The sequence below is a fragment of the Pseudoclavibacter sp. RFBA6 genome (assembly GCF_002931575.1).
Taxonomy (GTDB): domain Bacteria; phylum Actinomycetota; class Actinomycetes; order Actinomycetales; family Microbacteriaceae; genus Pseudoclavibacter; species Pseudoclavibacter terrae.
Genome location: NZ_PSUA01000010.1, coordinates 1 through 55,964 on the forward strand (window position 1 = coordinate 1; position 55,964 = coordinate 55,964).

General features: G+C 69.4%; 58 protein-coding genes (1 of these 58 running past the window's edge). 45 read left to right on the forward strand and 13 right to left on the reverse strand.

Annotated elements, in window-relative coordinates; genetic code table 11:
* Positions 1-287: 287 nt before the first annotated feature.
* From C5C17_RS18560 to C5C17_RS06345, 17 genes are all read left to right on the forward strand, one after another.
* The gene (locus tag C5C17_RS18560) at positions 288-3,152 is read left to right on the forward strand and encodes a hypothetical protein (protein WP_181028509.1); all 2,865 of its coding nucleotides are present in this window, start codon (positions 288-290) and stop codon (positions 3,150-3,152) included.
* Between the two features lie 180 nt (positions 3,153-3,332).
* On the forward strand, positions 3,333-4,370 hold the full coding sequence (locus tag C5C17_RS06270) for an HAD-IIA family hydrolase (protein ID WP_104252537.1): 1,038 nt from the start codon (positions 3,333-3,335) through the stop codon (positions 4,368-4,370).
* A complete protein-coding gene (locus tag C5C17_RS18345; protein WP_146079096.1) occupies positions 4,367-4,594 on the forward strand; it encodes a hypothetical protein in 228 nt (75 codons plus the stop codon). Before C5C17_RS06270 ends, C5C17_RS18345 begins: the two co-directional genes overlap by 4 nt.
* Complete coding sequence (locus C5C17_RS06280) at positions 4,591-5,472, forward strand: TlyA family RNA methyltransferase (protein WP_104252539.1); 882 nt, start codon at positions 4,591-4,593, stop codon at positions 5,470-5,472. Before C5C17_RS18345 ends, C5C17_RS06280 begins: the two co-directional genes overlap by 4 nt.
* Positions 5,469-6,392 carry an NAD kinase gene (locus tag C5C17_RS06285; RefSeq protein WP_104252540.1) on the forward strand — a complete coding sequence of 308 codons (924 nt, stop codon included), beginning with the start codon at positions 5,469-5,471 and terminating at the stop codon, positions 6,390-6,392. The genes C5C17_RS06280 and C5C17_RS06285 overlap by 4 nt, the downstream gene beginning before the upstream one ends.
* Entirely contained in the window at positions 6,389-8,158 is a 1,770-nt protein-coding gene (recN, locus tag C5C17_RS06290) for a DNA repair protein RecN (RefSeq protein ID WP_104252930.1), read from the forward strand. Before C5C17_RS06285 ends, recN begins: the two co-directional genes overlap by 4 nt.
* 11 nt (positions 8,159-8,169) lie before the next feature.
* Complete coding sequence (locus C5C17_RS06295; RefSeq protein WP_244295986.1) at positions 8,170-9,891, forward strand: CTP synthase; 1,722 nt, start codon at positions 8,170-8,172, stop codon at positions 9,889-9,891.
* Positions 9,888-10,532 (forward strand): NUDIX hydrolase, encoded by a 645-nt coding sequence (locus C5C17_RS06300; RefSeq protein WP_104252541.1) that lies wholly within the window; start codon positions 9,888-9,890, stop codon positions 10,530-10,532. Before C5C17_RS06295 ends, C5C17_RS06300 begins: the two co-directional genes overlap by 4 nt.
* Before the next feature lie 10 nt (positions 10,533-10,542).
* Entirely contained in the window at positions 10,543-11,478 is a 936-nt protein-coding gene (gene xerD, locus C5C17_RS06305) for a site-specific tyrosine recombinase XerD (RefSeq protein ID WP_104252542.1), read from the forward strand.
* Between the two features lie 23 nt (positions 11,479-11,501).
* Positions 11,502-12,374: a ParA family protein gene (locus tag C5C17_RS06310; RefSeq protein ID WP_104252543.1), complete on the forward strand. Its 873-nt coding sequence runs from the start codon at positions 11,502-11,504 to the stop codon at positions 12,372-12,374.
* Positions 12,358-13,227 carry a segregation and condensation protein A gene (locus C5C17_RS06315; protein ID WP_374953900.1) on the forward strand — a complete coding sequence of 290 codons (870 nt, stop codon included), beginning with the start codon at positions 12,358-12,360 and terminating at the stop codon, positions 13,225-13,227. The genes C5C17_RS06310 and C5C17_RS06315 overlap by 17 nt, the downstream gene beginning before the upstream one ends.
* Positions 13,220-13,816, forward strand: coding sequence for an SMC-Scp complex subunit ScpB (gene scpB / locus C5C17_RS06320; protein WP_104252544.1), 597 nt, complete (start codon positions 13,220-13,222; stop codon positions 13,814-13,816). The genes C5C17_RS06315 and scpB overlap by 8 nt, the downstream gene beginning before the upstream one ends.
* Before the next feature lie 103 nt (positions 13,817-13,919).
* Positions 13,920-14,825: a pseudouridine synthase gene (locus C5C17_RS06325; RefSeq protein ID WP_104252933.1), complete on the forward strand. Its 906-nt coding sequence runs from the start codon at positions 13,920-13,922 to the stop codon at positions 14,823-14,825.
* A complete protein-coding gene (locus C5C17_RS06330) occupies positions 14,822-15,916 on the forward strand; it encodes a prephenate dehydrogenase (protein ID WP_104252545.1) in 1,095 nt (364 codons plus the stop codon). The genes C5C17_RS06325 and C5C17_RS06330 overlap by 4 nt, the downstream gene beginning before the upstream one ends.
* Positions 15,913-16,704 (forward strand): d(CMP) kinase, encoded by a 792-nt coding sequence (locus C5C17_RS06335; protein ID WP_104252934.1) that lies wholly within the window; start codon positions 15,913-15,915, stop codon positions 16,702-16,704. Before C5C17_RS06330 ends, C5C17_RS06335 begins: the two co-directional genes overlap by 4 nt.
* Positions 16,701-18,248: a ribosome biogenesis GTPase Der gene (gene der / locus C5C17_RS06340; RefSeq protein ID WP_104252546.1), complete on the forward strand. Its 1,548-nt coding sequence runs from the start codon at positions 16,701-16,703 to the stop codon at positions 18,246-18,248. The genes C5C17_RS06335 and der overlap by 4 nt, the downstream gene beginning before the upstream one ends.
* Before the next feature lie 231 nt (positions 18,249-18,479).
* Positions 18,480-19,931, forward strand: a complete 1,452-nt coding sequence (locus C5C17_RS06345) for a glyceraldehyde-3-phosphate dehydrogenase (protein ID WP_104252547.1) — start codon at positions 18,480-18,482, stop codon at positions 19,929-19,931.
* A 99-nt stretch (positions 19,932-20,030) separates the two neighbouring features.
* On the opposite strand, the gene C5C17_RS06350 is transcribed toward C5C17_RS06345, so the two are convergent.
* Positions 20,031-21,530 (reverse strand): APC family permease, encoded by a 1,500-nt coding sequence (locus C5C17_RS06350; protein ID WP_104252548.1) that lies wholly within the window; start codon positions 21,528-21,530, stop codon positions 20,031-20,033.
* Between the two features lie 229 nt (positions 21,531-21,759).
* Here C5C17_RS06350 and C5C17_RS06355 point away from each other — a divergent pair, with 229 nt between their 5' ends.
* From C5C17_RS06355 to C5C17_RS06380, 6 genes are all read left to right on the forward strand, one after another.
* Positions 21,760-22,308, forward strand: a complete 549-nt coding sequence (locus C5C17_RS06355) for an RNA polymerase sigma factor (protein ID WP_104252549.1) — start codon at positions 21,760-21,762, stop codon at positions 22,306-22,308.
* Complete coding sequence (locus C5C17_RS06360; protein ID WP_146079097.1) at positions 22,305-22,880, forward strand: hypothetical protein; 576 nt, start codon at positions 22,305-22,307, stop codon at positions 22,878-22,880. Before C5C17_RS06355 ends, C5C17_RS06360 begins: the two co-directional genes overlap by 4 nt.
* Positions 22,877-23,173: a hypothetical protein gene (locus tag C5C17_RS06365; protein ID WP_104252551.1), complete on the forward strand. Its 297-nt coding sequence runs from the start codon at positions 22,877-22,879 to the stop codon at positions 23,171-23,173. Before C5C17_RS06360 ends, C5C17_RS06365 begins: the two co-directional genes overlap by 4 nt.
* Positions 23,174-23,242: 69 nt before the next feature.
* Complete coding sequence (locus C5C17_RS06370) at positions 23,243-24,721, forward strand: S1C family serine protease (protein ID WP_104252552.1); 1,479 nt, start codon at positions 23,243-23,245, stop codon at positions 24,719-24,721.
* Between the two features lie 70 nt (positions 24,722-24,791).
* Positions 24,792-25,217 carry an NUDIX domain-containing protein gene (locus C5C17_RS06375; protein ID WP_104252553.1) on the forward strand — a complete coding sequence of 142 codons (426 nt, stop codon included), beginning with the start codon at positions 24,792-24,794 and terminating at the stop codon, positions 25,215-25,217.
* A 118-nt stretch (positions 25,218-25,335) separates the two neighbouring features.
* Complete coding sequence (locus C5C17_RS06380) at positions 25,336-25,998, forward strand: PadR family transcriptional regulator (RefSeq protein WP_104252554.1); 663 nt, start codon at positions 25,336-25,338, stop codon at positions 25,996-25,998.
* 57 nt (positions 25,999-26,055) lie between these two features.
* Here the strand turns inward: C5C17_RS06380 and C5C17_RS06385 are convergent, their stop codons facing one another.
* Complete coding sequence (locus C5C17_RS06385) at positions 26,056-26,727, reverse strand: hypothetical protein (RefSeq protein WP_146079098.1); 672 nt, start codon at positions 26,725-26,727, stop codon at positions 26,056-26,058.
* On the reverse strand, positions 26,724-28,190 hold the full coding sequence (locus C5C17_RS06390; protein WP_104252556.1) for an alanine--tRNA ligase-related protein: 1,467 nt from the start codon (positions 28,188-28,190) through the stop codon (positions 26,724-26,726). The genes C5C17_RS06385 and C5C17_RS06390 overlap by 4 nt, the downstream gene beginning before the upstream one ends.
* Positions 28,191-28,297: 107 nt before the next feature.
* Between C5C17_RS06390 and C5C17_RS06395 the strand changes: the two genes are divergently transcribed.
* Positions 28,298-29,011: an RraA family protein gene (locus C5C17_RS06395; protein WP_258066023.1), complete on the forward strand. Its 714-nt coding sequence runs from the start codon at positions 28,298-28,300 to the stop codon at positions 29,009-29,011.
* 12 nt (positions 29,012-29,023) lie between these two features.
* Here C5C17_RS06395 and C5C17_RS06400 read toward each other — a convergent pair whose 3' ends face one another.
* Positions 29,024-29,950, reverse strand: coding sequence for an SDR family NAD(P)-dependent oxidoreductase (locus C5C17_RS06400; protein WP_104252557.1), 927 nt, complete (start codon positions 29,948-29,950; stop codon positions 29,024-29,026).
* 89 nt (positions 29,951-30,039) lie between these two features.
* Between C5C17_RS06400 and C5C17_RS06405 the strand changes: the two genes are divergently transcribed.
* From C5C17_RS06405 to C5C17_RS06420, 4 genes are all read left to right on the forward strand, one after another.
* The gene (locus C5C17_RS06405; protein WP_104252558.1) at positions 30,040-30,447 is read left to right on the forward strand and encodes a MarR family winged helix-turn-helix transcriptional regulator; all 408 of its coding nucleotides are present in this window, start codon (positions 30,040-30,042) and stop codon (positions 30,445-30,447) included.
* Positions 30,431-31,330, forward strand: a complete 900-nt coding sequence (locus C5C17_RS06410) for an oxygenase MpaB family protein (protein ID WP_219820478.1) — start codon at positions 30,431-30,433, stop codon at positions 31,328-31,330. Before C5C17_RS06405 ends, C5C17_RS06410 begins: the two co-directional genes overlap by 17 nt.
* Positions 31,331-31,443: 113 nt before the next feature.
* Complete coding sequence (locus tag C5C17_RS06415) at positions 31,444-33,717, forward strand: glycoside hydrolase domain-containing protein (protein ID WP_104252559.1); 2,274 nt, start codon at positions 31,444-31,446, stop codon at positions 33,715-33,717.
* A complete protein-coding gene (locus C5C17_RS06420; RefSeq protein ID WP_104252560.1) occupies positions 33,714-35,003 on the forward strand; it encodes a glycosyltransferase in 1,290 nt (429 codons plus the stop codon). Before C5C17_RS06415 ends, C5C17_RS06420 begins: the two co-directional genes overlap by 4 nt.
* Before the next feature lie 214 nt (positions 35,004-35,217).
* Here C5C17_RS06420 and C5C17_RS06425 read toward each other — a convergent pair whose 3' ends face one another.
* The 3 genes from C5C17_RS06425 to C5C17_RS06435 form a co-directional block, all read right to left on the reverse strand.
* Positions 35,218-35,703, reverse strand: coding sequence for an SRPBCC family protein (locus C5C17_RS06425; RefSeq protein WP_104252561.1), 486 nt, complete (start codon positions 35,701-35,703; stop codon positions 35,218-35,220).
* The gene (locus tag C5C17_RS06430; protein ID WP_104252562.1) at positions 35,700-36,068 is read right to left on the reverse strand and encodes a helix-turn-helix transcriptional regulator; all 369 of its coding nucleotides are present in this window, start codon (positions 36,066-36,068) and stop codon (positions 35,700-35,702) included. The genes C5C17_RS06425 and C5C17_RS06430 overlap by 4 nt, the downstream gene beginning before the upstream one ends.
* Positions 36,069-36,174: 106 nt before the next feature.
* On the reverse strand, positions 36,175-36,735 hold the full coding sequence (locus tag C5C17_RS06435; RefSeq protein ID WP_104252563.1) for a TetR/AcrR family transcriptional regulator: 561 nt from the start codon (positions 36,733-36,735) through the stop codon (positions 36,175-36,177).
* A 55-nt stretch (positions 36,736-36,790) separates the two neighbouring features.
* Here C5C17_RS06435 and C5C17_RS06440 point away from each other — a divergent pair, with 55 nt between their 5' ends.
* Genes C5C17_RS06440 through moaA form a run of 4 tightly spaced genes read left to right on the forward strand, consistent with a single transcriptional unit; the run spans position 36,791 to position 39,320 of the window.
* Positions 36,791-37,195 (forward strand): DUF1304 domain-containing protein, encoded by a 405-nt coding sequence (locus C5C17_RS06440; protein ID WP_104252564.1) that lies wholly within the window; start codon positions 36,791-36,793, stop codon positions 37,193-37,195.
* Between the two features lie 39 nt (positions 37,196-37,234).
* Positions 37,235-37,777 carry a molybdenum cofactor biosynthesis protein B gene (locus tag C5C17_RS06445; protein ID WP_104252565.1) on the forward strand — a complete coding sequence of 181 codons (543 nt, stop codon included), beginning with the start codon at positions 37,235-37,237 and terminating at the stop codon, positions 37,775-37,777.
* Positions 37,774-38,196: a molybdenum cofactor biosynthesis protein MoaE gene (locus C5C17_RS06450; protein ID WP_104252566.1), complete on the forward strand. Its 423-nt coding sequence runs from the start codon at positions 37,774-37,776 to the stop codon at positions 38,194-38,196. The genes C5C17_RS06445 and C5C17_RS06450 overlap by 4 nt, the downstream gene beginning before the upstream one ends.
* Positions 38,193-39,320, forward strand: coding sequence for a GTP 3',8-cyclase MoaA (gene moaA, locus C5C17_RS06455; RefSeq protein WP_104252567.1), 1,128 nt, complete (start codon positions 38,193-38,195; stop codon positions 39,318-39,320). Before C5C17_RS06450 ends, moaA begins: the two co-directional genes overlap by 4 nt.
* A 51-nt stretch (positions 39,321-39,371) precedes the next feature.
* Here the strand turns inward: moaA and C5C17_RS06460 are convergent, their stop codons facing one another.
* The 5 genes from C5C17_RS06460 to C5C17_RS06480 are packed head-to-tail and all read right to left on the reverse strand — an operon-like array spanning position 39,372 to position 43,591.
* Positions 39,372-39,620, reverse strand: coding sequence for a MoaD/ThiS family protein (locus tag C5C17_RS06460; protein WP_104252568.1), 249 nt, complete (start codon positions 39,618-39,620; stop codon positions 39,372-39,374).
* Positions 39,617-40,606: an NTP transferase domain-containing protein gene (locus tag C5C17_RS06465; RefSeq protein WP_104252569.1), complete on the reverse strand. Its 990-nt coding sequence runs from the start codon at positions 40,604-40,606 to the stop codon at positions 39,617-39,619. Before C5C17_RS06465 ends, C5C17_RS06460 begins: the two co-directional genes overlap by 4 nt.
* A complete protein-coding gene (moaC, locus tag C5C17_RS06470) occupies positions 40,588-41,061 on the reverse strand; it encodes a cyclic pyranopterin monophosphate synthase MoaC (protein WP_104252570.1) in 474 nt (157 codons plus the stop codon). The genes C5C17_RS06465 and moaC overlap by 19 nt, the downstream gene beginning before the upstream one ends.
* A 2-nt stretch (positions 41,062-41,063) precedes the next feature.
* Positions 41,064-42,323 (reverse strand): gephyrin-like molybdotransferase Glp, encoded by a 1,260-nt coding sequence (glp, locus tag C5C17_RS06475; protein ID WP_104252571.1) that lies wholly within the window; start codon positions 42,321-42,323, stop codon positions 41,064-41,066.
* Positions 42,320-43,591 carry a ThiF family adenylyltransferase gene (locus C5C17_RS06480; RefSeq protein WP_104252572.1) on the reverse strand — a complete coding sequence of 424 codons (1,272 nt, stop codon included), beginning with the start codon at positions 43,589-43,591 and terminating at the stop codon, positions 42,320-42,322. The genes glp and C5C17_RS06480 overlap by 4 nt, the downstream gene beginning before the upstream one ends.
* 142 nt (positions 43,592-43,733) lie before the next feature.
* Between C5C17_RS06480 and fdhD the strand changes: the two genes are divergently transcribed.
* The 8 genes from fdhD (at position 43,734) to C5C17_RS06520 (ending at position 50,417) form a co-directional block, all read left to right on the forward strand.
* Positions 43,734-44,588, forward strand: a complete 855-nt coding sequence (gene fdhD, locus C5C17_RS06485) for a formate dehydrogenase accessory sulfurtransferase FdhD (protein WP_104252573.1) — start codon at positions 43,734-43,736, stop codon at positions 44,586-44,588.
* A gap of 4 nt (positions 44,589-44,592) precedes the next feature.
* Positions 44,593-44,802: a hypothetical protein gene (locus C5C17_RS06490; RefSeq protein ID WP_104252574.1), complete on the forward strand. Its 210-nt coding sequence runs from the start codon at positions 44,593-44,595 to the stop codon at positions 44,800-44,802.
* Positions 44,803-44,867: 65 nt separating this feature from the next.
* Positions 44,868-45,281, forward strand: a complete 414-nt coding sequence (locus C5C17_RS06495; protein ID WP_104252575.1) for a molybdopterin-binding protein — start codon at positions 44,868-44,870, stop codon at positions 45,279-45,281.
* The gene (gene modA / locus C5C17_RS06500) at positions 45,274-46,110 is read left to right on the forward strand and encodes a molybdate ABC transporter substrate-binding protein (protein ID WP_258066025.1); all 837 of its coding nucleotides are present in this window, start codon (positions 45,274-45,276) and stop codon (positions 46,108-46,110) included. Before C5C17_RS06495 ends, modA begins: the two co-directional genes overlap by 8 nt.
* Positions 46,111-46,115: 5 nt before the next feature.
* Positions 46,116-46,976 carry an ABC transporter permease gene (locus C5C17_RS06505; RefSeq protein WP_219820479.1) on the forward strand — a complete coding sequence of 287 codons (861 nt, stop codon included), beginning with the start codon at positions 46,116-46,118 and terminating at the stop codon, positions 46,974-46,976.
* Entirely contained in the window at positions 46,973-48,181 is a 1,209-nt protein-coding gene (locus C5C17_RS06510; protein ID WP_104252578.1) for an ABC transporter ATP-binding protein, read from the forward strand. The genes C5C17_RS06505 and C5C17_RS06510 overlap by 4 nt, the downstream gene beginning before the upstream one ends.
* Positions 48,182-48,276: 95 nt before the next feature.
* A complete protein-coding gene (locus tag C5C17_RS06515; RefSeq protein ID WP_104252579.1) occupies positions 48,277-49,791 on the forward strand; it encodes an MDR family MFS transporter in 1,515 nt (504 codons plus the stop codon).
* Positions 49,792-49,949: 158 nt separating this feature from the next.
* The gene (locus C5C17_RS06520; RefSeq protein ID WP_104252580.1) at positions 49,950-50,417 is read left to right on the forward strand and encodes an SRPBCC domain-containing protein; all 468 of its coding nucleotides are present in this window, start codon (positions 49,950-49,952) and stop codon (positions 50,415-50,417) included.
* Between the two features lie 9 nt (positions 50,418-50,426).
* On the opposite strand, the gene C5C17_RS06525 is transcribed toward C5C17_RS06520, so the two are convergent.
* Positions 50,427-50,882: an SRPBCC family protein gene (locus C5C17_RS06525; RefSeq protein WP_104252581.1), complete on the reverse strand. Its 456-nt coding sequence runs from the start codon at positions 50,880-50,882 to the stop codon at positions 50,427-50,429.
* Between the two features lie 172 nt (positions 50,883-51,054).
* Between C5C17_RS06525 and C5C17_RS06530 the strand changes: the two genes are divergently transcribed.
* The 5 genes from C5C17_RS06530 to C5C17_RS06550 all read left to right on the forward strand — a co-directional run.
* Positions 51,055-52,068 (forward strand): dimethylarginine dimethylaminohydrolase family protein, encoded by a 1,014-nt coding sequence (locus tag C5C17_RS06530; protein ID WP_104252582.1) that lies wholly within the window; start codon positions 51,055-51,057, stop codon positions 52,066-52,068.
* 3 nt (positions 52,069-52,071) lie between these two features.
* Positions 52,072-53,748 (forward strand): thiamine pyrophosphate-binding protein, encoded by a 1,677-nt coding sequence (locus C5C17_RS06535; protein WP_104252583.1) that lies wholly within the window; start codon positions 52,072-52,074, stop codon positions 53,746-53,748.
* Positions 53,745-54,338: a helix-turn-helix transcriptional regulator gene (locus C5C17_RS06540; RefSeq protein WP_104252584.1), complete on the forward strand. Its 594-nt coding sequence runs from the start codon at positions 53,745-53,747 to the stop codon at positions 54,336-54,338. The genes C5C17_RS06535 and C5C17_RS06540 overlap by 4 nt, the downstream gene beginning before the upstream one ends.
* A 171-nt stretch (positions 54,339-54,509) precedes the next feature.
* On the forward strand, positions 54,510-55,400 hold the full coding sequence (locus C5C17_RS06545; protein WP_104252585.1) for an ABC transporter substrate-binding protein: 891 nt from the start codon (positions 54,510-54,512) through the stop codon (positions 55,398-55,400).
* Positions 55,401-55,440: 40 nt separating this feature from the next.
* A protein-coding gene (locus C5C17_RS06550) for an amino acid ABC transporter permease (protein WP_104252586.1) crosses the window boundary here: on the forward strand, positions 55,441-55,964 show its 5' portion. 442 nt of this gene lie beyond the right edge of the window; the window shows 524 of its 966 coding nt (coding positions 1-524); its start codon is at positions 55,441-55,443; its stop codon lies off the right edge, out of view.

Sequence of the window (55,964 nt, forward strand, 5' to 3'; positions counted from 1 at the left end):
ACCCTGTGGGAGAGTAGGTCACCGCCGGACTTCTTCATGAGCCGGGGTTGGTTGGTGAGTGAGCAGAGATGCTCCTCGCCTCCCAACCCCGGCTTTTTTCATTTGCCACCGGCATTCGCGCAGCAGCCGAGAGCGGCTACTCGCGAGGCAGCCCACGTACGACTCAGAGTCCGCCCCGGACCCACGAAGTGCGTTGACGTAGGCTGGGTGGCGACGCAAGCGTCCAAGGTGAGGCGCATCCAAACGAGTACAACAACAATTCGACAGCGCATCCCGAGGAGCTATTCATGGACGCAAACGACAACGAGCGGCGAAGCTCAAACAACGACCGTGGAGCGGGCAACCGCAACGAACGCGGTGGACAGGATGGGCGACGGGATGCCGGCGGACGAGGCGGCGAGCGCAAGTCCTACCCGCCCCGCGATGGCGAGCGCAAGTCGTACCCTCCTCGTGATAGCGAGCGCCGATCCTACAACTCGCGCGATGACCGTGGTGACAACCGCGGTGAGCGCAAGTCGTACCCGCCCCGTGATGGCGAGCGCCGACCCTACAACTCGCGCGATGAACGTGGTGACAACCGCGGTGAGCGCAAGTCCTACCCGCCCCGCGATGGCGAGCGCAAGTCGTATCCGCCTCGTGATGGTGAGCGTCGTTCCTTCGGATCGCGCGACGACCGTGGTGATAACCGCGGTGAGCGCAAGTCGTACCCGCCCCGCGACGGTGAGCGTCGTTCCTTCGGATCCCGCGATGACCGCGGCGACAACCGTGGCGAGCGCAAGTCGTATCCGCCTCGTGATGGTGAGCGTCGTTCCTTCGGATCGCGCGACGACCGTGGTGATAACCGCGGTGAGCGCAAGTCGTACCCGCCCCGCGACGGTGAGCGTCGTTCCTTCGGATCCCGCGATGACCGCGGCGACAACCGTGGCGAGCGCAAGTCGTATCCGCCTCGTGATGGTGAGCGTCGTTCCTTCGGATCGCGCGACGACCGTGGTGATAACCGCGGTGAGCGCAAGTCGTACCCGCCCCGCGACGGTGAGCGTCGTTCCTTCGGATCCCGCGACGACCGCGGCGACAATCGTGGCGAGCGGAAGAGCTACGCGCCTCGTGATGGCGAGCGGAAGTCGTACGCGCCTCGTGATGGCGAGCGGAAGTCGTACGCGCCTCGTGATGGCGAGCGGAAGTCGTACGCGCCTCGTGATGGCGAGCGGAAGTCGTACGCGCCTCGTGATGGCGAGCGGAAGTCGTACGCGCCTCGTGATGGCGAGCGGAAGTCGTACGCGCCTCGTGATGGCGAGCGGAAGTCGTACGCGCCTCGTGACGGTGAGCGGAAGAGCTACCCGCCCCGTGACGGAGAGCGTCGTTCCTTCGGATCCCGCGACGACCGCGGCGACAACCGTGGCGAGCGCAAGTCGTACCCGCCCCGCGACGGTGAGCGTCGTTCCTTCGGATCCCGCGACGACCGCGGCGACAACCGTGGCGAGCGGAAGAGCTACCCTCCTCGTAATGGCGAGCGGAAGTCGTACGCGCCTCGTGATGGCGAGCGGAAGAGCTACCCGCCCCGCGATGGCGAGCGTCGTTCCTTTGGATCGCGCGACGACCGTGGTGACAACCGTGGCGAGCGCAAGAGCTACCCGCCTCGCGACGGGGAACGTCGCACATCCGGCCCCCGCAGCGACAGCCGTGGCGGACGTGACGACCGTGGTCAGGACCGCCGTGGCGGTTTCAGCGGACGCGGTGGGCCTGCGCCGGAACGCCCGGAGCTGACCGAGGAGGAGATGCTTGCACGCGAACTGCGTCCGGTCCGTGCTGAGCACATCGACCCGATCGTGCCCGATGAGGTCAGCGAATCGGACCTGCCGAAGGGCGCTCGCAACGAGCTCAAGACGCTCGAGGCGACGAACCAGGAGTTCGTGGCAAGGCACCTCGTCATGGCGTCCGTGCTCATCGACACCGACCCCGAGCTGGCTCACCAGCACGCCGTCTCCGCAGCCCGTCGCGGTGGTCGAATCGCCATGGTCCGCGAGACGCTCGCGATCACGGCCTACACGATCGGCGACTACGCCCTCGCGCTGCGCGAGCTGCGCACCTACCGACGCATCAGCGGTAAGGAAGACCAGCTGGCGCTCATGATCGACAGCGAGCGCGGACTCGGTCGCCCCGACCGAGCCCTCGAGCTGGGCCGCGCCGCCGACCGCACGGGCCTCGGCCCCGCGGAGCTCGTCCAGGTCGCGATCGCCATGTCGGGCGCACGCCTCGACCAGGGCTCACCCGATCTTGCGCTCGCCGAGCTCGAGATCCCGCAGCTCGACCCCAAGCGCGCGTACTCGTACAGCCCGGCGCTCTTCGGCGCCTACGCGACCGTGCTCGAAGAGCTCGGCCGCGAGTCGGAGGCCGAGCGTTGGACTGCGCTCGCGACCCGCGCCCAGGACGCACTCGACGCCGTCAAGCACGACGAGCACGAGACGATCGAGGTCATCACCGAGGGCGAGTTCCCGCCGCTCGAGGACGACGAGATCGACGGCGAGGATGCCCCCACCGAAGACGCAGAGTCGGACACCGAATCGACCCACGCCGCGGACAGCATCGACGGCGAGGACGCGGCCGAGGCCACCGACGCGCCCTACTCAAGCGACGACGACGATCTCGAAGCTGAAGTCGACGAACTGCTCGCCGCAAGCGGCGAGCTGACCACCGACACCAGGTCGCAGAGCGACGCCGAAACCGTCGACGGAGCCGCCGCGGTGCTCGACGACGCACTGGTCGCCGAGGTCGAGGCGGAGGCCGACGAGATCGTCGCCGAAGCCGAAGCAGGCGACGACGTGGAGGCCGAGGCAGAGGACATCCTGGTCGAGGCGGAAGCCGCCGACGAGGTCGCCGAGGTCGAGGCGGAGGCCGACGAGATCGTCGCCGCCGCTGAGGAGCTCGAAGAACTGGCGGAGGACGAGGGTGACGCACCTGCTGTTCTCGAAGTCGAGCTCGACGTCGTGCCCGCCGCTCCCGAGGAGGAAGCAGGCGTGGAGCCAACGCCGCAGGGGGCCGCGGCCGAGGCTTCCGAGCCTGAGGCGGCTTCCGATGCTGAGGCCGTCGACGAGAACGACGACAACGAAGGAAAGCGCAAGGGCGACGAGCCCGAGCCGCTCTTCGACCTGTGACCGGATGCGGGGCGGCGGATGCACTCCGTCGCCCCGCTCCTGCGTCCCGGCGCGACTGTGTCACGCCGCCCTGCACTTCCGCACTCAGCGATGATCGACGCGCGACGAGCGCAACCATGACGAGGACGAGCGCCGGCCAGGCACCGCACGGCGGCACGCTCAGAGAGACGAGAGATCCCGATGGCATTGTTCAAGAAGAGCACCGGAACCGGACCAGCTCCCCTCGACGGCGTGGACGTTGTGCTGGCAGATCTCGATGGTGTCGTCTACCGTGGCCCGAATCCGGTGCCGCACGCGGTCGAGAGCCTGAACGCGCTCGCGACCGCAGGTATCCGCTCCGGGTACATCACGAACAACGCGTCCCGCACTGACGAGCAGGTTGCTCAGCACCTGCGCGACCTCGGACTGTCGCTCACCGCCGAGGATGTCGTCACGAGCCCGCAGGCTGCGGTCCGACTGCTCTCGACGAAGGTCGCCCCTGGCGCGCTGATCCTCGTGGTGGGCGGCGATGGGCTTGTCGATGAGCTCGCGAAGGGCGGCTTCCGCGTGACGCGGTCCGCCGACGACGAGCCGGACGCCGTGATCCAGGGCTTCGCGCCCCACGTCGGCTGGGAGCACCTCGCAGAGGCCTCGTTTGCGCTCGCACGCGACATCCCGTGGGTCGCGACGAATCAGGACTGGACGATCCCCGTCGCCCGCGGGATCGCGCCTGGGAACGGCACGCTGGTGTCCGCAGTCCACACGGCGGTACAGAAGCTGCCCCTCGTGGCGGGCAAGCCGGAGAAGGCGATCTTCGATGAGGCGGTGCGGCGCTTCGACGCCAAGAGGGCGCTGTTCATCGGCGACCGGCTCGACACCGACATCAAGGGCGCGGATAACGCCGGCATGACGTCGGCATTCGTGCTCACGGGCGTGGACCGCCCGAAGCAGCTCATCGCAGCGCCTCCCGGTCAGCGCCCCGACTTCATCCTGAGCGACCTGCGGGAGCTCTCGCAGCCGTACCCGAAGGTCATCGCCGAGCGTCCACAGGCCGAGCACGCTGTCGCCAGGGTCGGCGACGCGCAGGTCACGGTGCGCGGCATCGACGTCATCGTCGATCGCGCAGGCTCTTCGCCCATCAACCTGCTGCGGGCAGGATGCGCCGCCATCGCAGCCTCGGAGAAGCTGATCTACGCGCTCCGCGTGCCGGAGGTGCTGTACTCGGAGCTCGCCTCGTGAGCTCCGAACACGCGGGCGAAGGCCACGCGAGAGCAGGCGACGCTGGCGGTGCGGCAGTGCCCGACACCAGCGCCGAGCCCGACACTGAACTTGCTCTGGAGCTCGAGCGCATCGGCACCCTGCCAGTTTCGGAACGGGCCGCCGAGTTCTCGCGAGTGCACCAGCAGCTCGGCCAGCTCCTTGAGAGCACCCCGGTCCAACTCTTCGATGGAGACCAGTCATGAACTCGCAATCTCAGAGCGCAGGAGGCGAAGTCCTTCAGCGGCTCGACACAGACCTGACGCGCCGCGGCCTCGCGCGCAGCCGAACGGCGGCGGCCCGGCTCATCGAGTCCGGCCTCGTGTCGGTCAACGGGGTCACGTCGACCAAGACCGGATTGCGAGTCGCGCCGAGCGACGCGCTGGCCGTTGCCGGGGGAGACGACTTCGTCTCCCGCGCCGCGCACAAGCTCGTCGCGGGGCTCGACGCCGTGCCGACTCTCGATCCGGCTGGACGCGCAGCGCTCGACGTGGGTGCCTCGACCGGCGGATTCACGCAGGTGCTGCTCGCGCGCGGTGCCAGGCACGTGGTTGCCCTGGACGTCGGGCACGACCAGCTCGCTCCCGCCCTCCGAGAAGACCCCCGAGTGACGAATCTCGAGGGCGTCAACGCGCGCTTCACCGATGCTGAGCAGCTCGACGAGCTGCTCCAGGCGGCGGACGCCCCGGTGTGTTCTGGCGACCTCGACCTCGTCGTCGGTGACCTCTCGTTCATCTCGCTGACGAAGGTGATCGCCCCCATCCTGGCGATGGCGCCCGGTCTCACGGATGCGGTGCTGCTCATCAAGCCACAGTTCGAGGTCGGCCGAACCGGTGTGAAGGGCGGCATCGTCCACGACCGCAAACTGGTCGCGCCCGCACTTGAGCGGGTGCTTGTCGAAGCGGCGAGCTGCGGGCTCGAGCTCGTCTCGCTGCGCCCGTCGCCGATCGTCGGCACCCACGGCAACGCAGAATTCGTTGCGGTTCTCCGCACGTCGACAGGCTCGAGTCCAGCCGATGCTGACAGACTCGTCACTCTGCGACGAGCCATCGTCGAAGCGGAGGACCTGGAGGGAGATCGATGACGGAGTTCCCGAAGCGGCGCATCCTCGTCGTCAGCCACGTTGCCCGGGAGGACGCCATCGAGGCGGCCATGACCGTGTTGCAGCTGCTCGACGACGCGGGAGTCACGCCCGTGCTGGAGCCAGCGACGTACCGTGAGCTGCTGCGCCTCGATCGCAACCGGGTGCCTCGGACGACGATCTCGCTCGGGGAGGATCTCGCTGCCCACGAGGTGGAGATCGCGATCGTCCTCGGGGGTGACGGCACCATCCTCCGCGCCGCGGAGATCGTGCGCGAGGCGGGAGTGCCGATCCTCGGTGTCAACCTCGGCCACGTCGGGTTCCTCGCGGAGAGCGAACGAGACTTGTTGGCGGATGCTGTGGGCCGCGCACTTGACCGCGACTACCAGGTCGAGGAGCGCATGACCCTGGATGTCCGCGTCACGCTCGGCGGTGAGACCGTCTACGAGACGTGGGCCCTCAACGAGGCCTCGATCGAGAAGGCCAGCAGGGAGCGGATGCTCGAGCTCGTCCTCGAGGTCGACGGGCAGCCGCTGCTGAGCTTCGGCGCCGACGGTGCCATCTTCTCGACGCCGACCGGTTCCACCGCCTACTCCTTCTCGGCTGGCGGGCCGATCGTCTGGCCGACCGTCGAAGCCCTGCTGCTCGTCCCCATCAGCGCGCACGCGCTCTTCGCGAGACCGATCGTGGTGGGCCCCAGCTCCACCCTCGCCGTGGAGATCGTCCCGAGGACCGGCACGCCCGGCGTGCTGTGGTGCGACGGGCGGCGCACGTACGACCTCACGGCGGGATCCCGCGTGACGGCGACGAGGGGCGGCGCCCCGATCCGGCTCGCGCGCCTGCACAGTGCACCGTTCAGCAAGCGACTTGTCGAGAAGTTCCAACTCCCGACCTCAGGATGGCGAGGACCCGCACGCGCATGATTCTTGACATCGACATCTCCGGCCTCGGCGTCATCGAGCGAGCCGAGCTTCCCCTGGGGCCCGGTTTCACCGCGATCACGGGGGAGACCGGCGCGGGCAAGACCATGATCGTGACGGCCCTCGGGCTGCTGCGCGGAGGACGCGCGTCGGCCGACGCCGTCCGCTCCGGAGCCAGCAAGGCCGTCGTCGAGGGGCGCTGGCAGCTGGACTCCGACAGCCCCGCGGCGAGGCTCGCCGCAGACGCGGGCGCCGAGCTCGACGAGAACGATGAGCTCCTCGTGGCCCGCCAGGTGAGCGCTGAAGGCCGGAGCCGGGCCTGGCTCGGCGGGCGCGGTGTCCCCGCGTCGATCCTCGCCGACCTCGGCGAGCGGCTCGTGGTCGTGCACGGGCAGAGCGACCAGTGGCGGCTGCGCAGCGAGGGCGCGCAGCGAGCGGCGCTGGATGCGTTCGGCGGCGCGGAGCTGCGCACCGCTCGTTCCGCGGTTCGCGAGGCGCACATCCGCCGCGGCGAGCTCCGCTCGGAGCTGCAGACGCTGAGCGACGCCGAGGCCGAGCGTGAGCTCGAGGCCGCCCGCCTGCGACGCGCGCTCGCCGACATCGAGCCCGCCGAGCCCCAGCCGGGGGAGGACGTGACGCTGCTGGCGCGCATCGAGCGTCTCTCGAACCTCGAAGCCCTGCGCCGCGACGTCGGCCAGGCACACGAGCTGCTCGCGGGCGACAGCTCCGCAGGATTCGGCGGCGAGGGTGGCGGGAGCTCGACCGAGCTCGTCTCCCAGGTGCGATCCCTGATCGACAGCGCGACGTCGAGCGACCCGGCGCTGGGTGAGCTGGGACAGGCCGCGGCAGACATCTCGTTCGCGATCGACGAGCTGGGGCTTCGCCTCGCGGGCTACCTCGACGGGCTCGAGGCAGAGGGGAGCGGAGAGCTGGCTCAGCTCAACGACCGCCTGACGCTGCTCACGAGCCTGACGCGGACCTACGGGCCGACCCTGGACGACGTCATCGAGCTCGGCTCGCAGGCCGGCATGCAGCTGCTTGACCTCGAGAACGACTCCACGCGCATCCAGGAGCTGGAGACGCAGATCGCCGAGGCCGAAGCGACGCTCGCAGCTGCGGCCTCACGGCTCACCGAGCTCCGCACGGCGACCGCTTCGCTCCTCGAGGAACGGGTCACGACGGAGCTGCACGCGCTCGCGATGCCGGCGGCGCAGCTGACGGTCGAGATCTCTCCGCTCGACGAGATCGCCGCGCACGGTGGTGACCGTGTCGCGTTCATGCTGCGACCTCACCCGGGAACGGAGCCCACGCCGCTCGGCAAGGGGGCGTCCGGCGGGGAGCTCTCCCGCGTCATGCTGGCACTCGAGGTGGTGCTCGCCGATGTGAGCTCGGTGCCGACGCTCGTCTTCGACGAGGTCGACGCCGGCGTCGGAGGCTCTGCCGCCATCGAGATCGGGCGCCGTCTGCAGCGGCTCTCCGCGAACGCGCAGGTCATCGTCGTCACCCACCTGGCGCAGGTCGCGGCGTTCTCGGACAATCACATCAGCATCGAGAAGTCGAGCGACGGGCAGTTCACGACCTCCAGCATCCGCCGGATCAGTGGGGCGGACCGTACGCAGGAGATCGCCAGGCTCCTCTCGGGTCTCTCCGACAGCGAAACTGGAAACGCCCACGCCGAGGAGCTGCTGGAGCTCGCGGCGGCGAATCGCGCAGCGCCAGGTGGTGCCGGACACGACGCAGGCGCAGACGGATCGCGGTCCGTCGTCTAAGATGGAATTCCGTGACTAGCGCAGATATCCCAGTTGCGGGAAACGACCAGGCCGTTGTCAAGCAGATCTATGTGACCGGGGGCGTCGTCTCCTCGCTCGGCAAGGGCTTGACCGCCGCCAGCCTGGGCAATCTGCTCAGGGCCAGAGGCCTGCGAGTCGTCATGCAGAAGCTCGACCCGTACCTGAACGTCGACCCGGGAACGATGAACCCGTTCCAGCACGGTGAAGTGTTTGTCACCAACGACGGCGCTGAGACCGACCTCGACATCGGGCACTACGAGCGCTTTCTCGACGTCGACCTCGCCCAGTCCGCGAACGTCACGACGGGGCAGATCTACTCGAGCGTCATCGCCAAGGAGCGTCGCGGCGAGTACCTCGGCGACACGGTGCAGGTCATCCCGCACATCACCGACGAGATCAAGCGCCGCATGCGCCTGCAGGCCAGCGAGGAGCCTCGCCCCGACGTCATCATCACGGAGGTCGGCGGCACCATCGGCGACATCGAGTCGCAGCCGTTCATCGAGTCGGCGCGCCAGCTGCGCCACGAGCTCGGTCGCGACAACGTCTTCTTCGTCCATGTCTCCCTCGTGCCGTTCATGGGCGCATCCGGGGAGCAGAAGACCAAGCCGACGCAGCACTCGGTCGCAGCGCTCCGCTCGGCAGGCATCCAGCCGGATGCGCTCGTGCTCCGCAGCGACCGCCCGGTGACCGAGAGCAACAAGCGCAAGATCGCGCTCATGTGCGACGTCCCCGAACGCGCCGTCGTCAACACCATCGACCTGCCCTCGATCTACGACATCCCGCGCGTGCTGCGCGAGCAGGGGCTCGACGAGTACATCATCGAGCAGCTCAAGCTCCCGGCCGAGCCCATCGAGTGGAGCGCCTGGGAGCGCCTGCTCGAGGTCGTGCACCAGCCGAAGCACCAGATCACGGTCGGCCTCGTCGGCAAGTACATCGACCTGCCGGACGCCTACCTGTCGGTCACCGAGGCGCTGCGAGCCGGTGGCTTCGCGAACCAGACGCGCGTGAAGCTGCGCTGGATCCCGTCCGACGAGTGCGAGACGCACGATGGCGCCGCTGCCCAGCTGAGCGACGTCGACGCGATCTGCGTGCCAGGCGGCTTCGGTATCCGCGGCATCGAGGGAAAGCTCGGAGCCCTGCGCTTCGCGCGTGACAACGCCATCCCGACCCTCGGGCTCTGCCTCGGCATGCAGTGCATGGTCATCGAGTACGCCCGCAACGTCGTCGGCATCACCGACGCGAGCTCCTCCGAGTTCGACCCGGAGACGCCGAACCCCGTCATCGCGACGATGGCCGAGCAGGTGGACATCATCGAGACCGGCGACATGGGCGGAACCATGCGCCTCGGGTCCTACCCGGCCGCGCTCGACGAGGGGTCCATCATCGCGGAGCTCTACGGTTCCACGCTCGTCGAGGAGCGCCACCGCCACCGCTACGAGGTCAACAACGCGTACCGCGAGCAGATCGCGGATGCGGGGCTCCACTTCTCGGGACTGTCCCCGGATGGCACGCTCGTCGAGTACGTCGAGCTGCCGCGCGAGGTGCACCCGTTCTACGTGGCCACGCAGGCGCATCCCGAGCTGAAGTCGCGTCCGAACAGTGCGCACCCGCTCTTCTCCGGCCTCGTCGCCGCCGGCCTCGAGCGTCAGCGCTCCGGCCGCCTCGTCGATGTCGAGGAGAACGTGCAGGACGTGGACCAGGTTCAGCAGTGACCGACGCCGCCGGATCGGGGCCGTTCGCGGACCAGGTCGCCGAGGACACGGTGCTCGAGTCGAGCGTCGTGTTCCGCGGTGCCGTCTGGGACATCGTGCGTGAGCGGTTCCGCTTCGGCGACGAGGAGCTGACGCGGGAGTTCATGTCCCATACGGGGGCCGTCGCGGTCCTCGTGCTCGACGTCGCAGACCGCATCCTCTTCATCCGCCAGTACCGTCACCCCGTGGGGCGACGCGGCTGGGAGCTGCCTGCCGGCCTCCTCGACGCGCCGGGCGAGGACCCGCTCGATGCGGCGAGGCGCGAGCTGGCCGAAGAGGTCGATCTTGTCGCCGAGCGCTGGGACGTGCTCCTCGACCAGTACACGTCGCCGGGCGGGAGCAGCGAGAACGTGCGCGTGTACCTCGCGCGCGCGGTCTCCTCGACGCCAGAGGCCTTCGCCCGCACAGGCGAGGAGGCGCAGCTGGAGCAGCGCTGGGTCGCGCTGCCGGATGCGCTCGACGCGGTCCTCGAAGGCTCGGTGCAGAACCCGTTCGTCATCTCCGGCGTCATGGCGCTGCACCTCGCGAAGGAACGCGGCTGGACGACGCTGCGCCCAGCCGACGCGGAGTGGCCGACCCGATCGCCGGGCCGCCCGGAGTAGTCGACGCGCCGTGGCTGCACATCCGGGTGAAGCGAAGGCGGACACGGCACTGCTCGACACCTACCTCCGGCACCTGACCATCGAGCGGGGTCTGTCGAGCAACAGCCTCGGCGCCTACCGGCGCGACCTCGGCAAGTACCTCGACTGGCTCGAGCGCACCGACCGGGGGCCGATCGGTGCTGTGGCCCCCGACGACGTGTCGGCGTTCCTCGCCCACCTCCGCGAAGGCGAGGGCCTGGCGGCGTCCTCCGTCTCGAGGGCGCTCTCGTCGGTCCGCGGCTTCCACCGGTTCCTGCTCGACGAGGGGATGCTGGATGCGGACGCGACGACGCGCACGCGCGCCCCGAAGCTCCCGTCACGGCTCCCGAAGGCGCTCACGGTCGCCGAGGTCGAGCGACTGCTGCAGGCGGCCGACGGTGAGACGCTCGAGGCGATGCGCGACACCGCGCTCGTCGAGCTCCTCTACGCGAGCGGCGCCCGCATCTCGGAACTCGTCGACCTGAACGTCGACGATCTGATCGAGCCGGGCATCCTCCGCGTGCGGGGCAAGGGCAACAAGCAGCGCATAGTGCCGGTCGGCAGCTTCGCCCAGCGGGCGCTCGACCGCTACCTCGTTCGGGCGCGACGTGAGCTGTCGACTCGGGGGAGTGCGACGCCCGCGCTGTTCCTCGGCACGCGAGGAGCGCGGCTGTCTCGGCAGAGCGCGTTCAACCTGCTGGACGCCATCGCGACGCGCGCCGATCTCGCCGGCCGAGTCTCCCCGCACACCCTCCGGCACTCGTTCGCGACCCACCTGCTCGAGGGCGGTGCTGACGTCCGAGTCGTCCAGGAGCTGCTCGGCCACGCCTCGGTGTCGACGACGCAGATCTACACGCTCGTGACCGCCGACACCCTGCGCGACGTGTACGCCACGAGCCATCCGCGCGCCACCCTCGGCGGAGGCTGAGGCGGGGATAGGATGCAGAGGTCATGAGCGAAGAGACGATCGAATCCACGCCCCGCAGCGCAAGCGCGGTGTCGACGCGACTCTACAACCACTTCGAGGTGCCGGAGGAGCTGGAGAGCCACGGCCCCGCGCGCATCATCTCGATGTGCAACCAGAAGGGTGGCGTCGGGAAGACCACGACGAGCATCAACCTCGGCGCATCCCTCGCCCTCTACGGTCGCCGCGTGCTGGCCGTCGACTTCGACCCCCAGGGTGCATTGAGCGCCGGCCTCGGGATCCGCACGTACGACGTGCCAACCGTCTACGATCTGCTGATCGGCACGGTCAAGGACCCACACGAGGTCATCCAGGCCACGGCGTTCCCTGGCCTCGACGTCATGCCAGCCAACATCGACCTCTCCGCCGCCGAAGTGCACCTCGTCACCGAGGTCGCCCGCGAGCAGATCCTCGCGAGCGTGCTCCGCAAGGTCTCGAGCGAGTACGACGTCATCATCGTCGACTGCCAGCCCTCGCTTGGCCTCCTGACCGTCAACGCGCTCACGGCGAGCCACGGCGTCGTCATCCCGCTCGAATGCGAGTACTTCGCGCTCCGCGGCGTCGCGCTCCTCGTGGAGACCGTCGACAAGGTCCGCGACCGGCTGAACCCGTCGCTCGAGCTCGACGGCATCCTCCCCACCATGTACGACGGCCGCACGCTGCACTCACGCGAGGTACTCGACCGCGTCTACGAGGCGTTCGGCGACCGGGTCTTCGACACGGTCATCGGCCGCACGGTGAAGTTCCCCGACGCATCCGTCGCCGGGGTCCCCATCGTCCGATTCGCTCCAGAGCACACCGCGTCGAAGGCGTACCACCAGCTCGCGCGCGAGTTGATCGAACGTGGCGCCGTCGCCTAGCGCCCTGACCACCCGGGGAACCTCAGCACCGCGGGTCGGCGCCCCCGCCGCGCCCGACCTCGAAGGCGCGTCCGACCCCGACTTCCGGGTGTCGCTGAGCAACTTCGAGGGCCCGTTCGATCTGCTCCTCACCCTCATCTCGAAGCATGAGATGGACATCACCGAAGTGTCGCTGAGCCGCGTCACGAGTGAGTTCATCGGGTACCTCAACGATCTGTCGACACCGGAAGAGCTCGACCGAGCGAGCGAGTTCATCGTCGTCGCCGCAACCCTCCTCGACATGAAGATCGTCAGCCTGCTGCCGCAGGGCGAGTACGTGGATGCGGAGGACGTGGCGATCCTGGAGGCGAGGGACCTGCTCTTCGCCCGTCTCCTGCAGTACAAGGCCTTCAAAGAGGTCTCAACCTGGTTCGCGGCCGCGCTCGGTGTCGAGGGGCAGCGCACGACCCGCGCCGTGCCGCTCGAGCCGAAGTTCAGGGAGCGCATCCCGGATCTCGTCTGGACGCTCTCGGCCGCCGACTTCGCGGCGCTCGCGACCCTGGCACTCGCACCGCGCGAGATCCCGACCGTCGGCCTCACCCATCTGCACGCGCCCAAGGTGAGCATCCGCGAGCAGGCGCGCATCCTTGTCGCCCTGCTGCAGGATGGTGAGCCGCGGACGTTCCGCGAGCTCGTCGCCGACGCCGACGCCCGGGGTGTCGTCATCGCGCGCTTCCTCGCCCTCCTCGAGCTCTACCGACGGGCAGCGCTCAGCTTCGAGCAGGAGACGCCCCTCGGCGAGCTGACGGTGACGTGGGATGCCGACAGCTGGGACGCCGCGCAGCTCTCGAGCCTCGGAGACGACGATGACTGACCCACGGCAGCTCGACCGCCCGGCCGAAGAAGCCGACCAGCCGGGCGTCGACCTCGACCGCGCCGTCGAGGCGATCCTCTTCGTCGCCGACGAGCCCCTGTCGCTCGTGGCCATCGCCGGGGCCGTCAGCCGCCCGGTCCCCGACGTGCGCGCATCCATCGGCCGACTCGTTGCGGACTACAACGGCGACCTCGCCGGTCCCGAACGTGGCTTCGAGCTGCGCGAGGTCGGCGGAGGGTGGCGGCTCTACGTGCGCGAGAACCTCGACGACATCGTCGCCGACTTCGTGCTCACCCGCCAGCCGTCGAAGCTCTCGCAGGCCGCACTCGAGACACTGGCCGTCATCGCCTACCGCCAGCCGATCACGCGTTCGCAGGTGGCGCAGGTGCGCGCCGTCAATGTCGACTCGGTGGTGCGTACTCTGGTAGCACGTGGCCTCATCGCAGAAGACGGCCACGACGACGTGACCGGGGCCATTCGCTACGTCACGACACAGACGCTTCTGGTGCATCTGGGACTCAACTCGCTCGACGAGCTGCCCAAGATCTCACCTCTGCTCGACGAAGGACAGGACGGATTCCATGAGTGACCAGCGAGGGCGCGGATCGCGCCGCGGCGACACCGACCGCACCGCCGACGAGGCAGCGGCGCTCCGCCAGGCTGCGCAGGCGCGCCCCGAGGGCGGCTACTCGATGGACGACTTCGACGACATCCCGCTCGCGGGGCGCGAAGCCGAACCGGCGCCCGAGCGCACCGACGGCGTGCGACTTCAGAAGGCACTCGCCGCGGCCGGCGTCGCCTCGCGCCGCGTGTGCGAGCAGTACATCACGCAGGGCCGCATCGAGGTCAACGGCGTCGTCGTGACCGAGCTCGGCAGCCGCATCTTCCCGGACCGCGACGAGGTAGCCGTCGACGGCACGCCCATCCAGCTGGACCCCAGCAAGCGCTACGTGGTGCTCAACAAGCCGACCGGCGTCGTCTCCACGATGCGCGACGAGCAGGGGCGCCCGGACCTCCGCGAGTTCACGAGGGAGTTCAGCGAGCGGGTCTACAACGTCGGCAGGCTCGACGTGGACACGAGCGGCCTGCTCATCCTCACCAACGACGGTGAGCTCGCGCACGTGCTCGCGCACCCATCCTTCGGTGTCGAGAAGACCTACATCGCACGCGTCGACGGGCGGGTCTCCGCGAAGGCGCTCCAGCGCCTCCGCCAGGGCTTCGAGCTCGAGGACGGCTTCATCAAGGCCGACAGCGCGAGGCTCCTCGCCGACCAGCCCAGCCGCACCGCCTCGCTTGTCGAGATCGTGCTGCACTCCGGCCGCAACCGGATCGTGCGTCGCATGCTCGAGGAGGTCGGCCACCCCGTCACCGCGCTCGTCCGCCGCAGCTTCGGCCCGCTGAACCTCGGCACCCTCCGCGAAGGCGAGATGCGCGAGTTCACTACACTGGAACTCGGCCGCATCCTGAAGCTCGCCCGGCGAGCCGGGCAGCAGCGCGACGGCGGCACCCTCACCCAGGCGGCGGAGCCGGCTCGCGAGCCCAAGCAGGGCCGCGGCCCGCGGCAGGCGCCGCCCACCAGATCGAAAGGTCGTCGATGACGCCAACTCGAACCAACTCCCCGGTACGGGTGGTCGGTGCCGGGCTGCTCGGCACCAGCGTCGGGCACGCCCTGCGCAGGCTCGGTGTCGACGTCCAGCTCGACGACATCTCACCTTCGGTGCTCCAGCTCGCCGTCGACTACGGGGCGGGGACCCTGGCCGCTGACGCCGCCGGGGGAGAAGCGCCGCGGATCGTCGTCGTCTGCGTGCCCCCCGACGTGACCGGCCAGGTCGTGGCCGCGGAACTCGAACGCTGGCCCGACGCCATCGTGACCGACGTCGCGAGCGTGAAGTCGGCGCCGCTCGCAGAGCTCGTCTCCCGAGGCGCCGACATCAGCCGCTACCTCGGGTCGCACCCCATGGCCGGGCGCGAGACGGGCGGGCCGCTCTCGGGCCGTGCAGACCTCTTCGTCGGCCGCCCCTGGGTCATCGCGCACCACGAGCAGACCAGCGTCTTCGCGCTGCAGGAGATCGAGGGGCTCGCCCTCGACGTCGGCGCCACTCCCGTCACCATGACCGCGGATGATCACGACCGGGCCGTCGCGCTCGTCTCGCACGTTCCCCAGCTCGTCTCCACGCTGCTCGCCTCGCGTCTCGTCGACGACGAGGACGGGGCCACGGCGCTCGCGGGCCAGGGCCTGCGGGACCTCACGCGCATCGCATCCAGCGACCCCGTGCTGTGGACGCAGATCCTCACCGCGAACGCCGCGCCGACCGCCGCTGTGCTCCGCAAGCTGCAGGCAGACCTCGACAAGGTCGCCAGCGCACTCGAGCACAGCCACGAGCGCGGCTCGGGCCGCATCATCGCCGAGCAGCTCGCGACCGGCAACGCCGGCGTGGCGCGGCTGCCAGGCAAGCACGGCTCCTCGAGGCGTGAGTTCGACTCCGTCACGGTCATGATCGATGACAAGCCAGGCCAGCTCGCGAAGCTCATGGGCGACGTGGGCGACGCCCAGGTCAACGTCGAGGACTTCCGCATGGAGCACGCGCAGGCCTCCAACGTCGGCCTCGTCGTCATCTCCGTCGTCCCCTCGGCAACAGCGAAGCTCGTTGACGAGCTCGAACAGCGCGGATGGAGGATCGCCGCATGACCGAGACCACCCCGATCAGCCACGACGCCCTCGCCGCTGGCACGCCCGTCGTCGTCGCCGTCGACGGGCCGGCAGGCTCCGGCAAGTCGAGTGTCTGCCGAGAGAGCGCGCGACGCCTCGGCTTCGGCTACCTCGACACAGGTGCCGCGTACCGCGCGCTCACCTGGTTCGCGATCGACAGCGGATGCGACCTCGACGACGGTGACGCCGTCGCGGCACTGCTCCCGAGCTTCATCGACCGGTACCGCATCTCGGAGAGCCCGGACGAACGCTGGGTTCGCGTCGGCGAGACCGACATCACGGAGCTCATCCGCGACACCGCAATCTCCGGCGAGGTCTGGCGGGTCTCCCGCGTGCCTGCTGCCCGCGAGGCCCTCACGGCGCTCTTCCGGAGCACCATGGCCGGCACCACGAGCCCAGGCATCATCGCCGAGGGTCGGGACATCACGACGGTCGTGGCCGCGGATGCCCCCGCGCGCATCCTCATGACCGCCGACGAGGCCGTGCGCATCGCGCGCAGGGCAGGCGAGAAGGTCGGCGAGACCGTCGCCGCCGTCGCGGAGTCCGTGTCAGCGCGCGACGCCCGCGACGCCAAGGTCACCAACTTCACCGAAGCCGCCGACGGCGTCACGGTGCTCGACACGACAAGGCTCGACTTCGAGCAGTCTGTCGAGGCATTCCTGCGGATCGTCGCCTCGGCGACATCAGGCCCGCATCAGACGACAGCACCGTCGCTGGCAGCCGCCCCAAGCGCTGTCAGACACGACAACACGAAGGAGTCACGATGACTGACGACCAAGGACGGAACGACGAGGCGACCGACGCCTCCGAGGAGTTCGACCCAGCAGGCGGCGAAGAGCTCGTCGCGCGCCTCGAGGAACTCGACGACACGGTCGTGGAGAAGCGCACCCAGGCGCTGCGCCAGAGCCTCGACGACTACGAGCTCGAGGAAGACGACCTCGAGGTGCTCCTCGGCGCCTCCGAGGACGGCGACGCCATCACCTACCTGCCCGCGCTCCCCGTGCTCGCAGTCGTGGGCCGACCCAACGTGGGCAAGAGCGCACTGGTCAACCGCATCATCGGCCGCCGCGAAGCCGTCGTCGAGGACACCCCCGGTGTCACGCGCGACCGCGTCTCGTACAAGGCCGAGTGGAACAACCGCTGGTACACGATCGTCGACACCGGCGGATGGGAGCCGGACGCCAAGGGCATCGACCTCTCCGTCGCCCAGCAGGCCGAGATCGCCGTCGAGCTCGCTGACGCGGTCCTGTTCGTCGTCGACGCGAACGTCGGCCCGACCGCGACCGATGAGCACGTGGTGAAGCTGCTCCGCCGCACCGACCGGCCCGTCATCCTCGTCGCGAACAAGGTCGACGACGCCGTGCAGGAGCCGAACGCAGCGCAGCTGTGGAGCCTCGGTCTCGGTGAGCCGTGGCCGGTCTCCGCCGTGCACGGCCGCGGTGTCGCGGACCTCCTCGACAAGGTCATCGAGATCCTCCCCGAGGTCTCGAAGGTCGCGAAGGAGGAGATCGGCGGACCCCGCCGCGTCGCCATCCTGGGACGCCCGAACGTCGGCAAGTCAAGCCTCCTGAACAAGGCCGCAGGAGAGGAGCGCGTCGTCGTCAACTCGCTCGCTGGCACGACGCGCGACCCCGTCGACGAGCAGGTCGAGCTGGGTGGCAAGATCTGGCGCTTCGTCGACACGGCCGGCATCCGCCGCCGCGTGCACCTGCAGCAGGGCGCAGACTTCTACGCGTCGCTGCGAACGACGGCAGCTCTTGAGAAGGCCGAGGTCGCCGTCGTGGTCCTCGACGTGACCGAAGCCGTCAACGTGCAGGACCTGCGCATCATCGACCTGGTCCTCGAGTCCGGCCGCGCGCTTGTGCTCGCGTTCAACAAGTGGGACATGCTCGACGACGAACGCCGCTGGCAGCTCGAGCGTGAGGTCGAGCGCGACCTCGCCCACGTCGCCTGGGCGCCGCGCGTCAACATCTCCGCGAAGACGGGGCGCCACCTCGAGAAGCTCGTGCCAGCCCTCGAGCTCGCCCTCGACTCATGGGACACGCGCATCCCGACCGGCAAGTTCAACGCGTTCCTCGCCGAGCTCACGGCCGAGTTCCCGCACCCGCTCCGTGGCGGCAAGCAGCCGCGCATCCTGTTCGGCACGCAGGCGCAGACGCGCCCGCCGACATTCGTGCTCTTCACGACCGGCTTCCTCGACCCGGGCTACCGCCGCTTCATCCAGCGTCGCCTGCGCGAGGTGTACGGCTTCGAGGGCTCACCCATCATCACGAACATGCGTGTTCGCGAGAAGCGGGCCAAGCGCAGCTGATCGAGCCCTCGAGCTCGATGGGGCCAGTCCAGTTCGACCCGTCCGGGTCGGCGGGGCTGGCCCCTTTCACATGGCAGGTCCACTCTGCCAAAAACGCCCGAATTTCTCGCATCGTGAATACGCCGACGCTCCACGCCGCCGATTCGGGCCCGGCGCCGGACGCAGAACCGTAGGATTTTGCCTGTGCCTGGCGTTCAGGCGAGAACTTTCGACGTTGAGGGGTCCCATTCGATGATGGAAAAGTCCGAGCAGACGCAGCACGAGTGGCTGGAGAAAGTCGGAATCGCCGAGCGGATGATCCCGCTCATCGGAAACCTGTACCGCACGCGGAACGTCGTGACCTCGATCTACGGTCACCGCCTCATCAACCTCTCCGCGATCGACATCATCAAGGCGCACCGCTTCGCCCGCCGCATCAACGACGTCGAGCTGTCGTTGGACGCGACGCTGCCGATCCTCGAACGGCTGCAGGAGTTCGATCTCGGCACCGCCTCCATCGACCTCGGCGAACTGGCGACGCGTTTCGCGGCACAGGACGAGGACCTCGACACGTTCCTCGCCAACCAGCTGCTCGAAGTCATCGGCACCGGGTCTCCTGACTCGGGCGCCGACGTCGTGCTCTACGGCTTCGGCCGCATCGGGCGCCTCCTCGCGCGCATCATCATCTCGCACGCCGGCACGGGACGAGGGCTGCGCCTGCGCGCCATCGTCGTCCGCAAGGGCAGCGACAACGACCTCGAGAAGCGGGCGAGCCTGCTGCGCCGCGACTCCGTGCACGGGGCGTTCGCCGGCTCCATCTCGGTCGACCAGGCCGCCTCGACGATCCAGGCCAACGGCACGGTCATCCAGGTCATCTACTCGAACGATCCCGCGACCGTCGACTACGAGTCGTACGGCATCCGCGATGCGATCGTCGTCGACAACACGGGCCGCTGGCGCGACGCCGACGGCCTCGCGCAGCACCTGCAGAGCCCCGGAGTGCGTCGAGTGCTGCTCACGGCTCCCGGCAAGGGGCAGCTGAAGAACATCGTCTACGGCATCAACAACGCCGGCATCACCGACGACGACCGCATCCTGTCGGCCGCGTCGTGCACGACCAACGCCATCACGCCGGTCCTCAAGGTCATCGACGAGCGCTACGGGGTCGTGCACGGGCACGTCGAGACGGTGCACTCGTTCACCAACGATCAGAACCTCATCGACAACTTCCACAAGGGCGACCGGCGCGGTCGGGCCGCTGGCCTCAACATGGTGATCACCGAGACGGGAGCGGCGAAGGCGGTCGCGAAGGCGCTGCCGCACTTCGAGGGCAAGCTCACGGGCAACGCCATCCGGGTTCCCACGCCAGACGTCTCCATGGCAGTGCTCAACCTCACGCTCGAGCGTCCGACGACCCGCGGCGAGGTCAACGACTTCCTGCGCCAGGTGTCGCTCAGCTCGGTGCTCCGCCAGCAGATCGACTACATCGAGTCGAGCGAAGTGGTCTCGACCGACTTCGTCGGCACGACGCGCGCCGGCATCGTGGATGGGCTCGCGACGATCGCCGAGGGCAAGAACCTCGTGCTCTACGTCTGGTACGACAACGAGTTCGGCTACTCGACGCAGGTCGTGCGCATCATCGAGCAGCTCGGTGGCGTCCAGCCGCCCATCGTGCCGCACCGCAGGGAAGTCTCACAGCTCTAGGCCCGGCGCCACCGCTGCGCCGTCGCGTGGTGGGCCAGATACCCCGAAGGGTCGCCATCCTGTGCGGATGACGACCCTTCGGGGTATCTCGTCGCTGGACTACTTGAGCTCGGCGCCGAGGATCTCGGTGGAGGAGGCGCGCTCCTTGCCAAGCCGCGAGTTGCGGCGGCTGTAGAGGAAGTAGATGGCGAGGCCGATGGCCAGCCAGATGGCGAAGCGGAGCCAGGTGAGCGTCGACAGGTTGAGCATGAGCCAGAAGCAGAGCACGGCCGACAGGATCGGCAGGAACGGCGACCACGGCATGCGGTAGGCGAGCTCGCGGTTCGGGTACTTCTTGCGGAGCACGAGGATGGACAGGCTCACCAGCACGAACGCGGAGAGCGTGCCGATGTTGATCATCTCCTCGAGCCAGTCGACGTTCGTGAGGCCGGCGAGAAGCGCGACGGCGATGCCGACGCCGATCTGCAGACGGATGGGGGTCTTGCGCTTCTCGCTCGTGATGCTCCACGAACGCGGCAGCAGGCCGTCGCGGCTCATGGAGAACAGCACGCGGGCGAGGCCCATGAGCAGCACGAGGATGACGGTCGTGAAGCCGAGCAGGATGCTGATGGAGATGATCTGCGCCGCCCAGTCGGCGCCGACGAGGACGAACGCGGTCGCCAGCGACGGGGTCTCGGCGGCGGCGAGGTCCTTGTAGGAGACCATGCCGGTGATGACGAGGCTCACCGAGAGGTAGAGCACCGTCACGATCCCGAGGCCGAGGAAGATGCCGCGGGGCAGGTTCTTCTTCGGGTTCTTGACTTCCTCCGCGCTCGTCGCGACGACGTCGAAGCCGATGAACGCGAAGAAGACGATGGATGCGCCGGCGAGGAGCCCGAAGACGCCGTACATGCTCGGCTCAGCGCCGGACATGAACGAGAAGAGCGACTGGTGCCAGGCGTCCGTGCCCGACTCGGCCGCAGGCTGCGACGGCGGGATGAACGGCGTGTAGTTGCTGGCCTTCACGAAGAACGCGCCGACGACGATGACGAACAGCACGGTCAGGACCTTGAGGATCGTCAGGACCGCGCTGACGCGTGATGAGAGCTTCGTGCCGAGCACGAGCAGCGTCGTGAGGACGGCCACGATGAAGAAGGCGGCCCAGTTCAGCTCGAACAGGCCGAAGATGCTGAGCTTGGGCGGGATGTCCCAGCCCCAGATGTTGACGACCTCCTGCAGGTAGACGCCCCAGTAGCTCGCGATGACGGCGGAGGCCGACAGCATCTCGAGGATGAGGTCCCAGCCGATGATCCAGGCCAGGAGCTCGCCGAGCGTCGCGTAGGTGAAGGTGTAGGCGGAACCGGCCACGGGCACGGAGGAGGCGAACTCCGCGTAGGCCATGATCGCGAGTCCGCAGGTCACGGCGGCGAGCAGGAATCCGAGGGTGATGGACGGGCCGGCGTTGTTGGCGGCCGCCTTCGCTCCGACCGAGAAGATCCCGGCGCCGACGGCGACGGCGACGCCCATGATGGCGAGGTCCCACACGCCGAGGGACCGCTTGAGCGACCGTTCCTCGGAGTGCGAGTCCGCGAGTGAGGCCTCGATGCTCTTCGTTCGCATCAGGCTTTGGAAAAAGCTCAAGGTGTTCCCCCAGTGTGTTCTCTCCGCGCGCGGGCACCCGCGCGCGTGTGGAGTTTACCTGCCGGAAACACGATGGCGATTGCCGGGGGAGAAGTTGCGCCGATCCCCACGTGGTGGTGACCCGATCATTGGCAGGGAGTGCCAGGTCTGCATGCCCTAGGGTTGCCCGGCAGGACCAGCCAGATCCGAATGTCGCGAAGGAGGAAGCGTGCCTGACCTCGCAGATGCGCCAGATGCGCTGCTCGTCGCCCGTGCCAGAGACGGTGACGAGCGTGCGTTCGAGGTGCTCATCCGCCGGCACTGGGGACTCATGATCGCGACCGCCATCAGACTGCTGTCGTCGCGCGCTGACGCCGAGGACGCGGTGCAGGACGCCTGCATCGTCGCCTGGAAGCGCCTCGACCTCCTCCGCGACCCGGATGCCGTGCGCGCGTGGCTCGTGCAGATCGCCGCCCGCAAGGCGACCGATCGCCTCAGGAGGCGGAAGTTCGAGCAGGACATCGACGACGTGGACGCCCCGGAGGCCCCGGAGCTCGGTCCGCTCGCGCAGCTCGAGCTGAACGCGAAGCTCGATTCGGCGTCCCGGGTGCTCGCGGGCCTCCCCGAGCTGCAGCGCCAGTGCTGGATCCTCAAGGAGACCGCCGGGTTCACCTACGCGGAGATCGCCGAACAGCTCGACACGAACACATCGACGGTGCGTGGGGCCCTCTCTCGGGCCAGGATCGCGCTGCTGCGGGGCATGGAGGAATGGGCATGAGCGAAGAAGTCGAGCCGACCATCGGCGCCGCGGGGTACACCCTGACACAGCTCTCGGAGTACCTGGACGCCGGTCGTCTGCCGTACAACGCCGACATCGAGGAGGACCCCGAGTGCGAGCGGGCGCTCGCGGCACTCGAGCGGGTGACGAAGGCGTCGCACGACCTCATCGAGGCGGAGTCCGCGGCCACGCCCGCGCCGAGCAGCGCCTGGCTGCAGTCCATGCTGCGCGGCATCGCGATGGATGCGCGCGCGGGCCGCGAGATCCCGCTCGCCTCGCCGGAGCCCGAGTTCGAGTTCTCGCAGAGCGAGGGCGTCATCCGCGAGCTCATCCGCCGGACTGGCGACGCCATCGAGGGCGTGCTGATCGGACGGTGCGTGCTCGACGGCGACGTGACCACGCCGGGAGCACCGGTGCACGTCACCGTCTCGGTGACGGTGCTCGGGCTGCGCCCGCTGCATCCGCTCGCCGACGAGGTGCGGGATGCGATCGCGGAGGCGCTTGCGCTCGACACGACGCTGCGGGTCACGGGCATCGATATCGTCATCGCAGATGTGAGGAGCGTCGAATGATCGACCGTGAGCGCGTCGCCGAGGTGGTCGAGGGTGCGGCCCTCGGAACCCCTGGCGTTGTGGAGCTGCTGCCCATCATCGGCATCCACCTGGGATCACTGCACGTCGATGTCGGCACTGCAGACGGTGTCGTCTCGATCACGGTGCGCGTGCGCGTCGACTCGTCGGGCCCGCAGGGGCGCATCGTGGAAGGGCTCGCGACCCGGATCAAGGCGGCTGCTCTGACGGTGCTCCCGGTCGGATCGACCGTGCGGGTGCGTGTGCGGGTGCACGCCATCGCGGGTCGAAGCTGAGCCACAGCTTCGCCATAGCAATGGCATAGCCCAGGGTTGGATGCTCGGTGGTGTCGAAAGGAACCACACATGTCCACCCCCTTCACCCCGGAGAACGCCCCGCAGGACGGCGCCAAGTCGTACCCCGAGTCCTTCCCCCAGCAGCCCTTCGCCCCTCAGCCGCCAGCCGGCCAGCAGGCGCACTCGTTCGCGCCCCAGTACTCGTCGGGGTCCGGCCAGTATCAGCCGGGCCAATACGTTCCGGGTGGGTCTGTTGCGGGTGGCTACGCCTCGTCCGACTCGCGGACCCACCAGTACCCGACTGCAGACTTCGCGTCGAGCGGCTTGGGCCCTGCAGCCGGCCCTGACCTCACGCCGAGAAAGCGCCGCTTCGGCACGGTCGCGCTCCTCACCGCGGGTCTCCTCGTCGGCGGCGTCGTGGGCGGCGGGGTCGGCGGGGCCGTCGTCGGCGGCTTCGGCTCGTCACAGGTCGCCGCGGGCCAGTCCAGTTCGCAGTCGATCACGGTCAACAACCCCCAGGATGCGACGCTCGTCACGAGCATCGCCGCGGTCGCCTCACCGAGCGTCGTCACGATCTCGGCCTCCTCCGGCCAGACTGCCGCGAGCGGTTCGGGCGTCGTCATCGACGGTGCCGGCTACATCGTGACCAACAACCACGTCGCGACGATCGACGGCGCCACCGGCAACGCTGAGCTCTCCGTCCAGACCAGCGACGGTCGCCTGCTGCCTGCGACCTTCGTCGCCGGAGACCCCGTGCTCGACCTCGCGATCATCAAGGTCGAGGACACGTCCCTGACGCCGATCACCTTCGGCGACTCCGACAAGCTCAATGTCGGGGACGTCGCCGTGGCCATCGGTGCACCCCTCGGACTCTCCGACTCCGTGACCGAGGGCGTCGTGAGCGCGCTCGACCGCGGCATCCTCGTCAGCTCGTCTGCGGTCCCGGAAGAGGTCGAGTCCGACGGCACGCAGGAGGACAGCCCATACAACTTCTGGCGCGGGGACCCCAACTCACCAGAGGGGCAGAGCACGACGCAGGGTTCGTCCTCGGTCGCCCTGCCCGTGATCCAGACCGACGCCGCCATCAACCCGGGCAACTCTGGCGGTGCACTCGTCGACCAGGACGGTGCCCTCATCGGCGTCAACGTCGCGATCGCCGGCGCGAGCAGCGGTGGCGAGACTGCCGGGAACATCGGGGTCGGCTTCTCGCTGCCGTCGAACCTCGTCAAGCGGGTGACCGAGCAGCTCATCGCCGATGGCGCGGTGTCGCACGGGTTCCTCGGTGCCAGCGTGAGCGACCCGACGGCGGCCGACTCGAGCGTGGCGGGCGCCTACGTCGCCCAGCTCACAGCGGGAGGACCTGCGGCGCAGGCCGGCATCCAGGCCGGTGACGTCATCACCTCCTTCGGCGGGCATCGAGTCTCGAACTCGACGGACCTGACGGCGCAGATCCGCGCCCTCGAGCCCGGCACGCAGGTCGAGGCCGTGCTCGTGCGCGGTGGCCAGGAGCAGACCGTCCAGGTGACGGTGGGGGAGCTCGGGCAATAGGACCCAGTCTTAGGACCAGACTCGCGGCAGATCCTCTCGACGATGGCGGGCACGCACCTATCCTTGGTGCGTGCCCGCTCCTGTGCTTACCGTCGCCGCCATCTGCTTCGAGGACTCCGAGGGGCGGGTGCTCACGGTTCGCAAACGCGGGACGACGAAGTTCATGCTTCCCGGCGGCAAGCTCGAGCCGGGGGAGTCGCCCAAGGTCGCCGCGATCCGAGAGATCGAGGAGGAGGTCGGTATCGTGCTGGACGATGCCGAGGTCGCCTTCCTCGGCGAGTGGACGACCGCGGCCGCCAACGAGGCGGCGACCGACCTGGTCGGCACCGTGTACCTCGCTGCGCTCACCGGCACGCCGAACGCGCGGGCCGAGATCGAGGAGCTGCGGTGGGTGGATGCGTACCCGGGGCCGGATGCTGACCTCGCCTACCTCGCGCCCCTGCTCAGCGAGTGCGTCATGCCCGAGCTGCGGCGGCGTCGGGACGCGCGGGGCTGAGACCTCAGTCCGAACCTCTCGAACATTCTCCGATATATCGCTTGACACCGATCATTCACCGATATATCGTCGAGCTATCGGAGTTGCAGCGTGCAGCTCCGGCAGAAAGGTTCATCCAATGCGCAAGCACTTCACTCACAATCACCACCCGTTCGAAACCGAACGGGGACACTCCCATGAGGGTGGTCGCGGTCACGGTTACGGCCAGGAGCACCAGCAGGACGAGCGCGTCCGACGGTTCTCGCACGGCTTCGGTCCCGGACGAGGGTTCGGCCCCGGGTTCGGCCCGGGCGCAGGTCATGGCCCCGGCTTCGGGCCCAAGTTCGGTCCACGTGGCCACCGCCGCGCCGGCAAGGGCGACGTCCGCGCCGCCATCCTCTCCCTCCTCGCCGAGGGGCCCTCGAACGGCTACGGCCTGATCAAGGGCATCGCCGAGAAGACCGACGGCGTCTGGCGGCCGAGCCCCGGCTCCGTCTACCCGACGCTGCAGCAGCTGGTCGACGAGGAGCTCATCGAGCAGGGCGGCACCGAGAAGAAGCCGGTCTTCGAGCTCAGCGAAGCTGGCCGCACGTACGTGTCCGAGCATGCCGAGGAGCTCGAGCAGGGCTGGCGCGGCGTCGCCGGTATGTCGGAGACGGCGACCGGCCTGCGAGAGTCCGCGATGCAGTTCATGGGCGTCATGCAGCAGTTCCGCCTCGGCGCGACCGAGGAGCAGCAGCAGGAAGCCACCAAGGTGCTCGACGACGCTCGCAAGGCCCTCTACTCGATCCTCGCCAAGTAGGCGGGGTGCGGGTCACGACCGCGGGAATGACACCCCCGCGGGGCCAGAGCACGAGGATCAGGAGCGTTCGCGCTGCTTCGCGTCGCGACGCTCCTGGATCTTCGCCTCACGAGCGAGCTTCCGCAGCTCCTTCTCGAGGTCGTCGAAGCGCTCACCGCGCTCCGGGTCGTCCTCCGGCGAGGTCGGCAGCTGCATCCGCGGACTGCCCTTCGACCACGGGTCGAGCAGTTCATGTTCGATGTGCGCGGAGATCTCGGCCCACGCGTCGGCTCGCGCCTGCTCGATGAGGCCGTCCACGTACGCCTCGTCCTCGCGTTCCGACTCGATCCGCTCGCTCACCGCCTGAGACGCCCGCTCACGGAAGCTGAGCGTCTCGATGTCGGCGTGGCGGTAGTCGTGCGCGCTCAGCGAGCGACCAGGCCTCGCGCGGTCGCGCACACCGGCCACGCGCTCCGCCGAGTACCGAAGCTCCTTGAGAACCCGGTCGAGGGACGCGTTCGCGGCCTCGCGATAGTCGGCCGCGGCGAACGGCACCTTCTCGCCGACCGTGCGCTTGATGATGGCGTTCTTCACGTCGAGCCTGACGATGCGCAGCGCGAGCAGCAGCCCGTCGTCGATCGCCTCGGAGAGCTCCGGGAAGATGACGGGCGGCAGTCCGGCCTTCTTCTTCGGCTTCGTCTGCTGACTTGTCGAGGAGGTTCGAGACTTCCGGCGCCAGCGGAACATCATCCCTGGTCCTTAGGGGTCTGCGACTCCTGCTGAGCCTGTGCCTCCTGGTGCGGCAGGCCAGCGGTGCCCAGCTTCGTCGCGCCGCGTGAGCGAGCACGCTGCTCCTCGAGCGCTGCGAGGAACTCCGCCTCCCAGGCGGGGTCGACCTCGATGCCCTGGCGCTTCGCCTCCTCGACGCTCAGCTCGCGGGGGAACCCGTGGGTGTCGGAGAGCAGGAACACATCAGCACCGGTGAGGGTCGAGCCCTTGTAGGCGGCGAGCGCCTTGAGGCCGCCCTTGAGGGTGCGGCGGAACGAGCGCTCCTCCTTGACGAGGACCGCGACGACCTGGTCGCGGCGCTCGCGCACCTCCGGGTAGTCGTCGACGTAGAGGTCGGCGATCGTCGGTACGAGCTCGGCGAAGAAGTTCTCCGAGATGCCCAGGATGAGCGCCTCGCGGATCGCGCGGCGGACGAGGCGCCGCATGACGTAGCCCTGCTCCTTGTTCGAGGGCACGACACCGTCGACTGCGAGGAAGGTGGCGCCGCGGAGGTGGTCGGCGATGATGCGCATCGACAGCGTGTGCGCCTCGTAGCTCTCACCGCTCAGCTGCTCGATCTGCTCGACGATGGGGCGCAGGAGCGAGATGCGGAACACATCCGGGGAGTGGATGGCCGCCGCCGCGATGCGCTCGAGGCCGCCGCCGAAGTCGACGTTGCGTCGCTCCAGCTCGACGAACGATCCGTCCTCCTGTCGCCGGTACTGCATGAAGACCTGGTTGCCGATCTCCATGAACTGGCCGCTGTCGCTCGCGGGGTGCGCCGCACCGTAGGACGGGTCGTGGTGCTCGGGTCCGAAGTCGTAGAACACCTCGCTGTCTGGTCCGCAGGGGTCTCCGATGGGCGTCGCCTGCAGTGATCCGCCGCGCGACCACCAGTTCTCGCTGCCGTCGTAGAAGAAGATGCGCTCCCCGGGCTGCACGCCGCGTGCGTCACCGTCGGCCTGGCTGCCCATCTCGACGATGCCAGCTTCGATGCCGCGCTCCGAGAAGGCCTTCTGCCAGATGCTGGCCGCCTCGTCGTCGCGCGGGATGCCGGCGGCTTCGTCGCCGATGAAGGCCGTCACGTACAGGCGGTTCGGGTCGAGGCCCACCGTGTCGACGAGGAACGAGAGGAAAGCAGGGATCTGCTCTGCCTTGAAGTAATCGCCGAGACTCCAGTTGCCGAGCATCTCGAAGAAGGTCGTGTGGCGGTTGTCGCCCACGTCGTCGATGTCCTGCGCGCGGACGCACGGCTGGCTGTCCGCAAGGCGGGTGCCGTCCGGGTGGTCCTCGCCGAGGAGGTAGGGGAGGAGGGCCTGCATGCCGCTTCCCGTGAAGAGCGTCGAGCCGTCTCCGCGGGGGATGAGCGGGGCTCGGTCGATCCTGACGTGCCCGAGTCGCTCCTGGTAGTCGAGGTAGGCATTGCGAATCTCGTGCGCGTCCATGTGCAGAGTGTTTCACACCTGCGCATGCCGTATCGTGACCTCGCCGAACGTGGGGGCGTTCAGGCACTCGGAGACGAGTGCTCGAGTGAGGTTCAGGGGAGTCGTCTGTGCAGGAGATCGCGCAATTGTGGACCGACGCGACGGGGCTTTCGACGGCGCACATCGCCGACGGATGCGTCCGAGCCGGGGTCGAGGTGCGTTGCGGCCCGGCGGGGCTGACGGCCGTTTCCGGTCGGGTGACGAGAGTGGCTGGTCGGTGCCTGCCCGTGCGTCATTTCGGCAGCGTCGACGTGTTCCTCGAGGTCATCGAGCGGGCGCATCCCGGGGACGTGCTCATCGTCGACAACCAGGGACGCTCTGACGAGAGCTGCGTGGGCGATCTTGTCGTCCTCGAGGCCAAGGCGGCTGGCCTCGCCGGCATCGCCATCTGGGGGCTCCACCGGGACACCCGCGACATTCGCGGCATCCGTCTCCCGGTCTTCAGCCTCGGCGCGTTGCCTGCTGGGCCCCGACGGCTGGACGAGCGGCGACGCAACACGTTCGCGTCGGCCGAGTTCGGCGAGCACACCATCCGCACGCGCGACACCGTCTTCGGTGACGAGGACGGTCTGCTCTTCGTGCCGGAGGATCGTGCCAACGAGGTGCTCATGCACGCCCTGCAGATCCGCGACGTCGAGCGCGCGCAGGCATCGCGCATCCGCCTCGGCGCGAGCCTCCGGGATCAGGTGCGCTTCTCCGCCTACGTGCAGGCCCGCCGCGCCGAGCCCGCGCTCACGCTGCGCGAGCACCTGAGCCGGGTCGGGGGCGCGGTCGAGGTGTGACGCGGCCGCGCCTCAGCTGACCGTCTCGCTCAGGCGAAACGTCGCGGAGGTCGACGCCTCGCTGAGGTGCCAGAGGCGCGCCGCTCGCTCCCGGTCGCGCTGCGTCGCCGGCTTGTCGAGCTTCACAGGGGTGCCGCGCAGGGTGCGTGCCGGGCCGAGGTAGTCGCCGCCGGCGACGGCGTCGCTCGTGAGCGCGTGCACGGCAATGGCCGCCGCACGGTGCTTGCCATGGGCGAACGGGCCGGCGAGGCGGGATGCGAAGCGCTGCCATGCGGTTGGCTCGCTGACGCCTGTGCGTGCCGGCGTCGCGCCGTTGACGGGGATGCCCGGGTCGACGACGAGCGCTTCCGCGGGTGCCTCGGCGGCCTGCAGTCGTCGGTCGAGTTCGAACGTGAACATCTCGAGAGCGTGCTTCGACGCGGCGTAGGCCCGCTTCGGCTCGTACAGGTGGGTGCTCTGCCAGTCTTCGAGATCGAAGGGGTAGATGCGCGTCGCGAGGCTGCCGACCGCGACGACGCGGCTCTTCTCCGCGGTCTCCCCGCCGAGGGTGGGCTTCGTGGCCACGAGCGCGTCCATGAGCTGCGCGGTCAGGTCGAAGTGCCCGAGGTGGTTCGTCGACATCGTGAGCTCACGACCCTCGGAGTCCTGCTCGCGGTGTGCGCCGGGCGAGACGTGCGCGGCGTTCAGCAGCACGCCGTCGAGGCGCTCGCGGGCGCTCAGGGAGGCGGCCGCGCTGGCGATGGACTCGCTCGAGGTCAGGTCGAGGAGGATGCGGCTCGTGCTCGCATCCGGCACCTGTTCGGTGATGGAGATGAGGGCTCTGTTCAGCTTCTCGACACTGCGCCCCAGCAGGACGACGTGGTGGCCGCGGCGGGCGAGCTCTTCCGCGGCGAAGTAGCCCACACCCTGCGTGGCACCGGTGATGGCGAAGGTCTTCATCGTCACACTCCTTCAAGCCTCGAACGTTTCGAGACTCAGAGTACAACGCTTCGATTGCTGAAATATTTCCGTGGCGTAAGGTACTGAATATGGATTCGCTGGAACGGGCGATGCGTGCCGTCTACGAAACCGCGCAGAGCACCAATGTGGCTGCTGAGCGGGAGCTCGAAGCGCTCGGATTGACCTTCGCGACCGCGCAGGCGCTCTGGGCGATCGATCCCGACCGTGAGCCGCCCGCCATGAAAGAGCTCGCGACGAAGCTGCACTGCAACGCGTCGAACCTCACCTTCGTCTCGGATCGGCTCGTCGACCGCGGCCTGGTCGAGCGGCGTGAGAGCGAGCACGACCGGCGCTCGCGCGTGGTCACGCTGACGGCCGAGGGCAAGCGCGTACGCAAGCTCGCGATCGCGGCGCTCAAGCGCGCCTCGCCACTCGCTGGCTGCTCGAGCACCGAACTGAAGGCGATCGCGAAGAGCTTGAGTGCGCACGGCCTCTGACACCGGGGCTCGAGCAGCGGAGGGTGCGGTCCCCTCTGTGCGATGGACGGCGGCGTCCGTCGACGACCTCGTCTGCATCGAGCTCCCGCGCAGTTCGCGTCTGCTGGCCCTGACCATGGGGGCGGCGAACGTCATCATGCAGCTCTCCAACCCTGCGGTGGGGCAGGGCGTCGCGCACAGCCGGGTGCGCGGCGGTCGGCTCGACGTGCATCCGATCAAGCGCACCAGGACAACGCTGAGCTACCTCGCGGTGGCCGTGCTCGGCACGCCGGTTGAACGCCGCGCGTACCGCAGGGCGGTCACGCGCCAGCACGCGCAGGTCCGGTCCGACCGCGACCCTCGCGCGACCGAGGAGTACTCGGCGCTCTGGGTCGACCTGCAGAAGTGGGTGGCCGCGTGCCTGTTCGTCGGCTCGCGCGACGTGCTCGACCTCGTCGAAGGGCCGCAGCCGACCGCGACCGCGGAGCGCTTCCTCCTCGAGGGGCGGGTGTTCGGCACGACCCTGCAGATGCCGCCGAGTGCCTGGCCCGGCAACCTCGTCGCGTTCGACGCGTACTGGAACGCGGAGATCGCGAAGCTCCGCGTCGACGACGAGGTGCGCACCTACCTGCTCGACGTCGCACGGCTCGGGTTCGCGGCCGGGGTGCTGCCGGAGCGGATGCGGGCCTGGCATCAGCGGCTCACCATCGGCTTCCTGCCGCCCGAGTTCCGCCGCGCGCTGCGGGTGCGGTGGACTGCCTCGGACGAGGCGTGGTTCGTGCGCCAGCGCGCGCGGCTCGTGCGCATCGAGCGAGCGCTGCCGCTCGCCGCGTCCAGCCTCGTCTACCGGCTCCTCCTCGCTGACGTGCGCCGGCGCATCCGACGCGGCCGGCCGCTCGTCTGACCAGTCTCGGATCCGTCAGGCGTCGCCTCGGCCCAGGGCGTGCACAGTCTCCCGACGCGCGAACGTAACCTGGCGTCCACACGCCCGTAGCAGGGCCCCTTCAGGCTCACAGCATGACCACCCGAGTAGACCCGTTCATCGGCACAGAGCCCACCGCGCTGCCGCCGCAGACGGGCCTCGCCGCGACCTGGTGGTGGCCGAAGCCGCAGATCGGCAACACGCACCCCGGTGCCACCTATCCGCTCGGCATGGTGTCGGCCTGCGCCTACTCCGGCGCGTACCCCACGGGCTACGGCCGCTACGACCTCAGCCTCGAGGGTGTGCCCGAGACCATCTACGACCGGTCGCTCGCCTCCGGCTTCACCCACTTCCAGCAGTCGGGCACCGGCGCGATCCGCAAGTACTACAACTACTTCCGCGTCACGCCGATGACCGAGCCGCTCGACGTGCTCGGCCGCACCTGGTCGCTCGACGACGAGGACGCCTCGCCCGGCTACTACGCTGCGACGCTCGGCAACGGGATCCGCGCCGAGATCACCGTCGGCCCCAAGAGCGCGGTGCACCGGTACACGTTCCCCAAGCACGCGAGCGCGCGAGTCGTGATCGACTTCTCCCTGGGCGGCCTCGCCATTCCCTACGGAGCCACGGTGCCGCTGCGGGCCCACCTCGAGACGGTCAGGCCGGGCGTCGCGACGGGCGAGATCGTGGCCGAAGGCGCTCCGCTCGCCGTGCACATCGAGTGCGACACGCCTCAGTGGCGACAGCTGCTCTGGCACGACCGTCGCCTCATGCCGGGCGGCACTCGTCTCGACTTCGACCACATCCGCCCCACCACGCTGCGCCCCTTCGGCCTCATGTGGGCGGGTCCCAGCGAGGAAGGGCAGGTCGTCGAGGTGCGCATCGGCTTCTCGCTCCGCGGCGTCGAGCAGGCCCAGCAGAACCTCAGAGACGACTGCGGTGACGGGGAGGCCAGGTTCGCCGACCGGCTCGCCGAGACCGAACGCGACTGGCAGAGCCTGCTCGACGACATCGACGTCGACAGTGCCTCCACCGAGCGCGAGACGGTCTTCTCGACCGCCCTCTACCACTCCTTCGTGAAACCATCGTTCGCGCTCAACGAGAGCCCCTTCTGGCCAAGCGACGGGCCCTTCGTCTTCGACCTCTCCACGATGTGGGACATCTACCGCACCCAGCTGCCCCTGCTCACCGCGCTGCGCCCCGATAAAGCCGTCGAACTCGCCAACGCGCTCCTCACCATCTGCGAAGAGGAAGGCAACTTCCCCATCGGCTACCGCATGGCCAAGGGCAGCGACCGCTTCTCCCGACAGGGCAGTGCACTCGCGCACACCTTCCTCGCCGACCTCTGCCAGCTCGGACTGCCCGGCATCGACTGGGACTGGGCGCTCGTGCACATGGCCGACGACCTGCGGCGCACCTACGGCGAGGAGTTCCTGCTGCGCGGCGTGGCCCACCCCATCACCCACACGCTCGACCTCGCATTCGGCTACTGGTGCACGGCCCGCGTCGCCGCCCGCGTCGGCGACCTGCAGCTCGTGCAGCAGCTCGAGAGGCGCGCAGGGCAGTGGAAGGGGGCGTTCGACCCCGAGACGGGCCTGCTCGTCGACTCGAACTTCTACGAGGGCTCCAAACACAACTACTCGTTCCGCATCCTCCACGACATGGCGGGGCGGATGCAGCTGAGCGGCGGGCCGGAGGGCTTCGTGGCCCAGCTCGACGAGTTCTTCGGCTACGGCGCGACGCCCGTGAAGCAGCCGGGCCGCTCGCCTGGCATCGAGGAGCTCGCCGCCGGCTACGCACTCGGCCGCTTCGAGGGCCTCAACAACGAGCCGGACATGGAGGCCCCCTGGGCCTACCACTACGCGGGGCGACCGGATCGCACCGCCGAGATCGTGCACGCCGTCATCACCCAGCAGTACGCGACCGGGCGGGGCGGCCTGCCCGGCAACGACGACTCCGGCGGCCTCAGCTCCTGGTACGTCTGGGCCTCGCTCGGGCTGTTCCCCGTCGCAGGCCAGGCGAGCTTCCTCGTCAACGCCCCAGCCTTCGCCGAGTCGTCGCTCGCGGTCTACGGCGAACGCTTCCGCATCACCACGACCGGCTTCCGCGAGCCCACCCACGGCGGTCCCGTGCAGTACGTGCAGAGCGCCCACCTCGACGGGCGCCCGCTCGCTCGCAGCTGGCTCTCCCCGAGCGAGCTCATGGCCGCGCAGGAGCTGCACCTCGAGCTCGGACCCGAGCCGAGCGACTGGGGAACCCGCGAACAGGACCTCCCCACCTCGTTCCCAGCCCCAGCCTCCACCCCACCCACACCACCACCCACCGCCGACGGCCTGCCGTCGACACCAACCCCGGGAGGACCCTCATGAACAAGATCCAGAACCGCCTCGTGATCGTCGTCCGCGCCGATCCGGTCATCTGCGGACACTCAGTCGAAGCCCGCAACCTCGCGGAAGCCGCACGCCTGCGCGGCTTCGACGAAGTCCGCATCGTCACGTGGCCCATCGAGCGCCTCCGAACGGCAGGGCTGCCGCTCAAGCCGCTCGAGACCGTCATGCCATACAGCGACGGCATCTTCGTCGACCGCCCAGCACCCGTCGGCGACTACAAGGTGCCAGACGGCCGCTACCTCGCCGGCCTCGTCGGGCGCCTCGTCGAGCTCTTCACCGACGGCGTCCCGACCGTGTGCATGTCGCTGTACCTCAGCCCGCACACCCTCGCCGTGGCCGAGGCGCTCACCGTCGCACGCTCGACGGGCCTCCCCGTCAACGTGACCACCATCGCGGAGGCCGTCGGCTCCGACGTCACCAACGTCGTCAAGCACGCCGTCGAGGAGGGCCGCCTCGGGGCCGCCGCCCACATCCTCTCCGCGTACCTGTCGCAGGACGTCTGCGTCGCCGTCTCCGAGTACACCCGCGCCCTCATCGTGGGGGAGGCTGCGAAGGTGGACGCGCAGCACGGCACCCGCTATGCGCCCCAGTGCGAAGACCGCATCGAGATCTCCTACCCGGCCATCGACTCGAGCGCCTACGTCGGCCTCGCGGACGCCGACATCACCGCCGCCGTCGAGGCGCGAGGGCTCACGCGCGACGGGTACGTCATGTTCCTGTCCCGGCTCACCGAAGCGAAGGGCGTCGAGGACCTCATCGCGGGCTTCGAGCAGTCCCGAGTCGCCGACGACCCCGAGATCCAGCTCGTCATCGCCGGACGCGGGCCGCAGGCCGAGGAGCTCAAGGCCATCGGGGCGGCCTCGCCGCTCGCGCACCGCATCCACTTCCTCGAAGACGTGGGCGACGCGGAGAAGCCGTTCCTCATGGCAGGCTGCGCCGCGTTCGTGCTGCCCACGAAGCCCCGCCCCGAGTTCATCGAGACCTTCGGCATCGCGCTCGCGGAGAAGATGCTCGCCGGCGGCGGCCCGGTCATCACGACCGTCACGGGAGGCGTGGGTGAGGCAGTCGGCGACCATGCCCTCATCGTGCCCGTCAACAGTCCGTCGTCGATCGCCGAGGCTCTCAACACGGCCGTGCTCGAGACGAGCGCCGCCGAGCGTCGACTGCTCGCCGTCCAGGCGAGGGACTACGCACTGCAGTTCGACCGGCTGGCCGTCTTCGACAAGCTCTTCGACCGGCTGCCGCGGGCGGCGCTCGCGGCCTGAGCCGACGGGCCGGGGCGCGCTCGTCCGCGTGTCCGCCGACGTGACCTGTCCAACTTCAGTGCGATTTCGGTCATCCCGGCGCTCCTGGGGGCGATCCGAGCGGATATCGCACTGAAGTTGGACAGGCTCATGGGTGCATGCCTCATGCTGTGCCGCCTGCACGGCTCGGCCGGCGGCATGCGCGCGGCGCGGCGGGCGGGATGTGCGCGTCGCGCTACGCGGCGAGGAGCGCGTCGAGTTTCTCGTAGCCGTCGCGCACGCCGTGCTCCATGCCGCTCGCCACCAGGCCGTCACGCATCTGGAAGGACTCGAGCAGGCTCGTGCTCGTGACCCTCGTGCGGCCGCCCTCGAGTGCCTCGAAGGTGATGGTCTCGAGCAGGACGCCGTCCGGGATCATCTCGAAGGTCTGCGTCTGCACGATGCGCTCGTTCTCGCGGATCTCGTGGAACGAGCCGAAGAACCTCGCGATCTCCTCACCGCCCTGCAGGTTCACCCAGCGGTAGGCGCCTCCCGTGACGGCGTTCCAATGGTCGATGTTGGTGGAGACGTCGTGCGGGCCCACCCACTTCGTGAAGAGGTCGGGATCGACGAACGCGAAGAAGACCCGCTCAGGGGTGGCGTCGAACTCGCGGATGACGGTGATGTTCGGGAGGTCCTCGCCGACGGTGACGACGGTGTCCTTGGCTGAGGTGGTGCTCATGAGTGTGTTCCTTTCTCGGGTGCTGCTGCTGTGGGTGGGGTCTGGTCAGTCTGGGATTCGAGGAGCGCGTCGAGTCGGCGGAACCTGGCCTCGGCGGTCGCCTGGTAGCGCTCTATCCACTTGGTCATGAGGCTGAGGACCTCCGCTTCCAGGTGGCGGGGAGCGCGGACCGCGTCGCTCGTGCGGGAGACCAGTCCCGAATCCTCGAGAACGCGGAGGTGCTTCGAGATGGCCTGCACGGAGATGTCGTAGGGGGCGGCGAGCTCGCCGACCGTCGCGTCGCCGTCAGCGAGCCTGGCGACGAGGTCTCGTCGAGTCGGGTCGGCGAGTGCGGCGAAGACGGGGGAGAGAGCGTCGTGGTCCATGGCTCCTCGGGGTGTTTTGTCAACCAGGTGGTTGATGAAGCTAGTCTGTGACCGGGTCGCGCTCTTGTCAACCACTGCGTTGATGACTTCCAGGGAGGTTGCAGGATCAGGTGCGGACGGCGGCGCGGGCGGCCTGGAGCGCATCCGTCGCCGCGCGGGTGTCGACGCGCGCGATCGTGAGTGCACCGACGACCGCCGCCGTCACCAGGGTCCCCGTCTCGCGGGGGTGGCCGAGCGCGGCGGTGCCGCGGAGGATCGCCCGCTCGAGAGTCGCTCGGTAGTCGGTGATGGTGTCGCGAACTGCGGGGTCCTGTCCCAGGGAGCTCGCGGCGGTGGCGAGCAGCAGGCAGCCGCGCACGTCGTCTCGTTGGCCCTGTGCGGCGACGGCTGCCGAGAGTCGTGCGAGGTAGTCATCGAGGGCGGACGCGGAGACGGGCTCGGCGAGCAGTGGTGCGAGCAAGGGATGCACGACGTCGTCGAGGTAGCTCTGCACGGCTGCGTCGAAGAGTCCTCGCTTGCTGCCGAAGGTGTTGTAGATGCTCGACCGACTCAAGCCGGTTGCGGCCTCGATGTCGCTCGTGGATGCCGAGTCGTAGCCTTGGCGCCAGAAGAGCGTGCGCGCGCCTCGAGCCGCGTCATCCTGCTCGAAGTTCTTGGTGCGTGCCATCTGGCCCCCGATACTGTAACGTTCGTTTCAGAATACACCGATCTAGGAGCTCCTCGTGCTTGTCGCCGCCCTCGTCTTCGCCGCTCTCGCGGCCCTCGTGCACGTCTACATCTTCATCCTCGAATCCCTCCGGTGGACCGCCGAATCGACTCGGAGAACGTTCGGCATCCCGTCGCTCGAGGTCGCAGAGACCACGAAGTCGCTGGCTTTCAACCAGGGCTTCTACAACCTGTTCCTCGCGATCATGGCCGGCGTGGGGGTCGTGCTCACGGTCGCAGGTCACCCAGCGATAGGGGCAACGCTGATCTTCGCCGGCGCCGGGTCCATGCTGCTCGCCGCCCTGGTGCTCGTCACGAGCGACCGCACGAAGCTGCGCGCGGGCAGCATCCAGGGGAGCTTCCCCCTCCTCGCCGTGGTGCTCCTCGGCATCGCCGCAGCGACCGGCGCGCTCGCGGCCTGAGCAGGGCTTCCCCGCGAGCCGAGCAGGTACGCTCGACCCATGCAGGAAGCGTCCCTCGAGCGGCAAGCATCGAACGAAGAGCAGCAGGCGACGATCGCCGTCATCACGGTCTCCGATCGCTCGGCTCGGGGCGAGCGCGAGGACCTCTCCGGTCCCGCGGCGGTCGACGCACTCGCGAGGCACGGCTACACCTCCGTCGCTCGCTCGGTCGTCCCGGACGGTGCGACCGTCGTGCGCGATGCCATCGCGCACGCAGCGGATGCTGGCGCGCAGCTCATCGTCACGCTCGGTGGCACCGGGCTCTCGCCGCGCGACGAGACGCCGGAGGCCACCTGGCCGCTGATCACGCGTGAGCTGCCCGGCATCGCCGAAGCACTCAGGGCCACAGCCCGCGACCGGGTTCCGACCGCGGTCCTCTCGCGGGGCCTCGCCGGCATCATCGACCGACCTGGCCGTGGAGCGCCGAGCCTCGTCGTGAACCTCGCGGGCTCACCCGGCGCGGCCCGCGACGGCGTGGCACTGCTGGCGCCCCTCATCCCGCACATCCTCGACCAGCTGCGTGGCGGAGACCACCCTTCGTGACTGGCACCACCATCGCCCGCGTGACCACCGACGAGCTCCAACTCGCCGCGCATCTCGCCGCCGTGGAGGACCCCCGAGCGGGCGCCGTCGTGACGTTCGTCGGGCAGATCCGAGACCACGACCCGGAGGCGGCCGGCCGCGTCGTCTCGCTCGACTACACCGCGCATCCAGACGCCGAGCGGGTGCTCGAGGGGCTCGTCGCCCGCCACGCGCGAGACGGCGTGCGGGTGGCCGTGAGCCACCGGATCGGGCACCTCGAGGTCGGCGATATCGCCCTCATCGCCTGCGTCTCCAGTGCCCACCGCGGCGAGGCCTACGACGTGAGCCGCGCCCTCGTCGAGGACGTGAAGTCCGAGGTGCCGATCTGGAAGCAGCAGCACGAGGCCGACGGTGCAGCATCCTGGGTCGGGCTGCCATGAGCGCAGTGCCCGTCACGATCTCGCGCAGGCCACGGCTCGTGGAGCCGCAGCTCGCAGCTGCGCCAGGCGCGCCGCTCGTCGACACGCACGGGCGCGTGCACCGCGACCTCCGCCTCTCGCTGACCGACAAGTGCTCCCTGCGCTGCACGTACTGCATGCCGGCGGAGGGCAACGAGTTCCTCGAGAAGGACAGCATCCTCACGACCGACCAGATCGTGCGCATCGCCCAGCTCGCCGCCGCATCCGGCATCACGACGTTCCGGCTGACCGGCGGTGAGCCGCTCCTTCGGCGCGACGCCGCCGACATCGTGCGCCGCATCTCCGCGATCGAGGGGCCGAACGGCCGAGTGCAGGTGGCCATGACCACCAACGGGATCCTCCTGCCGCGGATGCTGCCGCAGCTCATCGATGCGGGGCTCGACCGTCTCAACGTCTCCATCGACACCCTCCGACGAGACCGCTTCGCGTCCCTCACCCGGCGGGACAAGCTCGACGAGGTGCTCGCCGGCATCCGCGCCGCGCAGGCGTCGTCGCTGCGTCCGCTCAAGCTCAACGCCGTCGCCATGCGCGGCGTGAACGATGACGAGATCGTGGAACTCGTGGAGTTCGCCATGGAGCACGACGCGCAGATGCGCTTCATCGAGCAGATGCCGCTCGACGCCGGCCACACCTGGGATCGCGTGCAGATGGTGACCAGGGAGGAGATCCTCGAGGCCCTTGGCGCGAGATTCGAGCTCGCCCCGGTTCCCGAACGCGGTGGCGCGCCTGCCGAACGGTGGACCATCGACGGCGGCCCGCACACGGTGGGCGTCATCGCCTCCGTCACGGCGCCGTTCTGCGGGAACTGCGACCGCCTGCGGCTCACGGCTGACGGGCAGCTCCGCAACTGCCTGTTCTCGACGAGCGAGTACGACCTCATGCCGATCCTCCGCGCGGACCCGAGCTTCGCGCTCGACGCCGACGATGCCGCGCGAGCACGCCACGCGGCGGGGAACTGGACCGACTCGGAACTGGCGGTCGACGCGATGCTGCGTTCGTGCATCCACAACAAGCTGCCCGGGCACGCCATCAACGACCCCAGCTTCCTGCAGCCTGCCCGCGGCATGAACGCGATCGGCGGCTAGGGGGGCGCTGCGCAGTCGGCCGTTCGCGCCGCGCCTGGCGGTCGGCAGCGATCAGCCGCCAGCGAAGGGCGGGAGCACGTCGACGGATGCTCCGGGCGCGATGGTCGCGCCGGCGTCGGAGGTTCGCACACCATCCACGAGGAACGAGCAGCGGGCGAGGACTTCGGCGATGTGGGGGTCAGTCGACGGGTTGAGCGCCGTCAACAGCGCACCGATCGAGTCGACCTCGATCGCGAACTCGCTGCCTCCCACCGCCTCGGCGGCACCGGCGAAGACGCGCACTCGCGACGCCGCGCTCATGCCTGGTGCTCCCAGGCGAGGGCCCGTTCGGTGACGAGCTCGGCGAGGCGAGCGAACACCTCGGGGGAGTCTGCGGTCGAGCTCTGGCGCCCCAGCGCGAGCCCGAGTGCGAAGGTCGTGAGTGGCGCCGCGGGCCGAGCGACGTTGTGGGCGACGTCCCTGGCGACGTCGAGCACGGCGGCGACGTCGAGGTCGTCGTCGAGTTCGAGCAGGCGCTTGGCTTCTGCGAGCCACTCGTCGAGCGCCTCAGGGGGCAGGTGCTTGGGCTTTTCGGTCATCGCTGATGGTTCCTTCCTCGTTGTCGGCTGGTCTGTCGGCTGGATTGGGGAGGAGGAGGCGGCCAGCACGCGTGCCGTCTCCAGCTGCTCGGGGGTGTCGATGTCGGCGGTGGCACCGGTCTCGTCGAGCACTCGCGCGAGCTCGAGGTGCTCGAGGACCCTGCGGAGGGGGAGACCGTGCACGCCGGGTCCCTGGATGCTCTCGAGTGCATGCTTCACCGCCTCGGCACGGTAGAGCCCAGCGAGCCACTGCACGCGCCCACCGGCGTCGACGATCACGGCGCCGTCCGGGCCGGGGGTGTCGTCCGCCTCGCGCAGCCCGGCCGGCGGCGACTCGAGGTGCCCGACCAGCAGCGCGACGAGCTCGGCTGCGCGGGGGAGATCGCAGGCGAGCAGGAGGAGGCGCGGCGACTCGACGCTCGGGAGAGCCGTCGCCAGCCCAGCCGCCGGTCCGCCGAACGGGTGCTCCTCGCGCACGACCACGGCAGGTGAAGCAACGACGACCGGACCGACGACGATGATCCGCCTCGCCCCGGCATCCCTCGCGGCGACGACGGCGATGTCGACGAGGCGGCGGCCGCCGATCTCGAGTTCGCCCTTGCTCACGCCTCCCAGGCGCGAACCGCGGCCACCGGCCAGGATGACGGCGTCGAACGTGACCGACGCCGTGGGCGCGCCGGGTGACTGCCCTACTGCTCGCGCTTCCACGGCCCGGACTTCCCGCCGGTCTTCGCGATGAGCTTGATGTCGCCGATGGTCACCGACTTGTCGATGCCCTTCACCATGTCGACCAGCGCGAGCGCCGCAACCGAGACGGCGGTGAAGGCCTCCATCTCGACACCCGTGCGATCGGCCGTGCGCACGGTCGCCGTGATGAGCACGCCGTCGTCGCGCAGCTCGAGGTCGACCGCCGCGCCGTTCACGCCGATGATGTGGGCGAGCGGGAGGAGCTCGGCGCACTTCTTCGCACCCTGGATGCCGGCGATGCGCGCCACCGCGAACGCGTCACCCTTCGGCACGGCGTCGCTCGTGAGCGCCTCCAGCACCTGCTCGCTGCAGAAGACCATGCCGGACGCCGTCGCGGCGCGCACGGTCGGCTGCTTCTCGGTGACGTCGACCATGCGTGCGTGGCCGGCTGCGTCGAGGTGCGTGAAGTTCGTCATGCTCAGAGTCTTGCACCGACGTCCAACATCAGCTGGACGACGTGCACCAGGTCGCCCTCCTGCACGCGCTCGACGCTCGCATCGACGATGGCGTAGCCGTTCGCATCGGCGAGGCTGCCCACGAGGTGCGAGCCGGACCCCCGGGCGGCTGCCGGGGAGACCAGGACTCCCGCATCGGTGAGGCGGATGCGTGCGGGCAGGTACTGGCGGCGTCCCGGCGGGGTGCGCCATCCGGTCTCGGCTCGCGCGCTCAGCCGCGGATCCTCGACAAGGCATGCGCCTTGCAGCGCGCGCAGGCACGGCCGCACGAACACGAGGAACGAGACCCAGGCGCTCACGGGGTTGCCGGGGAGGCCGAACACGAGGGGGCCGGGCTCACCCGCGCTGACCCACGGTTCGCCGAGGCGGCCGAAGCCCTGCGGCTTGCCCGGCTGCATGGCGACCTTCTCGAAGCTCACCTGGCCGCTGGGGGAGAGAAGCTCCTTGACGGGGTCGTAGGCGCCCATGCTGACACCGCCGGTGAGCACGATGACGTCGCACCGGCCGGCGAGCCGCCGAAGCGCCGCGTCGAGGTCGGCGATGTCGTCGGAGACCCGGATGACATCGACGAGCTCCGCCCCGTGCTCGATGGCGAGCGAGGAGATGAGCAGCGAGTTGGAATCAGGGATCTGGCCGCGGTCGAGCGGCTCGCCAGGGGCGACGAGCTCGCTGCCCGTTGCGATGACGGCGACTCGAGGGCGTCGAGCCACGGCGATGCTGCCGTAGCCGGCGGATGCCAGCGCGGAGAGCACCTCGGCCCCGGCGCGTGACCCGCCCGAGACGAGCGCATCACCCGGCTGGCGGTCTTCCCCAGCCGAGCGGATGTGCATGCCGGGCGCCGCGGGGGCGGTGACGCTCACTCGCCGCTCGCCTCCGTCCGTCGCCTCGACGGGCACGATCGCGTCGGCGTCCGCCGGGACGGGTGCACCGGTCATGATGCGTGCGGCCTGCCCCGGCGAGAGGGCTGGGTCCGCCGACGCGCCGGCGGGCAGATCAGCGACGACCTCGAGGGTGACGGGGGTGCCCGCGCTCGCGGTGGCCACGTCGGCGGAGCGCACCGCGTAGCCGTCCATGGCGGAGTTCGTCCACGGCGGCAGCGCGTGCCTCGAGGCGACGGTCTCGGCGATGACGCGCCCGTGGGCTGCCGCGAGCGGAACGGTCTCGCTGGACAGGGGCCGCGTCTCTGCGAGCACGCGAGCCAGCTGGATCTCGACCTCGATCATGCGAGCGTCCCGGCCTGGGGCGCGTCGGCGTCCGGGAGGCCGGCGGGGGCCCGCAGCAAGCGGAGCGCGGACGGCTGGACGACGCGCACCTCGTAGCCGTGCGGGGCGAGCAGCAGCGCGGCACGTCGTGCCCGCGTCGCCGAGACGCAGTAGAGGTTGAGCGGTGTGGCGACCTCGGCCTCATCTTCGTGCAGAAGGTGGCGCAGGCGAGCGGTCAGCGCCTCTGGCTCTCGCTCGAGGTGGATCAGTTCGCTGATCGGCAGGGAATGGGCGCCGGGGATCGCGTCGATCGCGTACTCATCCGGCTCTCGCACGTCGATGAACAGTCCACGCGCATCACGACTCGGGTCGAAGTCGAGCGGGGCGCCGGGATGCACCGGCCCGCTCGGCGCCGTGTGGGTCGAGGTTGCGGTCGAGGTTGCGGGCATCGTCACCCCCGTCGCCGCGACAGCCGGAGACGGTGCGGGGACCGGGGTCGGGGAGGGGCCCGGGGCTGGCGAGGCCGCGCGCAGCGGCAGCTCGGAGACGCGCATCGTGAGCGCCTCGATCACGACGAGCCTGCCGAGCAGCGCCTCGCCGATGCCGGTGACGAGCTTGATCGCCTCGACCGCCATCATCGAGCCGACGATGCCGCAGAGTGCGCCGAGCACGCCGGCCTCCGCGCAGGACGGCACGGACCCGGCCGGCGGCGGCTCCGGGAAGACGTCGCGCAGCGTGACGCCGTCGGCGGGGGCGGGCGGCGCCGACCAGAACACGCTGAGCTGCGCGTCGAAGCGCAACACGGACCCCCACACGAGGGGGAGGCCGAGGTGGTCGCAGGCGTCGGCGACGGCGTAGCGGGTCGCAAAGTTGTCCGCCCCGTCGAGCACGAGGTCGTAGCCGCCCAGGATGCGCGTCGCGTTGGACTCGTCGAGCCGCTCGTCGTGCTCGATGACCGTCACGTCGGGCGAGAGCTCGCGGAGGCTGCGCGCCGCGCTCGCGGTCTTGCGCGCGCCGACGTCGCCGATGCCGTGGATGACCTGCCGGTGGAGGTTGCTCGGCTCGACCGCATCCGCGTCGATGATGCCGATCGTGCCGACCCCAGCGGCGGCCAGGTACTGCAGGGCGGGAGCCCCGAGGCCGCCGGCGCCCAGTACGGCGATCCGGCTCGCGGCGAGGCGCCGCTGCCCGATCTCGCCGAGTTCCGGGAGGCGGCGCTGGCGCGCCGTGCGGGCGAGCTCATCACCACCGAGTTCAGGGGATGGTTCGACAAGCGGGGCGAGGCGCATGGCGTCACCCTACCGCCGCATCCCGCGATGCTCTCCTGTCCAGGGCTGAGTTGTGGTTGTCATCTGAGTGACGTGACGACCACAAGTCCGCCGCGGGGCGACCAGTCGGGCGGGAGGGCCATGGGGCGGTTAGCATTGGCGCGTGGGTCGGATCACAGTGCGGCGAAGCGTCACGCGGCTGAGTCTCGGGAAGCCCCCGAGCCGGAAGGCCGACTTCCTCGCGGCCGAAGAGCCCCTCGAGATCCGCGTCGGAGGCCAGCAGCTCGCGATCACGATGCGCACGCCTGGCAACGACTTCGAGCTCGCGGCGGGGTTCCTGGTCTCCGAAGGAGTCATCGCGCGAGGCGAGCAGTTCCAGTCTGCGATGTACTGCGCTGGCGCCGACGGGACAGTGGACGGGCTCAACACCTACAACGTGCTCGACGTGCGCCTCGCGGCGGGGACGCCGCAGCCGGACCCCGACCTGGCACGCAACTTCTATACGACCAGCTCGTGCGGCCTCTGCGGCAAGGCGAGCATCGACGCCGTCGAGCTGACCTCCAGCTACGAGGTGGCGAGCGACCCGGTGACGCTCGATGCGGGGCTGCTCGTGACGTTCCCCGACAAGCTCCGCGAGCAGCAGGCGGTGTTCGAGAAGACGGGCGGCCTGCACGCGGCCGCGCTCTTCGACGCCGCGACCGGCAAGCTGCTCGTCCTGCGTGAGGACGTCGGACGCCACAACGCCGTCGACAAGGTCGTCGGCTGGGCCGTGCAGAACGACCGGCTCCCGTTGACGGGCACCGTGCTGCAGGTCTCCGGGCGCTCCAGCTTCGAGCTCGTGCAGAAGGCGAAGATGGCGGGTATCCCGATCCTCGCCGCCGTCTCCGCGCCGTCATCGCTCGCCGCGGAGCTCGCGGAGGCGAGCGGCATGACCCTCATCGGCTTCCTCCGCGGGGAGTCGATGGTCATCTACTCGCGGCCGGACCGCATCCTGAGCGACCACCACGACGGCGGATGAGCGCGTGACGTTCGATGCCTGGGGGAGCTTCTTCGTCGCCACGGTCGGGGCGGGTGCCGCATTGGCGGGCCTCATCATGGTCCCGATGTCCGTCAACGTCGCCACAATCATCAAGATCACGACCATGCCCTCGAGGGCCGGAGCGACGATCGCGTCGCTCCTGCTCATCGAGCCAGGCTCACGCCGCGAACTCGGTCTCACCGACCGTTCCTGACCGCAGCTGCGGGCGGAAAGCCAGCCTGGTGGGCGCACCTGCGGGTCGCCATGAGAAGATGCGGCATGACACAACAGCGATACCGAGTGAGCGAGGCGGCCTCGCTCCTCGGAGTCAGCGACGACACCGTGCGCCGATGGGGTGCAGGCGGTCGCCTCGACCTCCAGGACGATGCCGGTGCGAAGACGGTCTCCGGAGCGCAGCTCGCGTCCCTCGCGACGGAACTCGCTGACAGCAACCGCCGAGCCGACCTCGCGGACCTGCCGCCCGCATCCGCCCGCAACCGGATGCGGGGTATCGTCACGAGGCTGACGCTCGACACGGTCATGGCCCAGGTCGACGTTCAGGCGGGCCCCTTCAGACTCGTCTCACTGGTCTCCCGTGAGGCTGTGGACGAGCTCGGCATCGAAGTCGGGAGCGTCGTCGTCGCGAGCGTGAAGGCCACCAACGTCGGAATCGAAGGAGTGCCGAGTGTCTGAGACGCGGAGACGGGGACTGGTGCGCGTGCTCGCGGCCTCCGCCGGTGTCCTCCTGCTGGCGGCGCTCGCGGGCTGTGCGCCCAGCGCATCGCCGACTGGACCTTCGAGCGGCGCCTCCACGGCCCCGTCTCCCACCGAGACAGGCCCGACCGGCACGGTCACGGTCTACGCGGCCGCGTCGCTGACCGAGACGTTCACGCAGCTGGCGAAGGAGTTCGAAGTCGAGCACCCGGGTGTCAGCGTGACCCTGAACTTCGGCGGCAGTCCCACGCTGGCCGAGCAGATCGTGACGGGCGGCGCCCCCGTCGACGTCTTCGCCTCGGCGAGCGACACGACGATGAAGACGGTGGTGGATGCGGGACTCGTCGAGTGGACGCCCGCCACGTTCACCCGCAACGCGCTGGTGATCGTGACGCCGGAGGGGAACCCGGCCGGCATCACCGGCTTGGAGGACTTCGCCGACCCCAAGCTCAAGATCGCGCTCTGCGACGAGGAGGTCCCGTGCGGCGCCGCCGCGGCGAAGATCTTCGAGCAGACCGACATCGTGCCGAAGCCGGACACTCTCGAGAGCGACGTCAAGGCAGTGCTCACGAAGGTGAGTCTCGGGGAGGTCGACGCAGGCCTCGTCTACGCGACCGACGCGAAGTCGGCGGCGCTGGAGGTCGACCCGATCTCATTCCCTGAAGCGCTGGACGCGGTCAACAACTACGGCATCGTCCCGCTGAAGGCGGCGCCGAATCCTGAGGCGGCGGCCGCGTTCACCGAGTTCATCCTGACGGCCCGCGGAGTCGAGGTCTTCGAGGAAGCCGGCTTCCTCAGCCTCACATGACCGGGATGAGCCGCCGCCCGCCTGCGGCGCTGACGCCGTTCGCGATCGTGGCTCTGGCGCTGCTCGCGCTGCCCATCCTGGCCCTCGTCCTCCGCGTGCCGTGGGCTGAGTTCCCGGAGATCGTCGCTCAGCCGGTCGTCGGCCAGGCCCTGTGGCTCTCGCTCTCCTGCGCGGCCGCGGCCACCGGCGTGTGCCTGGTGATCGGGGTGCCGCTCGCGTGGTGGCTAGCCTCGCTCGCGCAGGTCCCCGGCCAGCGGCTCTACCGTGCAGTCAGGGTGCTCGTGCTCGTGCCCCTCGTGCTTCCGCCCGTCGTGGGCGGCCTGGCGCTGCTGCTGCTCTTCGGCCGCGCGGGGGTCCTCGGCGCGCCCATCGCGCAGCTCACGGGCTTCAGCCTGCCGTTCACGAGCGCCGCGGTCGTCGTCGCGCAGACGTTCGTCGCCCTGCCGTTCCTCGTCATCGCCGTGGAGGGCGCGCTGCTCGGGTCGGATCGCCGCGTCGAGGAAGCCGCGGCGACGCTCGGGGCAACTCGCTGGTTCACGTTCTCCCGGGTCACCCTGCCCATGGTGGGGCCCGCGATCGGAGCCGGGGCTGTGCTCGCGTTCGCCCGCGCCCTCGGCGAGTTCGGTGCGACCATCACCCTCGCGGGGAGCCTGCCCGGGGTCACTCGGACGATGCCCATCTCGACCTACCTCGCCATGCAGTCCGACCCGGATGCGGCGATCGCACTCGCCCTGCTGCTCCTGCTGGTCTCGATCGGCGTCCTCCTCGCGCTCCGAGGACGCTGGGTGTCCGGCGTCACGGGCGCCGCCGCGGCGCCGGACGCGGGGGCCTCCTCGAGGCGCCTCGTGCCGGAGCGCGCCCGATGAGCGCCGGACTGTCGATCGACGCGAGCGTCGTGGTCGGCGACTTCCGCGCCGAGTACGACCTGCAGGTGCAGGCGGGGGAGGTGCTCGCCGTCCTCGGCCCGAACGGGGCGGGCAAGTCGACGCTGCTTCGCGCCGTCGCAGGGCTCGTGCCACTCACGCGGGGGCGCCTGCGGCTCGGCGGTCGCCTCGCCGAGGAAGCTCCAGGCGGGGCGCGGCTCAGCGTCAGGGAGCGCGCCCTGGGCGTCGTCTTCCAGGACTACCTTCTCTTCCGTCATCTCACAGCGCTCGACAACGTCGGCTTCGGTCTCCGCGCGCGCGGCGCCACCCGAATGGAGGCCAGGGCGGCCGCCTCGGAGTGGCTGGCACGCCTGGGCATCGGTGACCTGTCGGCTCGACGCCCCGAAGAGCTCTCCGGGGGGCAAGCGCAGAAGGTGGCGCTCGCGAGGGCGCTCGCCACATCGCCCGATGTCCTCCTCCTCGACGAGCCGTTGTCTGCGCTCGACGTCGAGTCGCGCTCGGAGGTGCGGGCCGAGCTGCGGAGCGTGCTCGCGGGCTTCGAGGGGGCAGCGCTCGTCGTGACCCACGACCCCGCGGATGCGGCGGCGCTCGCCGACCGGATCGCGATCGTCGAGGGCGGCGTCGTCACGCAGCTCGGCACGCCAGAAGTGCTCGCGGCGGGGCCGGCCACCGCCTACGTCGCCGCGCTGGTCGGCCGCACCGGATTCGACGTGGTGCTCGGTGCAACCGGCACCGTTGTGCACGAGGGGCTCGGTGAGATCCAGGGCACCTTCGTGGCGCGAGCCGAGCGCGCGGGAGCCACCGCAGCAGGGGACGCCATGGGAGCGGGTGGCGGGAATGATCCGCATGCGACGGCAGGGCGGATGTTCGCGAGCATCCGCTCGGAGCTGGTCGAGGTGCTGATCCCCGAGGCCCCGGGCCCGGGCGGGGCGGACACAGCTGCTGCTGAGACCGGCGTCAATACCTGGCCCGCCACGATCCAGCGACTCGAGCGCGGCCTCGGCTCCACAACCGCTACACTGCTCCTCGGCGACGCACGAGCACCCGTCCGCCTCACGGCGAGGCTGCCACTCGACACCGCCCTCGGAAGAGCAGGGGGACTGCGCATTCCAGGGGGACCGCACGAAGGTCAGTCGGTGCTCGTCTGCCTTCCACCGTCACACGTCGCGTTCGTCGCGACGCGCTGAGCGACTCGCCGGGGAATGCTTCGGCCAGTGCAGGCGTTAATGACGACCGTGCGGCCTTGCCCGCACGCCAAGATCTGAACCTCTCAAGGAGTACTGTGACCGACTCGCGCACCGCGACACGCGACGCCGAACCGACCCCAGCCGAGTCCGCATCCGCGGCCTCAGCCGTATCCGCGAGCGAGCAGGGCACCGACCCGCGTACTCGCTTCGTCATCCCGCTCCTCCTCGTCTCGGCGTTCGTCGTCATCCTGAACGAGACGATCATGGGTGTGGCGCTGCCCGCCCTGAACCAGGACCTCGGCATCCCGCTGGCGACGGGTCAGTGGCTCACGACGGCGTTCATGCTCGTCATGGCCGTCGTCATCCCGATCACGGGCTTCCTGCTGCAGCGCTTCCACGTGCGCCAGGTGTTCATGGCCGCGATGATCCTCTTCTCGCTCGGAACGCTGCTCTGCTTCCTGGCCCCGGGCTTCGAGATCCTGCTGCTCGGCCGCATCGTGCAGGCCTCCGGCACGGCCATCATGATGCCGCTGCTCATGACGACGGTGCTCAACATGGTGCCGCCGGAGCGCCGCGGGCGCACGATGGGCAACATCTCCATCGTCATCTCCGTCGCCCCCGCCGTCGGGCCGACCGTCTCCGGCCTCATCCTGCAGGTCTTCGAATGGCGCTGGATGTTCGGCTTCGTCCTGCCCATCGCCCTCGTCGCGCTTGTGCTCGGCGCGCTGTTCATCAAGAACGTCACCGAACCGCGCCAGGCGAAGATCGACGTGCTCTCCGTCATCCTCTCCGCGTTCGCGTTCGGTGGCCTCGTCTACGGGTTCTCGGGCCTCGGCGAGAGCTCTGCAACCGCCGTCATGCCGGCCTTCGTGCCGATCCTCGTCGGCGTGCTCGCGCTCGCCGCGTTCATCTGGCGTCAGATCTCCCGCCAGAAGACCGACTCGGCTCTGCTCGACCTCCGCGTCTTCACGAGCCGCCAGTTCACGGTGTCGCTCGTCCTGCTCGCGGTGAGCTTCATGTCGCTCTTCGGCACGATCATCCTGCTGCCCATCTACATGCAGGAGGTGCTCGGCTACGACACGCTCCGCGCCGGCCTGACCCTGCTGCCGGGCGGTCTCACGATGGGGCTGCTCGCGCCGTTCGTCGGCCGTCTCTTCGACAAGCTCGGCACGAAGCCGCTCATCATCCCCGGTTCCATCATCGTCAGCGCCGCCATCTGGGGCATGACGATGCTCACCGAGAACTCCGAGCAGTGGATGGTCATCGCCGCACACGTCACGCTCTCGGTGGGCCTCGCGCTCATGTTCACGCCGCTCATGACAAGCGCGCTCGGCGACCTGCCCCGCTCGCGGTACTCACACGGCTCCGCGGTCGTCTCGACGGCACAGCAGCTCGCCGGAGCCGCAGGAACGGCGATGTTCGTCGTGGTCATGGCCAACTCGACCGTCGCGGCCGCCGGTGAGGGCTTCGGTCCGATCGCGGCGGAGGCGCAAGGCATCCACGCCGCGTTCCTCGTGGGCGCGTGCATCTCGATCGTCACCATCATCGGTGCGTTCTTCGTGAAGGCGCCAGCGAAGCGGGAAGGCGCCGAAGCGCCGGCCATGCACTAGGCGCATCAGGCGATCGCTGAGCTCAGCGCTTCGCATCAGAAGGGCCCGACATCAGATCGCATCTGGTGCCGGGCCCTTCTGCGTGCCCGCTCGGGCGCGCCTCCCGGCGAGGTTTGCGAAGATGGGTCGTCGAGCATCCACCGCGCTGAGGAGCGACCATGGCTGAAGCCCCAGAGATCGTCGAGAAGTCCGTCACCTTCGAGGCCGCGCCGGAGCGGCTCTGGAGCATGCTCACGGACCAGGAGTCGTTCGCCAGCTGGTACGCGTTCGGCGGCGCTACGATCGAGGCCGAGCCTGGCGGGGTGCTCGCCGTCCACTGGCCCGAGCATGGGACGTTCCGCGGCGAGGTGACGCTCGTGGAGTCGCCCAGGCGCTTCGGCTACCGACTCGCCGCCGTGCCGGAAGAGGACCCGCAGCCGAGGAACAGCACGGTCGTGGAGTTCACGATCGAGCCGGCCGACGGCGGCTCTGCACTGACGGTGCGGCACTCCGGCTTCGAGGGGCTCGAGGGCCTTGCCGCCGACTCGACGTCGGCGGAGATCGAGACGATGGCGTGGACGGCGGCCCTGCCGCTGCTGCGCGAAGCGCTGGGCGAGGCACCCGCAGAGGACCTGCCGCTGCCCTGACCGGACGCGTCAGGCGGTGGCTGCCGCCTCGAGTCGCGTGAGGCCGCGCTCGAAGTCGGGGCCGATGAGCTTGTCCATCGACATGAACCGGAAGATGAGGGCCGCGACGCCGCGGTGCTCGCCGGTCATGAGCCATCGAACATGGGTGCCGCCATCGACGGGCTCAAGGATGAACGACGTCGGGTTGTGCGCCTTGAAGGGCTTGTCGAAGTCGATGACGAGGTCGATCCGCTGCGGCGCGGAGGCGACGATCGTCATCGAGCCCTTGCCGGCTTTGCGGTTGCCCTCCCACGCGTAGTGGGCACCGGGGCCCGCCTGCGGTCCGGAGTGCTCGCGACGCATCGTCGGGTCGACGTCCTCCCACGGCGACCATGAGCTCCAGTTGTGGAAGGAGTCGATGAGCGCGCGCACACGCTCGATGTCCGCGTGGATGACGGCCTCGCGCTGCACTTCGTACGTGGTCATGCGTGCATAGTGGCAGAAACGTGGCTATGCGTGGACTCAGCAGAAGTTACGGGCCCGAAACATGGGCGTGACGTGCTCGGAAAACGCCGGTCGTAGTTTCGCACTAGACAACGCATGATGTCGTGAGCGAAACTCTTGGAGTCGCAACGACGCGACCACGAAAGGTTTTCACATGACCGACGTCGACCCCACCCTCGAGATGTCAGACGGCGCCTTCCACCGCCTCCTCGGCCCAGAAGCAGAGCCGGGCTTCCTCGCAGACTCCGAGCTGCCCGCGTACTGGGGCCGCAAATGGGGCGCGCAAGATGAGGTCGGACGGCTCCGCACGATCATGATGCGCCGCCCGAGCGCGGGCCTCGAAGCCGTCGAGAAGGCCGGAGCGTCGACCTGGATGCCGGAGATCGGCGCGTACGTCGACCCGGACCGCCGCTGGTACTGGTCCGGTCGCGAGTTCCCCGACCTCGAGAAGCTGCACTCCGAGTTCGACAGCTTCGTCAAGGTGCTCGAGGACAACGACGTCGAGGTCGTCATGGCCCCAGACCTCGCGCCCAGCTTCACGAAGTCGGTGTTCACGCGAGACCCCCTCGTCACCATCCCGGGCGGCGCGATCATCGGTCGACTCGCCCCGCGCATGCGCCGCGGCGAGGAGCAGTCCATCACGCAGACGGTCGCGGCCCAGGGCATGCCGATCCTCGGCACCATCACGGGCACGGGCCTCGTCGAGGGCGGCAGCTTCATCAAGGTGCGCCCCGACCTCGCGTTCTTCGGCACCTCCGTGCGCTGCAACGTCGAGGGCTACCGCCAGCTGCGCAACATCCTCGAAGAGCAGGGCATCCAGCTCATCCACTCGCAGATGCCCGGCTACCAGATCCACCTCGACCTGTGCTGCGCGATGCTCGACGACGACCTCGCGCTCGTGAACTCGCGCATCGCGCCATACGACTTCCTCGACGCGCTCTGGAAGCTGGGCATCGAGACGGTCGACGTCGCGCCGCAGGAGGACTGGGCGTGCAACCTGCTCACGCTCGACCGCCGCAAGCTGCTCTTCCCGTCGCACCTGCCGCGCACGGCTGAGCTCCTCAACTCGAAGTACGGCGTCGAGATCATCCCCGTCACCTACCGGGAGATCAACAAGAACGGCGGCGGGCTGCACTGCTCGACGATGGAACTGCAGAGGGACTGGTAAGCGATGTCAGAGAACGTCACCGGCGGGGAGCTCGTCATCCGAACGCTCGAGGCGCTCGGCGCTGAACGGGTGGTCGGCCTCCCGGGGCAGCACGCGCTGCCCATGTTCGACGCGCTCGGCGACAGCTCGCTCGACTACCTCGGGGCGCGCGTCGAGAACAATGCGGCGTTCATGGCCGACGGGCACGCCCGCGTGTCCGGCACCGTGACCCCGCTGCTCCTCTCTGCCGGCCCCGGCGCGCTGACCGCGCTTCCCGGCCTGCAGGAGGCGGCCACGGCCAGCTCGCCGGTGCTGCTCATCTCGGCCCAGGTCCCGACTCCCGGGATCGGCGGCCAGGCGCACGGCTACCTGCACGAGCTGCGCGACCAGGAGTCGCACTTCCGCGGCATCGCGAAAGCCACCTGGAGCATCCGCTCGGTCGACCAGATCGTGCCGACGCTCGTCGACGCCTGGCGCACGGCGCAGAGCGCGCCGGCCGGCCCCGTCTACGTGGAGGTGCCGCACGACGTGCAGCAGGCGAGCTTCGAGCTCGCCGACGGGCAGCTCGGCGGCATCGCGGCCGAGGCCTACGCGCTCGCGCCGGAGGCGTCGGATGCGCAGCTCGCCTCCGTCGCGAAGCTACTGGCCTCCTCGAGCACGCCGCGCATCTACGCAGGCGGCGGCGTCGTGCGCTCCGGCGCGGGGGAGCTGCTCGAGCAGCTCGCCGAGCAACTGCAGGCACCGGTCGTCACCACCTACGGCGGGCGCAGCGCGTTCCCGTGGGCGCACCGGCTGTCGGCCGAGGGCTGGATCGAGGACATCGCGACCACCGAGTTCCTCGAGGCGGCCGACGTGCTCCTCGTGATCGGCACGGGCCTCAGTGAGCTGTCCTCGAACTACTTCCGCCTGGCCCCGAAGAACACCGTCATCCACATCGACGCAGACGCTCGCGTGCTCGGCGCCAACCACGACGGCACGATCACGCTGCGCTCCGACGCCGGGCTGGCGCTGCAGGGCATCCTCGACCGCCTCCGCACGATGGGTGTCGGTGAGCGAGCGGATGCGCGCCCCGCCATCGAGGAGCTGCTCGCGACGGTGCGCACGCGGCTGGATGCGCAGCCGCTCGCCAAGGAGCGCGAGCTGCTCGACACCCTCCGCTCGGCGATCCCAGACGACGTCGCCACCTTCTGGGACATGACGATCAGCGCCTACTGGGCCTGGTCCGCGTGGGATGCTCGCGGCGGCGTGTACGAGAACGGGCAGTGCGGCGGCCTCGGCTTCGGCCTGCCTGGTGCCATCGGCGCGTCCTTCGCATCGCGCTCGCGCGAGAACCCGAACGGTGCGCCCGTCGTCGCGATCTCGGGAGACGGCGGCGGCCTGTACGGCGTCGCCGAGCTGTCGACGCTCGCGCAGTCGCAGCTCAGCGTCACGTGGCTGGTCGTCGACGACGGCGGCTACGGCGTGCTTCGCGGCTACATGAACGAGGCATACGGGCGAGCGACGGCGACCGAACTCACCGGGCCGGACTACCTCGCCGTCGCCCGAGCCTTCGGCGTCGAGTCGCGGGCCGTGGAGATGGAGACGCTCGCCCAGGAGCTCGCCGACAGCATCCGCACCCCCGGCCCACGAGTGCTCGTGCTGCCCGCCACCCTCGAGCTGTTCGAGGCGACCCACACGCATCGGCCAGCGGTGCACCGATGAGAGCGCTGCCCGTCGTGCCTCGAAACGAGCCGGCCGCCATCGGCGGCAGGCTCCGATCGGTGCGCCAGCTGCGGCAGATGACGATCGAGCAGCTTGCCAGCGCGACGGGGCTCAGCAAGAGCTTCCTGAGCCGCGTCGAGCGCGACCAGACGTCGCCGAGCGTGTCGACGCTCGTGCTGCTCTGCGACGTGCTCAACATCGAGGTCGGCGAGCTGTTCAGCGCGCCTGATGCGCAGCTCGTGCGCTTCGAGGACGCGCCGCAGATCAACCTCGGCGGCACGAACGTGTACGAGCGCCTGCTCAGCCCCCGCAACGATCCGCGCTTCCAGGTGGTGCGCTCGCGCGTCGACGCGGGTATGTCCGGGACCGGGGGAGCTGAGCTCTACTCCGTGAACTGCGAGGTCGACTTCCTGCACGTCCTGCGCGGATCGATCACGGTCGTCCTCGCCTCCGAGACGTGGGAGCTCGAGTCCGGTGACTCGATCACCCTCGACGGGCGCGAACCGCACACGTGGCACACCCGCGACTCGACCGAGGGGGTCGAGCTCCTCTGGGTGCTCGCTCCCGCAGCGTGGGGAGGCACCACCTGAGCTGCATCCACGCAGTACTGTCGACTCCCTGGCAGACCGAGCGTTCGCTCGGCACGTAACGCCCTTGTAAACCCTGCGTGACGTGGCGCTCTCAGCGCCAAGTTGCCTCCTAGATTACGCATGTTGCCTACAGATGATCACTGCTGGTGATCAAGAGAAGGAGAAATTCACATGGCATCCAAGAAGCTCATGAAGGCGGGCCTGGCTGGCGCCTCGTTCGTCGCACTCACCGCACTGCTCGCAGGATGCGCGTCAGGCGATGCACCGGAGGCGGACGTCTCCGAGGTCGCCGTCGACGACGCGGCAGTCGCGCTCCTCCCGCAGGAGATCGCCGACGCCGGAACCCTCACGGTCGGCACCGAGGCGTACTACCCGCCATACGAGTACCTCGACGCAGACGGTGCGACCGTCATCGGCCTCGACATGGACCTCATCAAAGCCGTCGGGCAGAAGCTCGGCCTCGAGGTCCAGATCGAGAACGTCGCGTTCGACACGCTCCTCCCATCGCTCGACACGGCCCGCTACGACGTCGTCGTCGCCGCCATGACCGACACCCCGGAACGCCAGGAGAACTACGACTTCGTCGACTACTTCAACGCGGGCCAGGGCATCGTGGTCGCCGAAGGCAACCCGGAGGGCATCACCGCAGAGGCCGACCTCTGCGGCAAGGCGGTCTCCGTGCTCCGCGACTCCGCACAGCAGGGGATCCTCGAAGCCTTCAACAGCGACATCTGCGCCTCCAGCCCCATCGAGATCTCGGCGCAGGCCACCGACAACGACGCCCTCATCCAGGTGCAGTCCGGCCGCGCGGCAGCGTCGGTCAGCCAGTACCCGGTCGCGAGCTACAACGTCGAGCAGGCCGGCGGCTTCGAACTCGCCAACGAGGAGCCCTTCCAGCCTGAGCCCCTCGGCATGGCAGTCGCGAAGGACAACGAGCTGAGCGCAGCCATCCAGGCCGCACTGCAGTCCCTGGTCGCCGACGGAACCTACACCGACATCCTCGCCGCCCACGGCCAGGAAGGCGGAGCCGTCGAAGAAGTCACCATCAACGGCGCCGAATAGCGCCCGCGGCGCTGACGAACAACAACGGAGCTGAAGAACAGTGAACACCTCGACCGGCCCCTCCACGGGCGCGACGGGAGCGGTCACCACCGCCCCCGCCGCGCCCGCGGCCGACGCCCCCAAGATCGTCCCGCTACGGCACTACGGCCAATGGATCTTCGCCGCCATCGTGCTCCTCTTCCTCGCGAAGCTCGTCTACGACGTCGCGACGGGATCGAGCATCCGCTGGGAGAAGGTCGGCTCGAGAGTCTTCGCAGAGGCCATCATGCAGGGCCTCCTCATCACCATCATGCTGACCGTGGTCAGCATGATCCTCGGCATCATCGGCGGCATCACGCTCGCCGTGATGCGCATCTCCAGCAACGCCGTGCTCCGCGCCATCTCGAGCGGCTTCGTGTGGATCTTCCGCGGGACGCCGATCCTGGTCCAGATCCTCATCTGGTTCAACCTGGCGCTGTTCTTCCCGCAGATCGACCTCGTGTTCGTGCAGCTCGACACCAACGCGCTCATCCTGCCGCTCACCGCGGCCGTCCTCGGGCTCGCGGCCAACGAGTCCGCGTACAT

Bases quoted from the DNA above. Each gene is read 5' to 3' on its own strand.
- C5C17_RS06370 (WP_104252552.1), top strand. From the start codon at position 23,243: ATGTCCACCCCCTTCACCCCGGAGAACGCCCCGCAGGACGGCGCCAAG.
- der (WP_104252546.1), top strand. From the start codon at position 16,701: ATGACTGACGACCAAGGACGGAACGACGAGGCGACCGACGCCTCCGAG.
- C5C17_RS06345 (WP_104252547.1), top strand. From the start codon at position 18,480: ATGATGGAAAAGTCCGAGCAGACGCAGCACGAGTGGCTGGAGAAAGTC.
- C5C17_RS06545 (WP_104252585.1), top strand. From the start codon at position 54,510: ATGGCATCCAAGAAGCTCATGAAGGCGGGCCTGGCTGGCGCCTCGTTC.
- C5C17_RS06430 (WP_104252562.1), bottom strand. From the start codon at position 36,068: ATGGACCACGACGCTCTCTCCCCCGTCTTCGCCGCACTCGCCGACCCG.
- C5C17_RS06330 (WP_104252545.1), top strand. From the start codon at position 14,822: ATGACGCCAACTCGAACCAACTCCCCGGTACGGGTGGTCGGTGCCGGG.
- C5C17_RS06335 (WP_104252934.1), top strand. From the start codon at position 15,913: ATGACCGAGACCACCCCGATCAGCCACGACGCCCTCGCCGCTGGCACG.
- C5C17_RS06325 (WP_104252933.1), top strand. From the start codon at position 13,920: ATGGACGACTTCGACGACATCCCGCTCGCGGGGCGCGAAGCCGAACCG.
- C5C17_RS06540 (WP_104252584.1), top strand. From the start codon at position 53,745: ATGAGAGCGCTGCCCGTCGTGCCTCGAAACGAGCCGGCCGCCATCGGC.
- C5C17_RS06280 (WP_104252539.1), top strand. From the start codon at position 4,591: ATGAACTCGCAATCTCAGAGCGCAGGAGGCGAAGTCCTTCAGCGGCTC.
- C5C17_RS06460 (WP_104252568.1), bottom strand. From the start codon at position 39,620: ATGAGCGCGGCGTCGCGAGTGCGCGTCTTCGCCGGTGCCGCCGAGGCG.
- C5C17_RS06385 (WP_146079098.1), bottom strand. From the start codon at position 26,727: ATGATGTTCCGCTGGCGCCGGAAGTCTCGAACCTCCTCGACAAGTCAG.
- C5C17_RS06425 (WP_104252561.1), bottom strand. From the start codon at position 35,703: ATGAGCACCACCTCAGCCAAGGACACCGTCGTCACCGTCGGCGAGGAC.
- C5C17_RS06415 (WP_104252559.1), top strand. From the start codon at position 31,444: ATGACCACCCGAGTAGACCCGTTCATCGGCACAGAGCCCACCGCGCTG.
- C5C17_RS06310 (WP_104252543.1), top strand. From the start codon at position 11,502: ATGAGCGAAGAGACGATCGAATCCACGCCCCGCAGCGCAAGCGCGGTG.
- C5C17_RS06400 (WP_104252557.1), bottom strand. From the start codon at position 29,950: ATGAAGACCTTCGCCATCACCGGTGCCACGCAGGGTGTGGGCTACTTC.
- C5C17_RS06365 (WP_104252551.1), top strand. From the start codon at position 22,877: ATGATCGACCGTGAGCGCGTCGCCGAGGTGGTCGAGGGTGCGGCCCTC.
- C5C17_RS18560 (WP_181028509.1), top strand. From the start codon at position 288: ATGGACGCAAACGACAACGAGCGGCGAAGCTCAAACAACGACCGTGGA.
- C5C17_RS06525 (WP_104252581.1), bottom strand. From the start codon at position 50,882: ATGACCACGTACGAAGTGCAGCGCGAGGCCGTCATCCACGCGGACATC.
- glp (WP_104252571.1), bottom strand. From the start codon at position 42,323: ATGATCGAGGTCGAGATCCAGCTGGCTCGCGTGCTCGCAGAGACGCGG.
- scpB (WP_104252544.1), top strand. From the start codon at position 13,220: ATGACTGACCCACGGCAGCTCGACCGCCCGGCCGAAGAAGCCGACCAG.
- C5C17_RS06420 (WP_104252560.1), top strand. From the start codon at position 33,714: ATGAACAAGATCCAGAACCGCCTCGTGATCGTCGTCCGCGCCGATCCG.
- C5C17_RS06360 (WP_146079097.1), top strand. From the start codon at position 22,305: ATGAGCGAAGAAGTCGAGCCGACCATCGGCGCCGCGGGGTACACCCTG.
- C5C17_RS06530 (WP_104252582.1), top strand. From the start codon at position 51,055: ATGACCGACGTCGACCCCACCCTCGAGATGTCAGACGGCGCCTTCCAC.
- C5C17_RS06270 (WP_104252537.1), top strand. From the start codon at position 3,333: ATGGCATTGTTCAAGAAGAGCACCGGAACCGGACCAGCTCCCCTCGAC.
- C5C17_RS06285 (WP_104252540.1), top strand. From the start codon at position 5,469: ATGACGGAGTTCCCGAAGCGGCGCATCCTCGTCGTCAGCCACGTTGCC.
- C5C17_RS06350 (WP_104252548.1), bottom strand. From the start codon at position 21,530: ATGCGAACGAAGAGCATCGAGGCCTCACTCGCGGACTCGCACTCCGAG.
- moaC (WP_104252570.1), bottom strand. From the start codon at position 41,061: ATGACGAACTTCACGCACCTCGACGCAGCCGGCCACGCACGCATGGTC.
- C5C17_RS06505 (WP_219820479.1), top strand. From the start codon at position 46,116: ATGAGCCGCCGCCCGCCTGCGGCGCTGACGCCGTTCGCGATCGTGGCT.
- C5C17_RS06380 (WP_104252554.1), top strand. From the start codon at position 25,336: ATGCGCAAGCACTTCACTCACAATCACCACCCGTTCGAAACCGAACGG.
- C5C17_RS06405 (WP_104252558.1), top strand. From the start codon at position 30,040: ATGGATTCGCTGGAACGGGCGATGCGTGCCGTCTACGAAACCGCGCAG.
- C5C17_RS06435 (WP_104252563.1), bottom strand. From the start codon at position 36,735: ATGGCACGCACCAAGAACTTCGAGCAGGATGACGCGGCTCGAGGCGCG.
- C5C17_RS06390 (WP_104252556.1), bottom strand. From the start codon at position 28,190: ATGGACGCGCACGAGATTCGCAATGCCTACCTCGACTACCAGGAGCGA.
- C5C17_RS06520 (WP_104252580.1), top strand. From the start codon at position 49,950: ATGGCTGAAGCCCCAGAGATCGTCGAGAAGTCCGTCACCTTCGAGGCC.
- recN (WP_104252930.1), top strand. From the start codon at position 6,389: ATGATTCTTGACATCGACATCTCCGGCCTCGGCGTCATCGAGCGAGCC.
- C5C17_RS06535 (WP_104252583.1), top strand. From the start codon at position 52,072: ATGTCAGAGAACGTCACCGGCGGGGAGCTCGTCATCCGAACGCTCGAG.
- moaA (WP_104252567.1), top strand. From the start codon at position 38,193: ATGAGCGCAGTGCCCGTCACGATCTCGCGCAGGCCACGGCTCGTGGAG.
- C5C17_RS06510 (WP_104252578.1), top strand. From the start codon at position 46,973: ATGAGCGCCGGACTGTCGATCGACGCGAGCGTCGTGGTCGGCGACTTC.
- C5C17_RS06480 (WP_104252572.1), bottom strand. From the start codon at position 43,591: ATGCGCCTCGCCCCGCTTGTCGAACCATCCCCTGAACTCGGTGGTGAT.
- C5C17_RS06445 (WP_104252565.1), top strand. From the start codon at position 37,235: ATGCAGGAAGCGTCCCTCGAGCGGCAAGCATCGAACGAAGAGCAGCAG.
- C5C17_RS06495 (WP_104252575.1), top strand. From the start codon at position 44,868: ATGACACAACAGCGATACCGAGTGAGCGAGGCGGCCTCGCTCCTCGGA.